At 44.5% G+C, this 57671-nt stretch carries 45 protein-coding genes and 1 pseudogene (1 of these 46 running past the window's edge); 22 read left to right on the top strand and 24 right to left on the bottom strand.

Annotated features, from left to right (window positions below; genetic code table 11):
• The 3 genes from Q0590_RS24470 to Q0590_RS24460 all read right to left on the bottom strand — a co-directional run.
• Positions 1-38 carry the 5' portion of a hypothetical protein gene (locus Q0590_RS24470; protein WP_302040255.1) on the bottom strand. 1324 nt of this gene lie to the left of the window's left edge, so 38 of the gene's 1362 nt are visible here — the first part of the coding sequence; its start codon is at positions 36-38; its stop codon lies off the left edge, out of view.
• Between the two features lie 152 nt (positions 39-190).
• A complete protein-coding gene (locus Q0590_RS24465; RefSeq protein ID WP_302040254.1) occupies positions 191-403 on the bottom strand; it encodes a hypothetical protein in 213 nt (70 codons plus the stop codon).
• 17 nt (positions 404-420) lie between these two features.
• The gene (locus Q0590_RS24460) at positions 421-1635 is read right to left on the bottom strand and encodes a porin (RefSeq protein WP_302040253.1); all 1215 of its coding nucleotides are present in this window, start codon (positions 1633-1635) and stop codon (positions 421-423) included.
• A gap of 254 nt (positions 1636-1889) precedes the next feature.
• Between Q0590_RS24460 and Q0590_RS24455 the strand changes: the two genes are divergently transcribed.
• The 4 genes from Q0590_RS24455 (at position 1890) to Q0590_RS24440 (ending at position 8108) form a co-directional block, all read left to right on the top strand.
• A complete protein-coding gene (locus Q0590_RS24455; RefSeq protein WP_302040252.1) occupies positions 1890-2210 on the top strand; it encodes a PadR family transcriptional regulator in 321 nt (106 codons plus the stop codon).
• Positions 2211-2257: 47 nt separating this feature from the next.
• Positions 2258-4870: an ABC transporter permease gene (locus Q0590_RS24450; protein ID WP_302040251.1), complete on the top strand. Its 2613-nt coding sequence runs from the start codon at positions 2258-2260 to the stop codon at positions 4868-4870.
• A 264-nt stretch (positions 4871-5134) separates the two neighbouring features.
• Positions 5135-6733 (top strand): ABC-F family ATP-binding cassette domain-containing protein, encoded by a 1599-nt coding sequence (locus Q0590_RS24445; protein WP_302040250.1) that lies wholly within the window; start codon positions 5135-5137, stop codon positions 6731-6733.
• Positions 6734-6878: 145 nt separating this feature from the next.
• Entirely contained in the window at positions 6879-8108 is a 1230-nt protein-coding gene (locus Q0590_RS24440; RefSeq protein ID WP_302040249.1) for a Pycsar system effector family protein, read from the top strand.
• A gap of 86 nt (positions 8109-8194) precedes the next feature.
• Here Q0590_RS24440 and Q0590_RS24435 read toward each other — a convergent pair whose 3' ends face one another.
• From Q0590_RS24435 to Q0590_RS24425, 3 genes are all read right to left on the bottom strand, one after another.
• On the bottom strand, positions 8195-8779 hold the full coding sequence (locus Q0590_RS24435) for a dioxygenase family protein (protein ID WP_302040248.1): 585 nt from the start codon (positions 8777-8779) through the stop codon (positions 8195-8197).
• Positions 8780-8911: 132 nt separating this feature from the next.
• Positions 8912-10249 (bottom strand): FAD-binding protein, encoded by a 1338-nt coding sequence (locus Q0590_RS24430; protein ID WP_302040247.1) that lies wholly within the window; start codon positions 10247-10249, stop codon positions 8912-8914.
• 105 nt (positions 10250-10354) lie between these two features.
• Entirely contained in the window at positions 10355-11290 is a 936-nt protein-coding gene (locus tag Q0590_RS24425; RefSeq protein WP_302040246.1) for an alpha/beta hydrolase, read from the bottom strand.
• Positions 11291-11656: 366 nt separating this feature from the next.
• On the opposite strand from Q0590_RS24425, the gene Q0590_RS24420 reads away from it, so the two are divergent.
• The gene (locus tag Q0590_RS24420) at positions 11657-11839 is read left to right on the top strand and encodes a hypothetical protein (RefSeq protein WP_302040245.1); all 183 of its coding nucleotides are present in this window, start codon (positions 11657-11659) and stop codon (positions 11837-11839) included.
• A 217-nt stretch (positions 11840-12056) separates the two neighbouring features.
• Here the strand turns inward: Q0590_RS24420 and Q0590_RS24415 are convergent, their stop codons facing one another.
• The 3 genes from Q0590_RS24415 to Q0590_RS24405 all read right to left on the bottom strand — a co-directional run bounded on the left by Q0590_RS24415 (position 12057) and on the right by Q0590_RS24405 (position 15650).
• Positions 12057-12689 carry a flavin reductase family protein gene (locus Q0590_RS24415; RefSeq protein ID WP_302040244.1) on the bottom strand — a complete coding sequence of 211 codons (633 nt, stop codon included), beginning with the start codon at positions 12687-12689 and terminating at the stop codon, positions 12057-12059.
• Positions 12690-13071: 382 nt separating this feature from the next.
• The gene (locus Q0590_RS24410; RefSeq protein WP_302040243.1) at positions 13072-14559 is read right to left on the bottom strand and encodes an MBOAT family O-acyltransferase; all 1488 of its coding nucleotides are present in this window, start codon (positions 14557-14559) and stop codon (positions 13072-13074) included.
• Positions 14560-14561: 2 nt separating this feature from the next.
• Positions 14562-15650 carry a hypothetical protein gene (locus tag Q0590_RS24405; protein WP_302040242.1) on the bottom strand — a complete coding sequence of 363 codons (1089 nt, stop codon included), beginning with the start codon at positions 15648-15650 and terminating at the stop codon, positions 14562-14564.
• 548 nt (positions 15651-16198) lie between these two features.
• Here Q0590_RS24405 and Q0590_RS24400 point away from each other — a divergent pair.
• From Q0590_RS24400 to Q0590_RS24390, 3 genes are all read left to right on the top strand, one after another.
• Positions 16199-19225 carry a tetratricopeptide repeat protein gene (locus tag Q0590_RS24400; RefSeq protein ID WP_302040241.1) on the top strand — a complete coding sequence of 1009 codons (3027 nt, stop codon included), beginning with the start codon at positions 16199-16201 and terminating at the stop codon, positions 19223-19225.
• Between the two features lie 246 nt (positions 19226-19471).
• Positions 19472-21484, top strand: a complete 2013-nt coding sequence (locus Q0590_RS24395) for a thiol-activated cytolysin family protein (protein WP_302040240.1) — start codon at positions 19472-19474, stop codon at positions 21482-21484.
• 226 nt (positions 21485-21710) lie between these two features.
• Positions 21711-23825, top strand: coding sequence for a CehA/McbA family metallohydrolase (locus tag Q0590_RS24390; protein WP_302040239.1), 2115 nt, complete (start codon positions 21711-21713; stop codon positions 23823-23825).
• 75 nt (positions 23826-23900) lie between these two features.
• Here Q0590_RS24390 and Q0590_RS24385 read toward each other — a convergent pair whose 3' ends face one another.
• The 3 genes from Q0590_RS24385 to Q0590_RS24375 form a co-directional block, all read right to left on the bottom strand.
• On the bottom strand, positions 23901-24503 hold the full coding sequence (locus Q0590_RS24385; RefSeq protein WP_302040238.1) for a PH domain-containing protein: 603 nt from the start codon (positions 24501-24503) through the stop codon (positions 23901-23903).
• A gap of 383 nt (positions 24504-24886) precedes the next feature.
• Positions 24887-27592 (bottom strand): immunoglobulin-like domain-containing protein, encoded by a 2706-nt coding sequence (locus tag Q0590_RS24380; RefSeq protein ID WP_302040237.1) that lies wholly within the window; start codon positions 27590-27592, stop codon positions 24887-24889.
• 105 nt (positions 27593-27697) lie between these two features.
• Entirely contained in the window at positions 27698-28081 is a 384-nt protein-coding gene (locus Q0590_RS24375) for a hypothetical protein (protein ID WP_302040236.1), read from the bottom strand.
• Between the two features lie 835 nt (positions 28082-28916).
• Between Q0590_RS24375 and Q0590_RS24370 the strand changes: the two genes are divergently transcribed.
• The 10 genes from Q0590_RS24370 to Q0590_RS24325 all read left to right on the top strand — a co-directional run bounded on the left by Q0590_RS24370 (position 28917) and on the right by Q0590_RS24325 (position 41002).
• Complete coding sequence (locus Q0590_RS24370) at positions 28917-29426, top strand: hypothetical protein (RefSeq protein ID WP_302040235.1); 510 nt, start codon at positions 28917-28919, stop codon at positions 29424-29426.
• Between the two features lie 67 nt (positions 29427-29493).
• On the top strand, positions 29494-30546 hold the full coding sequence (gene rsmH / locus Q0590_RS24365; RefSeq protein WP_302040234.1) for a 16S rRNA (cytosine(1402)-N(4))-methyltransferase RsmH: 1053 nt from the start codon (positions 29494-29496) through the stop codon (positions 30544-30546).
• 100 nt (positions 30547-30646) lie between these two features.
• Positions 30647-30982: a nucleotide pyrophosphohydrolase gene (locus tag Q0590_RS24360; RefSeq protein WP_302040233.1), complete on the top strand. Its 336-nt coding sequence runs from the start codon at positions 30647-30649 to the stop codon at positions 30980-30982.
• A gap of 455 nt (positions 30983-31437) precedes the next feature.
• Positions 31438-32841, top strand: coding sequence for an alpha/beta hydrolase family protein (locus Q0590_RS24355; RefSeq protein ID WP_302040232.1), 1404 nt, complete (start codon positions 31438-31440; stop codon positions 32839-32841).
• A gap of 627 nt (positions 32842-33468) precedes the next feature.
• Positions 33469-36381: a S8 family serine peptidase gene (locus Q0590_RS24350; RefSeq protein WP_302040231.1), complete on the top strand. Its 2913-nt coding sequence runs from the start codon at positions 33469-33471 to the stop codon at positions 36379-36381.
• A gap of 261 nt (positions 36382-36642) precedes the next feature.
• The gene (locus tag Q0590_RS24345) at positions 36643-37320 is read left to right on the top strand and encodes a response regulator transcription factor (protein WP_302040230.1); all 678 of its coding nucleotides are present in this window, start codon (positions 36643-36645) and stop codon (positions 37318-37320) included.
• Positions 37317-38579 carry a sensor histidine kinase gene (locus Q0590_RS24340; protein ID WP_302040229.1) on the top strand — a complete coding sequence of 421 codons (1263 nt, stop codon included), beginning with the start codon at positions 37317-37319 and terminating at the stop codon, positions 38577-38579. The genes Q0590_RS24345 and Q0590_RS24340 overlap by 4 nt, the downstream gene beginning before the upstream one ends.
• 63 nt (positions 38580-38642) lie before the next feature.
• On the top strand, positions 38643-39431 hold the full coding sequence (locus Q0590_RS24335) for a DUF2490 domain-containing protein (RefSeq protein WP_302040228.1): 789 nt from the start codon (positions 38643-38645) through the stop codon (positions 39429-39431).
• An 80-nt stretch (positions 39432-39511) separates the two neighbouring features.
• On the top strand, positions 39512-39955 hold the full coding sequence (locus Q0590_RS24330; RefSeq protein WP_302040227.1) for a PepSY-like domain-containing protein: 444 nt from the start codon (positions 39512-39514) through the stop codon (positions 39953-39955).
• A 114-nt stretch (positions 39956-40069) separates the two neighbouring features.
• Entirely contained in the window at positions 40070-41002 is a 933-nt protein-coding gene (locus tag Q0590_RS24325) for an SdiA-regulated domain-containing protein (protein WP_302040226.1), read from the top strand.
• A 94-nt stretch (positions 41003-41096) separates the two neighbouring features.
• On the opposite strand, the gene Q0590_RS24320 is transcribed toward Q0590_RS24325, so the two are convergent.
• From Q0590_RS24320 to Q0590_RS24290, 7 genes are all read right to left on the bottom strand, one after another.
• A complete protein-coding gene (locus tag Q0590_RS24320; RefSeq protein ID WP_302040225.1) occupies positions 41097-41663 on the bottom strand; it encodes a hypothetical protein in 567 nt (188 codons plus the stop codon).
• A gap of 206 nt (positions 41664-41869) precedes the next feature.
• The gene (locus Q0590_RS24315; RefSeq protein ID WP_302040224.1) at positions 41870-42379 is read right to left on the bottom strand and encodes a hypothetical protein; all 510 of its coding nucleotides are present in this window, start codon (positions 42377-42379) and stop codon (positions 41870-41872) included.
• A 73-nt stretch (positions 42380-42452) separates the two neighbouring features.
• On the bottom strand, positions 42453-43412 hold the full coding sequence (locus Q0590_RS24310; RefSeq protein ID WP_302040223.1) for a slipin family protein: 960 nt from the start codon (positions 43410-43412) through the stop codon (positions 42453-42455).
• Between the two features lie 10 nt (positions 43413-43422).
• A complete protein-coding gene (locus Q0590_RS24305; protein ID WP_302040222.1) occupies positions 43423-43788 on the bottom strand; it encodes a GntR family transcriptional regulator in 366 nt (121 codons plus the stop codon).
• Positions 43789-44175: 387 nt separating this feature from the next.
• Complete coding sequence (locus tag Q0590_RS24300) at positions 44176-45045, bottom strand: hypothetical protein (protein ID WP_302040221.1); 870 nt, start codon at positions 45043-45045, stop codon at positions 44176-44178.
• A 389-nt stretch (positions 45046-45434) separates the two neighbouring features.
• A complete protein-coding gene (locus Q0590_RS24295; RefSeq protein ID WP_302040220.1) occupies positions 45435-45791 on the bottom strand; it encodes a helix-turn-helix domain-containing protein in 357 nt (118 codons plus the stop codon).
• Positions 45792-45860: 69 nt separating this feature from the next.
• Positions 45861-46154 (bottom strand): type II toxin-antitoxin system HigB family toxin, encoded by a 294-nt coding sequence (locus Q0590_RS24290; protein ID WP_302040219.1) that lies wholly within the window; start codon positions 46152-46154, stop codon positions 45861-45863.
• A 675-nt stretch (positions 46155-46829) separates the two neighbouring features.
• On the opposite strand from Q0590_RS24290, the gene Q0590_RS24285 reads away from it, so the two are divergent.
• The 4 genes from Q0590_RS24285 to Q0590_RS24270 all read left to right on the top strand — a co-directional run bounded on the left by Q0590_RS24285 (position 46830) and on the right by Q0590_RS24270 (position 51792).
• Entirely contained in the window at positions 46830-47945 is a 1116-nt protein-coding gene (locus tag Q0590_RS24285; protein WP_302040218.1) for a hypothetical protein, read from the top strand.
• Positions 47946-47980: 35 nt separating this feature from the next.
• Positions 47981-49048, top strand: coding sequence for an Ig-like domain-containing domain (locus Q0590_RS24280; protein ID WP_302040217.1), 1068 nt, complete (start codon positions 47981-47983; stop codon positions 49046-49048).
• 160 nt (positions 49049-49208) lie between these two features.
• On the top strand, positions 49209-50735 hold the full coding sequence (locus tag Q0590_RS24275; RefSeq protein ID WP_302040216.1) for a polysaccharide deacetylase family protein: 1527 nt from the start codon (positions 49209-49211) through the stop codon (positions 50733-50735).
• A gap of 130 nt (positions 50736-50865) precedes the next feature.
• A complete protein-coding gene (locus tag Q0590_RS24270; RefSeq protein WP_302040215.1) occupies positions 50866-51792 on the top strand; it encodes a Nif3-like dinuclear metal center hexameric protein in 927 nt (308 codons plus the stop codon).
• An 87-nt stretch (positions 51793-51879) separates the two neighbouring features.
• On the opposite strand, the gene Q0590_RS24265 is transcribed toward Q0590_RS24270, so the two are convergent.
• The 5 genes and pseudogenes from Q0590_RS24265 to Q0590_RS24250 all read right to left on the bottom strand — a co-directional run bounded on the left by Q0590_RS24265 (position 51880) and on the right by Q0590_RS24250 (position 57279).
• On the bottom strand, positions 51880-53124 hold the full coding sequence (locus tag Q0590_RS24265) for a glycosyltransferase family 61 protein (protein ID WP_302040214.1): 1245 nt from the start codon (positions 53122-53124) through the stop codon (positions 51880-51882).
• 146 nt (positions 53125-53270) lie between these two features.
• The gene (locus Q0590_RS24260; RefSeq protein ID WP_302040213.1) at positions 53271-54578 is read right to left on the bottom strand and encodes a glutamate-1-semialdehyde 2,1-aminomutase; all 1308 of its coding nucleotides are present in this window, start codon (positions 54576-54578) and stop codon (positions 53271-53273) included.
• Between the two features lie 56 nt (positions 54579-54634).
• Entirely contained in the window at positions 54635-55951 is a 1317-nt protein-coding gene (locus Q0590_RS24255; protein WP_302040212.1) for a DUF4910 domain-containing protein, read from the bottom strand.
• Between the two features lie 30 nt (positions 55952-55981).
• A pseudogene (locus Q0590_RS37590) lies at positions 55982-56035 on the bottom strand ((2Fe-2S)-binding protein); the annotation flags it as partial.
• A gap of 8 nt (positions 56036-56043) precedes the next feature.
• Positions 56044-57279: a class I SAM-dependent methyltransferase gene (locus Q0590_RS24250; protein WP_302040211.1), complete on the bottom strand. Its 1236-nt coding sequence runs from the start codon at positions 57277-57279 to the stop codon at positions 56044-56046.
• Between the last annotated feature and the right edge of the window lie 392 nt (positions 57280-57671).

Below are 57671 nucleotides of genomic sequence, written 5' to 3'. Positions count from 1 at the left end.
AGTAGTAATAAATAGGTTTTCTTTAGTGATAAGATCATGTGAATTGTGAGTATAATACCAGGTAGTGAGCCCTTTTCTGACAAACAGACAAAGCTGACAGTTGTAATTTTTGCTCTTTATGCAAAGAAGCTATATGCAGTAAACCTCCTGCTGTTAATTTATTTTTGGTAATGAGGCAATGTAGGTTAAGCTATACATGGGTATCTGGGATATGGCAAACCGGAAGCGGTTGCATAGATTGTTTATCAGCTGTACATGGGGTTTTGTCTGAAAGATTGCCGGCAAATGCTTCTGCAAACATTACCTGATGGGTAGAAAAATGCACCCCGGCAGCTGCTTTTACTAATGAAATGCTAAGCCTGGGTATGGTTGCTAGGAAACAAAAGTGTTTAGTTATTTCCAATAACTGGCTGGGTTTTCTTAAAAGGAAAGGGCCATACTGGCTATTACCAGTGCATTGGTTTTAGCGGGCGTACTTCGGCTGGTTTGGTATACCTGTTTGTCAGAGAAAAAACTTCTTCCTTCCATCCGCAACAGGATGTTTGCTGCCGGGGCATAATTCACTCCTAGTGAAGCACTGTATGTACGGAATCCCTTTTCTCCTGTAATGGGGCTTATCTGTACTTCATCCGGGTCGGTAAAGTATTCCAACCGGCCCGATAGGGAAAAGGCAGGCGTAAACTTGTAGCGTCCCATGAGGTTAGCCGTAAACCAGTAAGCTGTTTCTCCGGCCATTCCTCCGGCAGCGTTTAAACGTTTCTGGGCACCCATATACAAACAAGCCGTAGCTGTCACTTTTCCATCCGGATTATATACGGCATATACATCTGAAAAATAGCGGGTACGGTTTTCCGGATTTGCCGTTGAGCGTTCATCCCCCACATAGGTATTCCAGTTTATGAGCCATCTATCAGCAGGTTTATATTCCAGCTGCGTTCCCAGGGATTTGCCTTTGTTGGTTTCCCGGATATTCTGCCAACCATTGAGCAGATACAGATAAAGGCTTACCTTGTTGTTGATGGGCATACTTACTTTTACTCCCGACAGGTAGTAGGGCACATATTCCGGAGCAAACGAGCGGGTATAAAGCAGGTGATCTTTTGAAACCGCACTTTCATTCGTATACGGCGAACCCAGCACACCAGCATCCAGCCAGATATTTTTACCGGCAAACAGCTTTACACCCACATGGCCTTCATACACATTTCTGAATATAGCAGGCTCAGCACTGTAATTGGCAGCCATGTAGGTACCCAAAGCCGGACGCAGCGTAGCCCGTACCCTGTCAGACGTATATTTTATGTCTATAAAGGCCAGGTTCAGGGTGAATTCGTTGTGCCGGGCAGAAGAAACAAAATACGCCCGGTCTTGCGTAGCCGGCTGGCTGAAATCGTAGCCATAATACACGTCTATGTATCCGCCAACGGTTATCCGTTCCTTTGGTGAATGTTGATTATGTGTAGTGGCCGTAGAATCTTCTGCCACCTGTGCTTTTGTTAGCAGGGGTAACCACATACATGTACTCAACAAAAAGAACCAGAACTTTCTAGTCATGTAACCGGGAAGATAAAGTAGCCATGTAACAATGGATTTTCCATACACCGCCTGGTATGTCCATTGCATTTCTTGTGTCAAGAGCTATATCTCTGTTACACGTGTGATAGCCACAAGAGTTATGGGTAGATAGCTGTTTTCCTATCTGTCCAGGTAAATGATGGAATACCCGCGGCTGTTACCTACCTATTGTTCTCTAGCGGACACTGTGCTGTCCGGTATAGGACAATACTCAGCTCAGGGATACAACATATTGGTAAATAAATACCTGATATACAGTAATATAAAAGGATTGGCAATATATTTGTTCTACAAAAGTTGAACTAATAAACAGTATGAAGCGAACCTATTTAGGCGAATTCGAGGAAGTTGTTTTGCTGATCGTGGCTGTATTAAACGGTCAGGCATATGGGCTGATGATTACCGAAGAATTAGAGAAACAAACAGGGCGGTCGGTGAGTCTAAGCGCCGTACATGCCGCCTTGCAAAGGCTGGAAGAAAAAGGATTTGTACATTCCAGAATGGGGGGAGCCACCCAGGAACGGGGAGGCCGCAGAAAGCGGTTTTTTACAGTTACTGTAGCTGGCAGCCGGGCCTTGCAGGAAATACAAGAAGTACGGATGCACCTGTGGGGTATGATGCCCAAGTCCGGATAAGATAGCCTGTTCAATTTTTGTTAGTCACCACACCAAAGATTTAATCAATGAATGCATCCATACGACCTCCTAAATGGGCCGATCAGTTGTTAGCCTGGTTTTGTGCTCCGCATCTGCTGGAAGAAATTCAGGGAGATCTACACGAACGTTACCATAAACAGAGGCAGGAGCGGGGCAAAGCAGCGGCCGATGCGGCGTATGTTGGCTGTGTGCTGAGTTTCATCCGCCCCTTTACACTCAAACGCAAATCTCCACCTTATATACAAGCTAGCTTTACCGATATGCTGCAAAATTATTTCATTATCGCCCTCCGCCACATGAAGCGGAACAAAGTGTTCAGCACCATTAACATTGCCGGCCTCAGTGTCGGACTTGCCTGTTGTATGCTCATTTTTCTCTACACCAAAGATGAAGTAAGCTTCGACCGTTTTCATGAGAAGAAAGACCGCATCTTCCGCGTCAGTGCTACACTTCCTGATCCGGAAGGAAACGTATTTAAAACAGGCAGCACCAATATGATTGTAGGTCCGAGTTTACAGCAGGAAATACCCGAAATGGAAGCCTATGTACGTATGTCCAGCGACCGCCATGTGATTAGAGTAGTAACCAAAACATTTAACCAGCAAACCTTATGGGTGGATCAGAATTTTTTTTCTGTGTTTTCTTTTCCCTTGCTTTCGGGCAATCCGGACAAGGTGCTTTCAGATATCCGGGCAGTGGTGATCACGGAACAAATGGCTCTTACCTATTTTGGTACCAGCAAAGTAGTGGGCAAAACCATTGAACTGGAAATGGGCGAAACTTTTGAACCTTTCACGGTCACCGGCGTGGCAAAAAATACGCCTCAGAATTCGTCTATCCAGTTCGACCTGCTGTTTCCGTATCAGTATATAGCCGAAAGATTCCCGGATAAAGAATGGCTGGGCTTTTATATCAATACCTTTGTGGTTTTACATCCGCAGGCACAGTACCAAACCGTAGAGCCTAAACTCGACCAGGTATTTATGAGTAAAGCAACCGAAGAGTTGAAACGGGCACAACAAAATGGCTTTAAAGGTGTTCCTCATTTTGGCCTGCAGCCCCTGTTGCAAATTCATCTGGATACAGAGTATGGCGACATTCGCAATGGCCTGCAATACGGCAGCAATCCTATGTACTCCTATATTTTGTCGGGCATTGCCATTTTCATTCTGCTCATTGCCTGCATCAATTTTATTAACCTCACTACCGCCCATTCACTCAAGCGGAGCAAAGAAATAGGTATCCGGAAAGTAGTAGGCGGCAACCGGGGGCAATTGATCCGGCAGTTTTTAAATGAGTCGTTTGTGTGTTGTTTTATTGCTTTTGTGCTGGCACTGCTAATGGTTGTGCTTGTTTTGCCTTTCTTTAACGAACTAGCCAACAAACGCTTGAGCTTTTCTTATTTACTGGATGGAACGTTAGCAGGGGCTTACCTAGGGCTGTTTTTACTCACCGGCCTAATTGCGGGGTTTTATCCGGCATTTGTTCTTTCCGGGTTTAATCCCATTCAGAGTTTATCTAAGCGGTATACTTTCAGCGGAAAAAACTACCTGACAAAGGGCCTTGTAATTGCACAATTTTCTCTGGCGGCTTTCCTCATGATTGTTACCATTGTAGTGTATTCCCAGTTTGACTACCTCACCACTAAAGATCTGGGATATACCGATGAGCATCTGGTGCATGTCTCCTTGGGCAGAGGCGATCACAGCAACCTGGTAAATGTGTTTAAAAATGAATTAGCCAATGAGGCATCTGTTGAACGGGTAGCTAGCAAAGATTTCGGGCAGAATTTTACCATTGCTGAAGTAGAAGGGAAAGAACTATTTTTTGCTTTCAGCCGCATTGACGAAAACTACCTGCCCACCCTTCAGATACCCCTGGCCAAAGGCCGTAATTTTTCCAAAAACTATCCGGCAGATGCAGAAAACTCTATTGTCGTCAACGAAACCTTTGTAAAGGAAGCCGGCTGGAAAGATCCTATCGGAAAAACAGTGTACAACGTGAATGGCAATGCTAAAAACCTGACGGTTATTGGGGTGGTAAAAGACTATCACTTTTTGTCCCTGAAAGAAAAGATACAACCTTTGTTATTCAGGCTAGGTACCGGCGATTTGTGGATTAAGCTGAAACCAGCGCAAACACTAAAGGGATTGCAAGCCATTGAGCAAACCTACCACAAGCTAGTGCCCTACCGTCCGTTTGAATTTGCCTTTATGGATGAGGTGAACAGAAAGAATTATGAAGCCGAAGCCAAGTGGAAACAGATTATTACCGTGGCGGCCATGCTCAGTATTTTTGTGTCCTGCATCGGCTTATTTGGACTTACCATCCTTTCTACCGAACGGCGTACCAGGGAAATCGGCATCCGGAAAGTATTTGGTGCTTCTGCCAGCCAGATTGCCACCTTGTTGTCGGCTCATTTTATCAAGCTGGTGCTCTTCTCATTTGTTATGGCTGTGCCAGCCGCCTGGTACAGCAGCCGTACCTGGCTTGAAAATTTTGCCTACCAGATTGATGTTTCCTGGTGGATGTTTGCTCTGGCAGGCGTGCTTATTTTAGTAATTGCCCTGGCAACAGTTAGTGTACAGGCTATAAAAGCTTCCATTATTAATCCGGCCAGTTCTTTACGCAGCGAATAAAACTGATAGGGGCAACATTTCTGGAAATGCTATGTTACGCCGGAAAAGGAAACAAGATTGATTACCCGGTAAAGGTTGCCAGGCAACTAAATTGTTCTATAAAAGCGGCATTGCTCCTTAAATCAGGCCTTAGCTGCTACAGGAACTTGACTTTGTCTGGCAACCTTTTTACCTTTGCCCTATTGTTGTACCTGATTTTACTCCAATGAAAATTACACAATCATCCCGCTTGTTTTTCTTTTCTCACATAAACCAGATGATTGTATGTATATTGGAGCTAATCAACTTTCCTATCAATTTCCCGGCGGCCAAACGCTGTTCAGTCAGCTAACCTTTACTGTTCCCTATGGCAAAACAGGCCTGGTAGGGCATAATGGGTCAGGTAAATCTACGCTGCTTCATTTAATGGCACGTAAGCTAGTGCCTACCTCCGGAAACATTGTTACCGAAGCTAAAATCGCTTTGATGCCGCAATTGTTTTCTCCCTATTATGAACAAACCCTGGCACAAGTATTAGGGGTGGATGCCCTGTTGCAGGCCTTGCACCGCATAGAAGAAGGGCTGGGCACAGAAGCGGATTTTCTGCTGATGGATTCCCACTGGGATATACAAGACAACATCCATCAGGTTCTCCGGCAGGCTGGGTTGGCTTATTTGTCTTTAGATAGAATTTTTGCTTCCCTGAGTGGTGGTGAAATGTCCAGAGTACTTTTTGCCGCTCAATGGTTACAGGAACCAGACTTTATTCTGCTCGATGAACCCACCAATCATTTAGACAGGCATTCCAGGGAAAAATTTTATGCGCTGATGAAGTCTTTCAAGAAAGGATTGCTTGTAGTCTCCCATGACCGGCAGCTGCTGCGCCTGATGGACCAAACCATGGAATTGTCATCACAGGGGGTAAAGCTGTATGGCGGCAATTATGACTTTTATAAAGAGCAGAGAGCCCTGGAAGAGCAGGCAGCTATGCAACAGTATCAGGCGGCTGCTACTGAATGGAAAAAAAGCATCCGCATACAACAGAAAGTTATAGAAGCGCAAGAGAAACGAAGCAGCCGTTCCGAGAAATCCAACCGGGCTAAGGGTGTAGACAAAATGACGTTGAATACGCTGAAAGATCTGGGAGAAAAAACACTGGCCAGAGCCAAAAACGTGCATGGCGAAAAAGTGCAGCAGCAGGCCAATAAAGTGGCGCAGGCAAAAGCCCAGGTACCGCCCAACTATAGCATATCCATAGATCTGGCAAGCAGCAGATTGCCTGCCAGTAAAAAAATAGTGGTAGCCCAAGACTTACAATACCGCTATGACCAAACAAACTTTCTATGGGCTGAACCCCTTAGCTTTACCCTGTGTAGCCAAGACCGCCTGGCGGTTTCAGGTAACAATGGCTCCGGCAAATCTACCCTGGTTAGTCTGCTAACTGGCGCATTTGTTCCTACTAGTGGAACCGTGTATGTAGGCGCAGACAAAGTCGGCCTGATAGATCAGCAGTTACACTTCCTTAATGATGAGTTAACCCTACTGGAAAACCTCGGGCGTTTTGCACCTTCCACCATGCCAGCGCATGAACTCCGTATCCGCTTGGGCAGGTTTTTGTTTTACCATGATAGTGTGTTCAAAAAAGTAGCCTATCTGAGTGGCGGGGAGCGCATGCGGTTAGCACTAGCCTGCTTGCTGGCAGCAGATAATGCACCCCAATTACTTATATTGGATGAGCCAACCAATAACCTGGATCTTGTCAGTATGGATCAATTGATAGGCGCATTACGTACTTACCAAGGAGCTATGGTTGTTATATCCCATGACGAGGATTTTTTAGAGCAAATGCATCTCACGCAGCGGTTGCATCTTACAAGAGGCTAAAAGTAAACAATCATCAGGCAGGGTGATGCAGCTCATTCTTTCAGCCATATTTCCCGTGTAACTTACCCATGATTGCTGACAGTAACCGGTTAGGGTATCATAGAAACCCATACTGCTTGCAAGTAACGGATGCTTAACCTTGTAAATGCCTGAATCCATGAATGCTATAGTAAACATATTGCCGCAGGTAGAAACCCAGGTAATTCACTTATTTACCCTGCATCAAATGCCAGAACTGCCCTATCATAACCTGGCACATACCCAGCAGGTAGTGCAGGCGGTGCAACAAATGGCTAAACATTATATGCTTGAAGAGGAGAAAGCATTAGCCGTAACCATAGCTGCCTGGTTTCATGATGTAGGCCACCTGGTTGCCCCCACAGAAGGGCATGAGGAAAAAAGCATTGAAATGGCTACTTCTTTTTTACAGGCACAAAATGTAGCTCAAGAAATTATTGAACAGGTACAAGGTTGTATCCGGGCTACACACTTGCCCCAGCAGCCGCACAATCTAGTAGAACAAATACTCTGCGATGCTGACTTGTTTCACCTGGGTACGCCAGATTTTGATAAGAATAGTCAATTGCTTCGGCAAGAGAAAGAACTGCTCACCGGAGAAAAAATAAAAGGCAGCCAATGGCGTACATGCACGATCGAGTTTCTGCTGGCGCATCAGTATTTTACCAGCTATGCCACTCAGCTGCTGGAAAAACAGAAAAAACAGCATTTGCAGCATTTACAGCAAAAACAAGCCACGAAAGAACGGCACAAACAAAAAGGGCAGCAACAAAGGGTAAATGCCAGGGACGTAGAGAAAGCGGAAAAGAAGAAGAAAAAACACAAAAATGATCTTGGCCGGGATATTACCACCATGTTCCGCATTACCTCCTCAAACCATATTAACCTGGGCGAAATGGCCGACCGGAAAGCCCGGATTATGATCTCGGTGAATTCTATTCTGGTGTCGGTTATTGTTTCTTTACTCATCCGCAGGTTGCACGAAAATACCTACCTGATTATTCCAACGGTTTTATTTCTGGTGACCGGGGTAATCACCATCATTTTTTCGGTGCTGGCTGCCAGGCCATCTGCAGGAAGTGGCCGGTTCGAACCAGAAGAAGTTGCCCGGAAAAAAGGGAACCTGCTTTTTTTTGGTAATTTCTATAAAATGGAGTTAGCTGAGTACAAAGCAGGCATGAATACCCTGATGAGTGACCGGGAGTATCTTTACGGAAGCATGACTGAAGATATTTTCCGCATGGGCGTACTGTTAGGCCATAAATACAGATTATTGCGGATAGCCTACAATGTGTTTATGGTGGGCTTTGCCCTGGCGGTAGCCACCTATATTTCTGTTATTGTTCTTTTTCGCTGATGTGAATTTTCAGCAATAAGGTACTCAGGCAAAGCAGTGTTCTGAACTTGTTTGGAATGATGTTACAATGGCTTTTCTCCATCTGCTTAAGTCTTCACCACAAATGTAAATCCGGCTTGCAGGTGTGCAGGCTTGCGGGTAAGGGATACCAGCAGTTTATGATTAAAAATACGGTCCCGTTCATTGCCAGCCTCTTCCGGAAAATACAACTGAGTAGTTAGTATAGCCTTACCTGGGGCCTGTACCTTCACGTGCAGGTGGCGGGTACGCCCGGTATACATACCTGGCACAATGGTTTCCAGTTTGAAAAATCCTTGTTCATCGGTATACTGATGGCCCCGTAGAGTATATCCTTCATTATCATATACCCCTTTGTCGTCGCAATGCCACCAGTCCAGCAAGGCCTTTTTTACGGGTTGGCATTTTGTATTCAATACCTGTCCGCTTAGGACCAGGGTTGTTCCAGGGATCTTATCTTCCCGCAGGTTGCTTCGCTGTGGTGAGTTGGGAGTAAAGTAGGGCCCTTCCGTTTGGGCAGGGGTAGGTTCATCTCCATCATCGCAGGCCGGCGTGGGTTCAAGCAGGGGTACCTCCGTAAACATACCCATGAGCCAGCCGGAAAAAGGCAGGGCAGCTAAAAAAGAGAAAAACTGACGCCTGGTGGTTTCCATACGAGATCTGGGTTGGTCGCTGATGCGGTAGACAATATACCTAATTCTACGAAAAAAGACCAGTGGAACTGGAAATTATAAGAGGGCTACATGCCTTAGGTAACAAGTGCCTTCCCGCTGATATACCTTTCTCTATTTACCGAAAAGATTGGTGGCTAAGAAGCCGTTTTCAAATTTACCGGTCGGATCATAGGTAGCAATAAGTTGCTTGAAATCAGGAAGTTTTGGGTAAACAGATGCCAGGGCCTTTGGCTGCATGGTGAATAGCTTACCCCAGTGTGGTTTTGCTTTATAGGGAGCTAGTTCTTTTTCTATAACCGGCAATAGTTTACTCACGGCGGGCCAGTCTTGTTTCCAGGTAAAGTGAATTGCCACACTAGGTTGCTGGTAACAAGGACTCATCCAGAAGTTGTCGGCAGCAATGCTGCGGATTTCAGAAATAAACAGATGTGGGCTAATTTGCTTGCCGAGCCGCGCCACAGCCAGGATGGCTTCTACGGCTTGCTGGCGGGGTACAAAATATTCTGCTTGTAATTCTTTGCCGCTGCTGGGGGTAAAGCCCATTTTGAAGTGGGGCAGGCGTTCATGCCAGGGGCCGGGTACACCCATTTGTTCGGTGCAATGCTCTGCTGAAAGTTCAGCAATGGGGTGTAAATTTCTGGTGGCCGCTTTTGCCCCAAAAAACGTTTGTGTAGCTTTAAAAGGTTGGTCCTGCCGGCTTTTTATCCATACTTCGTTCATAGAATTGTTTCGCCAGTCGGTAAACAAGCTTACACTGTATCCGGCACCCATAATTGCCTCAAAGTTGGCCGTTAGCTCTTGCATGGGCAGGCTTTCGAATACATATTGCTGCACCTCAAAAGTGGGCTGGATGGCAAGTGTTACAGAGGTGACAATTCCCAGAGCCCCTAAGCCAACAACCACCCCGTTGAATTTTTCGGTATCCTTTTCTTTGGAAAACTTGTGAACAGTACCATCGGCTGAAACCATTTCCAGCCCAACGATGGCAGTAGCCAGATTGCCATTGGTAAGCCCTGAGCCATGGGTAGCTGTGGTGCAGGAACCTGCTACGGAAATATGAGGCAAAGAGGCCAGGTTGTGCAGGGCATATCCTTTTTCATGAAGATACGGGCTAAGCTCACCGTATTTAATTCCGCTTTCTACGGTCACTGTGCGGGCATTGGTATCCAGGAAAAGTACTTTATTCAATTCTCTGGTAGAAAGCAGGTGATGCTGGCTATCGGCTATCCGGTTAAAGCAATGGCGGGTGCCCAGACCTTTTAGTTTCGGGTATTTTTTTATTGTTTCCTGCACCTCCGCTACCGATTTAGGATAATAGACCTTATCAGTGCTGTATTCAATATTGCCAGCCCAGTTTTTAAGTTTTTCGTCGGGCATCCATTTAGATAAAGGCAGCAGTTCAGCGCCGGTTATGGCAGAAGATACTTGCAGGAATGTTCTTCTTTTCATGGGATTTGCTAGTCAATGGGTGGAATAATGGATAAATTAACTGTAGCTGGTATAGCGGTATCTGCATCTACTTTTGAGGAAAGCATACTGGTTGCTTTCCGGTACTTACTTTAAATAGGTATCTAAAAACTGGAATACTTTGGTGCGTATATTTTCCTGGTCAAACATTTCGCCATAATGGGGAGCACCCTCTACAATAATTAATTCATTTTTAACTTTTGCCTGATCCAGATACGATTGCAAGAGCACAGACTGGGTATAGGGCACCGATTCATCTTTCTCCCCATGAATGATCAGAAAAGGAGGATCATTTTTATCTACATAGCTGATAGGGCTCGCCGTTTTGGCCAGGTCGGGCCGTTTTATTGGCGATGCGCCGAGCAGCAAAGAAATGGGATTGTCAGCTTTCAGCATTTCCGGGCTGCTGGAAAAAGCTAGCAAATCGGAGGGGCCATAAAAATCAAGCACCGCTTTAATGGTAAACGAAGGCTTTTTCTGATTTGCATAAAACCCGGGTACTGTCTGATTTGTTGCCAGCGCCAGCAAGGTAGCCAGATGTCCTCCGGCAGAAAAACCTGCTAAGGCTATTTTCTCTCTATCCAGGTTGTATTTTGCAGCATTCTGGTAAAGAAATTCTATAGCCTGGTTACAGTCTTGTAGTTGTGCAGGAAAGGGAGCCGTGGTGCTAAAGCGGTAATCGATGGAAGCCAGGGCATAGCCTTTATCCAGAAAACCTTTCACTGTCTGCTTCATGTAGCCCATATCGGCAAATTTGTCGTTGGTCATCCACCCGCCGCCATGTACCCAGATAACCAGGGGTAGCTTGCCCTTGGCTTGTGGCGGAAGGTATATATCCAGCAGGTGTTTTTTTAGCGTATCATTGGCATAGGCTATATCTGCGTGAAAAACCGTAGACGCAGGAAAAATGGATTTTATCCGCTCGGGTATTTGAGCCCGGCAAGGGAGGGTTACTCCCACACTGCATACAATCCAAAAAAATAAGATAGGGAAGTAAGTTCGTTTAACAGCAGAAGTAAGCATAGGTGTATCGTTTGCAGAAAAAAAGGAAATATACACAGTCTATCGCATAGTTGCTTTAAAATGCTATAGTTCTTCTTCCGTGGCAGGCAATTTTTGGTAAAAGAGTGCAGCGATAGGTTAAAAACATACAAGCGGGAAGTGATCTGTTTCAACATACTATTTCTTTCGTTGTCAGCAAGTAAGCTTTCCGGAAGATTAGTTTCAAGGCTGAGTAAATAATCTAAGTCTTGTTTATAGTCCTGCGTACATGCCTTATTGCAACACAACTACCCAGTAGAAAAGTGTAAGGCCAACTGTGACATTTCTCGTCTACACGTTTAGAAGATATAAAATGGTTGTATATTGCAAGAAAAAGAAGAAATATTCATGATAAAACTTAAAATAGTCGGAGCAGACGACCCGGTAAGGCTAACTGCCTTGAAAAGCAGGTTTAACAGGCTAGCCACCCAACTCAACCGAATGGTAAGGATGAAGCCGGAAGAAGATCCGAAGAAATTGCAGGATGGACTAAAGGCCCTCGAAGACCAGATTAACAGCTTTGCGAAGTAACTACTGGCCTTGCCGGAAATAGGGTGCATCCTGCCAGCTTCCAACCTACCTTTGCCGGATGTCTGATGAATAGGAGCAAACTTATATACAGGTTTGCTTAACTATAAACCCTATGTAGCTAGACCAACTCAGCAAAATGCCGTAGTCAGGTTGGCTTGCTGTTATCCACGAGGAATACTAAGTTAAGGCAGGTAGAAGGTACTTGTTGCCAGAAAAGCTAGCGGATCAAGGAGGGCCATTTGTCTGGTTTGGCATACGACAACCGTCCTACCAATTTTGGCTCATAATATGCATCCAGGCCTGCACAAGTTAATACAGATGCTTTTTCCAGAGCTGCAAAGCCATCTTCTTCAACAATCGTATCGGCTATTTCAATATATTGAATGCTGCCTACTATAAGCAGGGTATTGTTTAGTTGAATAGGTATTTTCTCTTCCAGCTTCAGGGCTATTTTCACTATAGCTTCTTTTACAAAAGGAGCCAAGATGGCATCTTTCCATTCGCAGCTAAATCCCACTGCCTCAAATTCTGATACCCCGGCAGCATACCTGGCTGAAGTCTGGTGTGCTTTTTCGAAATCCTGGCTGCGTACATAATTGAATGTATAGCTGCTTGTCTCCACAATATTTTCCAAAGTATCCCGCTTTACTGTGTCGGGCCGGCAAATAAACCCATAATATGCAGGATTAGCTCCAATATGGACAATAGAGTTAAATATAGCCAGGTTGCTTATTCCTTGTATGGAAGCTGTGCCTACCAGCACGGCTTGCTTATGCCCGGCCAGAGAATTAATTAGGGTGGTCCGGTACCGTTGGTCTAAAGTTAGCAGGTCTGCTGAAGTTAATTTCATGGGCTATAATAGGAATTAGAGATAGGTATAGGGTTATTAATTGCTGTGCGTCCTCTTTTTAAGGGGTTATTGATGCTTTGTGTTAAATAGCAGCCAGGCAAATGGCTTTATACTAGGGCAAACCAATTCTAGCCTGCATTGTTTTATTTTCGGCTATCCCTTTTTTACTTGTCAGCACTCATACGTTGGTGTATCAGGTTTCCGGGTATTTTTATAAGGTTGTTAGGAAAGGGTAATTTCCTGCAAAAGCAAAGGTACATAGCTTGTGGTACCTGAGTATACCAACAAAGCTATGTACCTCACGCTGTTCTTTATTGGCAGCTATCCAGAAAAGGCCATACCAGAACCTGGAAAAAGCTACCTGGCAATAAGCAGACAAAGATTAAAACTGGAAATAAATAAAGGAACCGCTGCTTTTTTGTGTCAATAGTAATAGAATAAGCATACCAGCCCATACTAAGCTTATAGCCCACCAGGGCAACTTTCCGGCAAGTTTGGAAAGAGCGCTATCCCGCATGAACCAATGGCTGCCAAGTAAGGCTACGGTAACAACCGCTACTTTTAGTATAGCAACGGTAGTAAGTACAGGGATCTGAACAGGAATTACGCCGAACATCGCCAGCAGAATACGCATAGCTGTACCAAAATCTGCCGCCCGGAAAAATACCCAGGTAATACTCACCACCATAAAGGTTATCAGCGCCAACCCAAACCGGGCAATGTTCCGGCTGATAGGAATGTCGGGAATGACGGAAGCTTTCTGTATCACCTGATTTGCTAGGGCAGGCTTAGTAAGCTGGGGATTATTTTTAAACAAACGTTCCTGTATGATTTTTTCTATGCATAAGTATAACCCATGTAAGGCGCCCCATACCACAAAAGTCCAGTTTGCCCCATGCCAGAGGCCGCCCAGCAGCATAGTAATCATCAGGTTTACGTATGTATGGACCGGACCTTTGCGGTTGCCGCCCAGCGGAATATACAGGTAGTCGCGAAGCCAGGTGGAAAGGCTGATATGCCAGCGCCGCCAGAAATCCGAGAACCCAATGGCTGCATACGGATAGCGGAAATTATCTGACATAGTAAAACCAAGCGTTAGCGCAACACCAATGGCGGCGGTAGAATATCCGGCAAAATCACAGAATATCTGGGCTGAGAAAGCAAAAACGCCCGCCCAGGCATCCAGTGGATGCAATGGAAAAGGCACTCCAAAAACGGTATCAGCCGTATCGGCTAACAACCCATCTGCTACGCCTACTTTTAAAAACAAACCTAAGGTTAGTAAGAATAATCCCCAGGTAAATTTTTGTCTGTCTGCCTGATGAGGCGTTTTAAATTGTGGCATCAACTCCTGCGGGCGCACAATAGGACCGGCAACCAGTTGTGGAAAGAAGGTAACAAACAAACTAAAGTCCAGCAACGATTTCTCCGGACGTATGTGGCGGCGGTATACATCCAGGGTATAGGAAAGGGTCTGGAAAGTATAGAAGGAAATGCCGACAGGTAGAATAATATCCATTTTTGCCGGATGATAATTTATGCCCAGTACGGACATCAGTCCGGTGAAATTATCCAGCAGAAAACTTCCATATTTAAAGAAACCCAGCATACCCAGGTTTACGGCCAGGCTTACCCAAAGCAGCGCCTTCCGCTTACCGGGATTTTCCTGCTTGCCCAATAATAGCGCCATAGAATAGTCTACCAGGGTAGAAAGCCATAGCAGGATAACAAAAGGAGGATTCCAGGCAGCATAAAAGAGGTAGCTAGCCAGCAACAAGTTAATTTTCTTTGTTTTCCAGGAGAAAGGCAGGTAGTGCAGCAGCAGTACCATGCCAAAAAACAGAATGAAGGTATATGAATTAAAGACCATGATTATCGGGATGTTGAAGTAGGGATAGAAGAAGTAGCAGAAACAGGAATTGCGTGGGCTGATTGAACCTGCCATCCGGTTTGTTGCTGCATAAGAGGAATAAATTCACGGGTAAATGCTTTCGCCTGTGCCGGAGCCAGATGCGACCATTCAATGCAAGGAATGCCAGCTAGCTGTGGATAATCGGCAAAATGGATACCTTTGGCACCTGTATGGGCCAGCAACCGGTTCCAGAATTTTTCTCTGGGAAAAACTTTCTGCTCAAATGCCCACAAGTCGCCATCGGAGGGCATGCGGACAAACAATACATTTCCCCCTCTGGCTTGTATCTTGTGCACGGCTGCTTTTACCTGATCGAGAATAGCCACAAAATCTTGTTCACTCATAGCCATCTTGGGAGCTTTGGTAAATAAATTCCACCAGATCTGCTTTTGCTCTTCCTGCATCTGCGGACTAGCCACAAAGTCTTCGGTAATGAAGGTTTGCCGGTTAAAATCGTTCACGGTAAACTTTATTGGGAAAGGGGGAATCACAAATACACCGGGCCGGTTGGTAATAGCTGCACGGTCGAGCAGGAAGCGCAGGGCAAAGCGTTCTTCATCCAGGAAAAGGAAGGCCGACTCTGCCAGTTGGTTAATATGAAAACTGGCTTTCTGGGCCAGAGACCAGTTGGGATAATAGGCAAGGCTGCTGCGGGCTTGTTTATCAAACGGCCCACCGGCAGGAGAAAAAAACAAAGGTTCGGTAACACCTACTAACACTGTTCCCCGGAAACTGGCATCATTAGCCAGATCATCCAATACCAGACGGGGAGAAGTACCCACCTGGGCAAGCTGTACAGGCGCTTTTCCAGTGATTTGTTCCCAGGTAGACAGATCCATTCCGAACTTAATTCTGGAAGAACCAATAAGTACCGGGGCTGAAGGAGAAGAGTCGTAAATCTGTTTCCGGTGATAGGCCCACAGGGGCTCATCGTCGTTGTAGGAAAGCTCAAACTTCTGGCTCCGCCAGTAGCTTTCCCAGCCGATTACAAAAGCCAGTGTGAGCAACAGGGCTACGCCGCCAGCTTTACTTAAAGCAAATGATTTCATAAATTGATTAGGTGGTTTGTAAAAAATAAATGCTACTTGTAAATACTTTAAAGAGAGGATCTTAACTGTGATTTATCGGCTAGGTATCGTTAATGGCGAAGTGATACCAAAGTAAACTATTCCTCAAAAAAAAATTTATGTAGTAACATATAAATTAAGTTTCGATTCTGTTTCCAGGTTGTCGGGTTGCTTTGCTAAAGCTGTGTCTTATAAGCAGTACCGGTGATAGAGGTGTAGTGAAAAGTATATGGAAGGAATCAGGAATAGGTTCATTTAAATGGATGGTGGAAAAGAAACCATCAGAAAATGAGGCAAGCCTTTAACAGGTAAGTTTGGTCAACAATACATCCACATAAGGTTGACTGGAAAAGCCGTATTGCATTTTTTTCATCACTTGTATTCTACTTCACCACTAGCCACCACGTGCGGAAAAAAGTTTGTTACCTAGACGACGAAACCACATCTGTACATGAAGAAATTTATAGTAAATTCACCAGATGCAACATCGTCTACCCGCTTATATCACCTATTTGTTAGCTTTGGTTTGTATGGTGGTATCCCTTTTTGTTTCAGACGCCTATAGCCAGAAGCCGGCTGGCACTATAGATAGTCTTCAGACGCTGCTTAAGCAATTGCCACAGGACACCAGCCGGGTAAAAACCTTAGTTGAACTTGCCTGGCAATTTCACGGCAACCAGGATACCAGCCGGGCACGTGCAACAGTTGAGCAGGCACTAACCCTTGCTCAAGCTCTTGGCTATGAAAAGGGATTAGCCTTGGGAGAAATGTTTAGGGGATATTATCACAACAAAGCTAACCGGTACAACCAGGCAGTTATACACTATCAGGCTGCAAAAAAGCATTTTCAGCGTAATGGAAACCAGAAAGGGCTTGCCAATGCCACCAGTAAAACAGGAATTAGTCTGTTGAATAATTCTTCGTATGCACTGGCGTTAGAACAATTTAATCAGAGTATATCGCTGTACCGGGTTTTACAGGATAGTATTCAGCTGGCCAATAACTTGCTCAATGCTGGGATAGCCTATCAAGGTATGGGCGATTATACAAAAGCCCTGAGTAGCTTTTTTGAATGTCTGAAATTAGACGAAAGCCTGGGCAACCAGCAAGGGGTCGCCTCAGATTATGATCAGATAGCCATTATCTATAAAAAGCAAAAACAATATACACAGGCGGAGGCTTTTGAGCAAAAAGCTATCCGGCTTTACAGGCAAATTGATGATGACTATGGGCTGGCTTCTTCGTTAAATAACCTGGGTATTCTCTATAAGAACATGGGGAAGTATACGGAGGCTGTAACCGTACTAGCTGAGGCCGAGAAGTTATTTATGAAGATTAGCAATAACAGAGGCCAGGTAGCAGTATTAAGCAATCTGGGTGAAATCTACCTGATGCAAAAAAAATATACCGTGGCTATGCAGCACTTTACCCGTTCCGTTGAGCTTGGTCAACAAATTCAATGGAAGGAGTCGCTATTAAGTAACTGGGAAGGGCTAACCAAGGTATACACAGCTATGAGCCGCCCAGAAGAAGCCCTGCAAATAGCATTCAAAGGCTTATCCTTAGCTGAGTCACTCAGCGCCAGAGAGTATATATTTAAGTTTCATCAACTGATTGCCCAAGCTTATAAAGCCAACAAAGAATATGAAAAAGCCCTGAGTTATCTTGAAAAGTCTGTTGCAGACAACGATAGCCTCTATACTGCCGAACAATCCAGGCAACTCCTGGAATTGCAGACCAGATATGAGACAGAAAAAAAAGAGCAGCAAATAGCCTTGCTCAGCAAAGACTCAGCCTTGCAAAAAAGCGAACTCAGCCGAAAAACCATGCTACAATATATTCTGCTGGCAGCTTTAATAGCCTTCCTCGTGTTTGCTTTTCTGATTTTCAGGATTTACCGGGCAAAAGCCAAAAGTAAACGTCTCTTATTAAGTGAGCAACTTAAGACACAACAGTTTGAAGCACAAAAACTGGCAGAATTACATGCGATCAAGTCCAGGTTCTTTTCCAATATTGCCCATGAATTCCGTACTCCCCTGACACTAATCTTAGGTCCCGTAGAAAGCCTGATGGACAGATACAGTTCTTCAAGCAGAGAAGCCGATTTGCTAAAGATGGTGAAAAACAATGCATCCAGGTTGCTGCTACTAATTAACCAGTTACTAGACCTGAGCAGAATCGAGTCGGGTATCATTGGTCTGACGATGAAACAAGAGGATGTTGTTCGGTTTTTAAAGGGGCTTACCTACTCTTTTTTATCTTTAGCCGAACAAAAGAATATTGCCCTGGTATTCTCTTCCGGAGTAGATTCCTTGCCTATGGATTTTGATGAGGATAAGCTGGAAAAAATCATGAGTAACTTACTGGCTAATGCGTTTAAATTTACGCCAGAGGGTGGGAGAGTAGAGGTTAGTGTAGCTCAGGTTTCAGGCAGCAAAGGTTCTTTCTTGCAGATAGCCGTAGCAGACAATGGAATCGGCATACCGTCAGATCAGGTCCCGTTTGTATTCGAACGTTTTTTTCAGGCATCCAATGGAAAAGTAAGGGATATTGAAGGGAGCGGTATCGGTCTTTCACTTACAAAGGAACTGGTAGAAATACATCAGGGAAGTATTGAGGTAAGTAGCCAGCCCGGCCAGGGCACTACCTTTCTTGTTCAGTTGCCTGTTACGACCAATGCCCCATTGGCTGCGCAACCTATGCCGGCAACTCAGGTATGGCTACATCCACACACACAGGAGCAGCCTTTCATGGCTGAAGCACAAAGTGCAACAGATGCCTTGATGGAAACTGGCATAGAGCCTCCGTCAGAAATTATTCTGGTGATTGAAGATAATGAAGAAGTCAGACGGTTTATTGCCCATGCCCTCTGGGGGTGTTACCAGGTAGTAGAGGCGGTGAACGGAATAGAAGGCGTACAGAAAGCAAACGAAATTATTCCTGATCTGATTATTTCTGATGTAATGATGCCGGAAATGGATGGGTATGAAACCTGCCGGCTGTTAAAATCGGAAGAAAAAACCAGTCATATCCCGGTTATTCTCCTGACAGCAAAAGCAGGGCTGGAAAGTAAGCTAGAAGGCCTGGATACCGGAGCAGATGACTACCTGTCTAAACCATTTAACACGCAGGAACTAAAAGCCCGCATTAAAAACCTGATTGCCTTACGCAAAAAGTTGCAAAGTAGATATTTAAATCAGGCTGTTTCCAGTGAGCCAGCAGCTGCGCTTCCTCCCATCGAAAATATTTTTATTACTAAATTGAAAGAAGTAGTATATGCCAATCTTTCTGATGAATCATTCAGTATAGAGCAGCTTAGCAGCGAGCTAGCCATGAGCCGGACGCAAGTACACCGGAAACTTAAAGCCCTAACTAACCAGTCGGCAAGCCAGTTCATCCGCATTATCCGGCTGCAAAAAGCTAAAGAATTATTGTTAGATGGGCAACATAATGTTTCAGAAGCTGCCTACCTGACTGGCTTTAACTCTTCCACCTATTTTTCTACCTGCTTTACCGAATACTATGGCTATCCGCCTAGTGAGCTAAAAGTAAAATAGCCTTCCTGCTAGCTTTTTTAGCAAGTCCCTAAGTTTTTATAAAATCTGTCCCATTGTTATCTGGAAGAGGCCAAAAATCTATTAAATCTTCTCTTTTTATGGCTATAACTGCCCGCTGCAACATAAGTTAATGCTTTTGCAACATAGCTTAACGTGCTTGTAGGCTAAAATGATTGACTTTGCAATGTACTTTTTCACCAAAGTCCAACCGCAAAATCTCTAAAAGTCAATCAAAGTAATAAGAAGATGAAAACAGTATTCAACATCATTTGGGCAGTAAGTCTGGTAGTATTTTTTATAGCTTGTAAAAAAGATGATCAGCAGGTAGCACCTTTAGTAAAAGAAACATTTGCAGAAATTATTAAAACTGGTGGCGCTCCAGAGCAGGTCTCAGAAAAAAAACAAGTAACCGACTCCCTGCAAACCACCGAAACCCGCAGCGATGGTACTACCTGGCGGTGTATCAGTAAGAAATACAGCGTAGAAGAAGCAACGGACGATTTCCCTTTGTTCAACCCGAATGCCTCGGTTATTTACCCTGGCAATATGCTGCAAGGCAATACCTTAAAAAATGCCTCCCCTTCCGTTATTCCACTTAAGCGGGCAGGAGGAACCATCTCTATTAATGTGTTTGATGGCTCTGAACTATCCGCTTTCACCGTGGATGAAGTAAAAAAATCCACGATTACCGATGCAGCCAATAAAATTATAGGTGCCAGCACAGGGATGGTACCGGCCAATTTTAGTTTCTCTGCCCAGCAGGTACAATCTCAGAAACAACTGGCCCTAAGCCTGGGGTTAAATGTAGAGACGCAGTTTGTTGGGGTAGCAACCAGTCTAAGTTTCCGTCAGGGGTCAGAATACAGCCGCTTCATTGTTAAGCTACAGCAATCGTTTTATACCTTAAGTTTTGATATTCCAACATCAGCCAATGATTTTTTTGCACCCGACGTTACGCCAGAAGAGTTGAGCCAGTTTGTAGGACCTGGCAATCCGGCTACTTTTATATCTGATGTTACCTATGGCAGAGTGTATTATATGCTGATAGAATCTTCCTCTAGTTCACAGGAAATAGAAACAGCCATTAATGCATCCTTCAATGGAGCCGTGAATAGTGTGGATCTGGAAGTAAGCGGTTCGTACCTGGAAAACCTAAGTGATCTACAGATAAAAGTTATGGCGCTAGGGGGTGCTTCGCAAAGTACTATATCTACCATAGGGAAAGCCGATATTGGCGAACTAGTAGAACTATTGGGCGAAAGCACTGATATTGCCTCAGGCGTACCGGTATCCTATGTGGTTCGCAGTGCCTTAACCAGAGAGGTGGTAAGCGTAAAACTGGCTACTGAATATGAAGTAAAAACTTGCCTGCCTTTATCTACCCCACTGGGCAAACCCATTTTGTTCTACGATGCTTCCGACCTGGATACACGAAATACCCAGTTTAATGAAGGAAAATTCTGTACTGATTGCCTGGCTACTGATGGGAAAACCCGGTATTTTCAGCCTACTGATGCCATTTCCCTGGACTCTGATGACTGGACAGAAAGAGGTACCGTTGTAAAAAAATGGCAAGACCTGTCGGATAATAAGTTTCATGCCAGTGCAGTGGCAGGCGATCCCATGTCCAGACCTATGTTTATTCCAGGTGCCTTCAATAATGGTCGGCCAGCTGTGGAGTTTTACAGAGGCAATACCGGACGAATAAACGAAGACATCTACCACCGCTTAACCTATTCAGGAGGTGTTTTTGCGAATACTGATTACACTGTTTTTGCCGTGGTAGCCTATCCAGAGCGGGTAAAGCTGGAAAGAAAAGAGGCCAATGGCTGGCAGACAATCGTAAATGAGCCTAACCGGTACGGCTATTTTATGATGGGTACCAATGATGAAAATTTGAAACAGCTGATGATTGGTTTTCAGAATAATCAAATCTTCAGGTTTAGTCACAAAACTGAGCAGGTATATACCGAAAATGGCACCTTTGCGCCCTCTGCTGCCTTTAGTGTAATGGCACTGCGCTTCAGCCAAACAGAAGGAATGTCTATATACCAGAATGGCGTGCTGATTGCAAAAGATCCAACCAAAACCCGGCCGCTGGTAAGTAATGAAGGAGCCATGCTTTGTGCCGGAAGCCCAACGGTTAACCCTAGTTATACCAGAGTAAGAATTGGAGAGATAGTGGCCTATGGAATGGCGGCAACGGATGCCCAGATTGCCGAGCAAACCAGAGTATTGAATGCTAAATATGGTTTGTAAGAATTGATTTAGTGAAATGATCTAGGTAAATGGTGGAAGATACGAAAGCAGCTATAATTAATATATGAGTTATAGCTGCTTTACCTTATTTTTCTGACCCCATTCAATAGTAATAAGCAAAGTAAAAAATCATTTTGCTTCTCTACATTTCTGTTGTTGCTGATAGTGTTTGGTGGTTGACTTTTGTATATTTCCTTTGAAATTAAAGATACTTCGTAAGAAAAGTATGCATACGTTCAGTCGATTATCAATTTTTACCTGGTTTGTCGGAATGCTTTTGGCTTTGCCTCTTCAATCCCTTAGCCAAAACAACGTAATTACCGGAAAGATGATTTCCTTACGCAGAGGAGCTATTCCTGAATGGAGCACGTTTCCTAAGAAGGTAGATAAAGAGCTATTGCTTTCTTTTGATGCCCAGCCAAACACTACGCCGTACACACTAAGCCTGAAGCAAGAAGATGTAAAACAAAAGTGGCGGGTATTGCTCAATGGCAAAGAACTGGCAAAATTACACCAAGACGAAAATCCCATGATCAGTTACTGGCCTGTTCCTACCAAAAGGCTTCAACAGGGAAAAAACAGCCTCCAAATTATACAGGCTGATACCCTGGTAGATGATATTCGGGTAGGAGAGATCAAATTGCATGCGATGTCGACAGAAGATTTGCTCTCTCAGGCTACTATCGATATCACCGTTACAGATCAACAAACAGGCAATTTACTGCCTTCCCGGATTACCATCACTACCACAGACGGTACCTTACAGACCGTTGGAACTGCTTCCAATTATCACCTAGCCATACGGCCGGGAATGATTTATACAGCCCATGGAAAGGCCTCTTTCGGATTACCAGCAGGAAAATATACCCTTTACGCAACACGAGGCTTTGAATATGGCGTAGATTCTATACAAGTTACCGTAAAAAAAGGCGAGGTGCTGGAAAAAAGACTTGTCATCAGTAGAGAAGTGCCTACTCCCGGATGGATAAGTGCTGATTCACATATACATACCTATACCTATTCCCGCCACGGAGATGCCAGCCTGGCAGAGCGGGCCATTACCCTGGCCGGAGAAGGCATTGAACTGCCTGTGCTCACGGATCATAACGTGCATGTAACTATCGATTCCACGGCCATAGCCCTGAATGTGCGCAAGTATTTTACGCCTGTTACCGGCAATGAAGTTACCACTGAAGTGGGCCATTTTAATATTTTCCCGACATCTCCTACGCAACCTCCTGTGAATCATCAGGTAGAAAACTGGCAAATGTTAGCCAAAAACTTATCTATCCATCAGCCAGGCAAAAAGCCAATTCCGCAGGTAATTATCCTGAATCATGCCCGCGATGTACATCACCAGTTCCGTCCTTTCGGCGAAGACCGGCATATAGCAGCGGCCGGTATGAATAAAGATGGATGGCAACTGCCTGCCAATGCCATGGAAATTATCAACTCTGGCTCCCAGCAGACAGACCAGACACAGCTGTTTCACGATTGGCTGGGGATGCTCAACCGGGGGTGTTTTCTCACGCCTATGGGAGCCAGCGATTCCCATGATGTAGGACGGTATCTGGTTGGCCAGGCCAGAACTTATATTAAATGTGAAGACAACGATCCGGGCAATATCCATGTGACTGAGGTTGTAACTAACCTGTTGGAGGGAAAGGTGATGGTTAGTTTCGGGCTAATGGCTGAAGTAAAAGCCAAACAAGTAAATACCTTTGCGCAGCAGGCGGGTGTAGGAAAAGAAGTAGAGGTGGAGGTAACTGTTTTAGGACCATCCTGGGTTCGTGCCAACAAAGTAACGTTATATGCCAACGGGTATAAGATTAAAGAGGAAATAATTGAAGACCAGGGCAAGAAAGGCATAAAATGGACAAAAACCTGGAAAATACCAGTATCCGGGCAGGACATTCAGCTGGTTGCTCTGGCGCAGGGGCCCGGGAATTATAGGCCATTCTGGCCTATTGCCAAACCCTATCAGCCTGTATCTTCTGAATGGAAACCCGGTGTAATGGGCTGCTCTGGTGCTGTATGGATAGACGGAGATGGCGATGGAAAAAGAACCAGTGCCTATCATTATGCACAGAAACTAGTGGCTGATGCCAATGGAGACATGAAAAAGTTAGTGAATCAACTTTCCAGCTATGATGCAGCAGTAGCCTTGCAAGCGGCTTCAGTGTTGCAGGCTCAAGGTATCGCATTAACCGATTCTACGCTTACGCAGGCTTTAGCAAAAGCACCGGAGACCGTACAGGCTGTGTTCAGGCAATTTGGGCAAGCCTGGCAATTATCTGAGCAGAAAAGAAAAAGGACTTACTCAGATATACCCAAAAAATAAAAATGATGTATATACAACCACTTTATGTAAACCGTAAGGTTGCTGTAGCTGAAGGTGTAGCAATTGCTGAAAGAATTACTTGATTGTGGGAATAATTTTTTTGTGCCGGATAATTTCCAGATCCAATTGATTCAGCAAGGCCTCAAATTGTGCAGGGGGAACCATCAGGGAGGTAACAATAACTCTGCTGCCGTTCCGTAATTCCAGAATAAAATATTCAAAATTGCTCCAGGGCATCATTCGAAAGGCATTTTGGGTTCTATACCATTCCACCCGGTGTACATTCGGAAGCCGGATTATGCTCTTGCCGGTAGGTAAAGAAAGCTCCATGGTATGTACCTGAGAATCATAGATCAAGGCATCGTAGGGGGTTTTCCGGCTGTATTCCCGGTAGAGGTATAAGCTAACTAAAGCACTGATGACACACAAACTACCCAGGACAATTAACCCTGTTTTGACATACAGTGGCAACTGCTCGTAAAACTGATAATAGCTGCTAATAGTTACTAATGGCACCAGCAAGAGTAAGGTGGCCGAAAACAGGTGATTGAGCTGTTTGGAAAAAGTTACCTTATATTCTTTTCTGCGGATTTTTCTTCTGCTGAACAGATTTATCAAAGGACTTAAACTCTGATAAGCAATGACCAACACAAGTAATAAGGCAAGGACTTTATTCATGGGAATTAACCAGCTCAATTTCTATCTTCTACCTTAAATACCCAGGCTTGTTCAGTAGACAGAAGCTATGGCTAAAGGTATACATTTTTCATTAAAACAAATACGTCCTGTCCGCTTACCGATCTTATTCCATTGGTTTACTTCTGGATTTATACACTACTAGCTCTTCTCAAATTCCTGTAGATAGATGTTCATTTGAAAGAGATGTATTAAATTGGCTATATAGTATTAGTATCCAGTAGGCGCTCGAAATAACCTGTCCTCACATAGTTTAACAAATAGCAGAAAGTAGAATATAGTAAAAGAATAGAGCAGAGAAATGAATAAAGAGAGCCAGAATTAATTTCCTGGCTCTAGTGATATAGGGTCTATGTTTTCCGTTTCTAGGGAACAATGACCATCTTCTTTTGACTTCTGAAATGGCCAGCTTCTAATAAATAAAGATAGGTGCCGCTTTTTAAGCCAAAGGCATCAAAGTTTAGTTCATGGCGGCCTGCCTGGCGCACTTCATTAATCAGTTGCGTTACTGGTTGACCAAGCACATTGTATACCTTCAGAGAAACTGGTGTTGTTTCCGGAAGGGTAAACCGGATCAGGGTTTGTGAACGGAATGGATTTGGAAAATTCTGTTCCAGAGCAAAATCAGTGGAAAATTCCTCTTCGGCTTGTATGGCATTTTTCGCCTTTGCAATGGCTGAGGCAGCAATAGGTTCGCAGCCACTGGAAGTTACCGAATATTGCGTGGCATCTTTTACAGCCAGTGGACCTGAGGCTTTGTCGTGAGGCACATGTACCTGGTAGGTGGTGGTACCCACATTGCCACTGGCATCGGCTACTTTGAGAACAATGGTATATACACGGCCATTGCCTCCGCCCTTGCGTTCTGCCCGAAGGTTTACTGACCGGCAATTGTTGCTAATTACGATGTCCTGTGTAGTTGCGCCATCTCCGCCGCCTTTCGCATCCTCCTGTTCATCACTGGTGGCCGCTGTAATTACTACATCATTTTGAGACAATTCTGTATCGCACTGGTCTTCTACCAAAATGGTGAGATTGGAGAGGGATAAAGTAAAATATTTGTGATTGGGAGACCACAGCGTGGTAGGTGCAGACAAAACCGTAACTACTGGTGGAGTAGTATCTACTACTTTCACGGTACGCACTACTTCTACGGCAGCATTGCCGCTATCGTCTGTTGCATTATAAGTAACCAGGTAGGTGCCTGGTGTATGCGTATCAACTGTACCCGAAATACTAACGGGCACGCTGGCATCACAAATATCTGTTGCCGTAGCCCCTAATTCGGTATAGGTATCAATGCCACATTCAAGCACAATCTCACTTGCTCCGTTCAGGGTAATAACAGGTGGTGTAGTATCTTCTATGGTAATGGTAACTTCGTCGCTATCAGTGAGCAAATTTCCATCATTTACTTCTAAGCGGATTACATGGACACCTGGTGAGAGCGAAACATTGGCAGTTGCAGTTGCCGTTGGCCCGGCAATAATAGTGGCTCCTTCATACCATGAATAGGTTAGCGGGTCTCCGTTGGGGTCGCTGGAGCCAGAACCATCCAGGGTAACCGCCGTTCCGCTATGTCCGGCACATTCAATGGTCTGATCCGGGCCTGCATTGGCAACCGGAGGTAATCCAATAGGAATTTGATCAGTAAATATATCCAGATCAGATAAATCCAGGCTATTATCTGCCCATACAGGAAAAGCTACGCCATTTAAGCTGGCAACGCCGATGTATTCCAGAAAATTATTGCTTGTCCGGCTAGCATTATCCGTTGACTGATCGGATGGATTATCTGAAACCAGGGTGTTAGTAAAACTGGCTCCGCCATTGTTGCTCACGCCCAGAAAAAGTTCTACCTGCTGATTGTCTGTATCATTCCGGGCATCGTACCAAACCACCACCACCTGGCCGGTTATCTGATCTACATCCAGCCAAGGTAAAAACTGACTATTGCTTCCTCCATCCGTATTCACCGTTACCGGCGCCGACCAGTTAACTCCCTGGTTATCCGAACTTCGCACAATAATATCGGTATCATTAGCACCTCCTCCGCCTACTACTGTATACGCTACATAGATCCGTCCATTGTTTGGCCCACCAGAACGGTCAACAGCAATAGAGGGAACAGCCAAAACCCCTCTGTCTGGTTGGGCTGGAATCATGTAACGGGTTGGATTTCTGGTTACCGCAGTGGTTCCTACCAGCCGGCTGGCGCTGAAGGTGCCTCCGTCATCTAAGGACACGGCCATCCGTATATCGCTGCTGGTGGGCCGGTTTGTCTGGTCATCCCATACTACATACACTTCTCCATTCGGGCCAACGGCCGGCATGCCAAACGTATTCAGGTCGCCAGTAGTAGTTACCAGTACATCGGTTGGGAAAGTAGCCCCCTGGTCGTAGGAAGATGCCAGCCGGGTAACAACATTGCTTCCGGCATTGATCCGGTAGGCCAGATATACATTAAACTGGTTAGGCGTATTGCTATCTGGCCCGGTGCCAATGATCCATTTATCCAGAGACGGTTCGGTATCGACAATGGTAAACTGATCATAGCTTGCGCCCCCATTGGTACTACGGGCCACCACCAGATCACGGTTTGAACCATTGTCTATTCCATACGCTACATACACATTGCCGTCTCCGGCAAATGCAACCGTAGGATCAAACCGGAAGGTTGCCGGATTTCCATCTTGCGCCTGGCCCAAAGCAACGCGGGTCCAGGTTTGTCCGCCATCCGTAGTGAAAAAGGTATTCATTACTGAGAAGTCGGCCGCATGGGCACAGATAACCTGGTTGTTGCGGTTGGTGGGATTAACAGAAATACTTACTTCAGATTCGTTGCCATTTAAATTACTAACATTAACATTTGGAATTTCTCCTGGCAATGCTTCTGCAGAAAGCCTGCGTGCCGAACCTGGAACATTTTGCCGTTGCTGCGAATACTGCACCGCCGGGCGGGAAGCCTGTTGCCGGCTAGGTACATCATCTGGCAGTTGGCCATAGGTTTGTAGGGGAAGTAAGACCACCCATAGCAGCCTTACAAGTAAATGGGGTAATGAATAGTGCATAATAAACCTCCTTATGAATGATGGTGAGTGATCCGGATTCATGGGTTGCAGGTGTACATCTACGTTAAAAGTGCTTGACTATTCAAAGGCTCATATCCGACAAGTTTATTGCACGGCGAATATTTCAGAAAAAACTTGTTGTGTATCGGCAGGCATAAAATGGTCTCCAACCGTGAATACTAGTTTGGCCCGGTAGTTACCGGTAGGCATGTTGCCTAACGCGTGTGGGCCAGGAGCTAATTCAACGGTAGTTCTTGAATCTGCCTTTATTGTAACTTCTAAACTAGGTGAGTTAGATGTGCAATTACTAACCGGCTGCCAGTCGGTTTCTGTTTGCTTCTCCAGAACTATGGTACTGCAATAGGTTCGTTGGTTGAGCGTGGCAATGGGTTTGTTTAAACTATTCGTAACAGTAAATACTAGTTTCTCACTGGCCATATAGCTTCTTTGATGGCTTTGTATGCGTACAAGTGCAACTGATCCGGACATAGCGTCAGACGGCCGGGTATATACCTGGCAACTGCTGTATAAAAATGAACTTACCAAAAAAAGCAGGGTATACATGCACCTCAAAAATTAAAAAGGTAGAGGGTTAGCTACCATGGCATCTACATCTGGCAGACGCATACATAACAACTCAAACAAGGCTCTATTGGAGCAACGGACTAAAGAAAAGGAATATGCAGCATTTCCAGGTTGAACAAGTTAAACCCATAGAAAAGGGCTAAATTTTCCAAGGCTGCTAATTACGTACAATCTGAATTTATTAAAAATAGCAGGTAGGTTCTTTGAAGATTCTAAGAAGTACCTATGTAGTAGCTGTCCTAAAATGGAATTGAATAGGGACACAAGTAAGATAAAAAAGTGATAAAAAACAAATAAATTATTATATACTACTAAAAAGGTGTCACGTGCTTGATTAGTTCAGAAGTTGAAATTACAGCCGAGGTTAGTACATCACCCGCTGCCTCAATGGCAAAACCTTTCTTTGGATAGGCCGGCGTAAACAAGCAGGTAGGGGAGGAGGAATAGCCAACCTGATGTTCGATCAGATTTTACCCGTTCAGCAAAATGTGCAATAAGCAGTCACAGCCGAAAGTGAAAATATATTTACTAGTAATGTAGGTACAGTGAATGTTTTCATAATCAGGGCTCTACGGAATATAATCTGGAAAACAGAAGGATACCTATGTAAACTGCTGGCAAGCAATTGCTTTGGCTTGCTGGGCTATCCCTATTTTTTTACAATAAAATCAGCTTTTCCTTATAACATGCACCCATAAGCCGTCGTTCAAGAGACATAGTTACCTGTTGTGTCTTTAACATGGAAAATACAGACGGAAACGGAAAAGGACTCTCGTACTTGCCATTGATTATGCTGGCCCTGGCGGTCTATGTAATTATCAAGCTAGTTTATCCGGATAACCGGGTTACTAAAGTTTATTTGATCAATCCTCCGGCTGAGGGAGTTCCTGCGAAGAATAGCTCCCTGGCGGTAGCGGCTACAAGCAAATCTCCGGAGCCTGTTCAATGGACAGCTATGCGTTCTTCGGCTAGCCCGAAAGTGATAAAAACCTTGCCAGCCAATAACCCTCCTTCGAGTGAAAAGGCTCAGCTGTCATTTTCACCTCCCCCTATTTCTACAGAGACACAGGTTGAGCAACTACTGGCACAAGGGGAAACGGTACCGGAAATTGCCAAACAAACTGGCCTGAAAGTAAAAGAAGTGAGAAAAATAAAACGCCGGAAAAAAGTAGATGAAAAGTTGCCCGATAGCCAGCAGCAAGCATCTTCCCTAACCAGGCTAAAACAAAAACTCTTTTTCTGGCAATAAATGCCATTTCAAAAAATAAGTCCCACCAAGGCCGTAACCCATCAGCGAAATAGCTAGTTTTATATCTATGAATGAGCAAGGGCCAAAACAACCCCGCCGGGTTCGCTACAAAGGCACCCATCCAAAGGCCTATGGGGAAAAATACAAAGAGCTTAAACCAGAGCAATACGCAGAAGAAGTAGAAAAAATTAAGCAACAAGGGCGTACCCCGGCAGGAATGCACCGTTCCATTTGTGTAGAGGAGATCATGGACGTATTGCAAATTGTTCCTGGCCAACAGGGCCTGGATGCTACACTGGGATATGGAGGCCATAGCCAGGAAATGCTGAAACGATTGCTGCCAGGTGGACACCTGTATGCCATAGACGTTGACCCTATTGAATTGCCCCGCACGCGTGAGCGCTTGGCAGCTTTGGGTTATGGGCCAGAGGTGCTTACCCTACAGAAAATGAATTTTTCGGAGATAGATCAGCTGGCTGCCCAGGCAGGTACTTTTGATTGTGTAGTTGCCGATTTGGGAGTTTCTTCTATGCAAATAGATAATCCGGAACGGGGGTTTACCTTTAAAGCCGAAGGCCCACTGGATTTGAGGCTGAATCCCAAAAGCGGCAAATCAGCGGCCGATCTGCTGAAAACTCTTTCTCAAGCCAGGCTACAGGAGATACTTCTGGAAAATTCGGATGAACCCTACCATGAACCCATTGCCAAAACCATCCGGACTGCCATAGACAAAGGCCACAAACTAGCAACTACTACCGCCCTGGCAGATACCATTAAAGAAGCCCTTGCCTTTCTTCCGGGTAACCAACAGAAAGAAGAAGTAAAAAAAGCCTGTCAGCGATGTTTTCAGGCACTGCGGATAGAAGTAAATAATGAATTTGGCGTGTTAGAAAAGTTTCTGGAAAAACTTCCGTTAGTACTTAGCCCTGGTGGGCGGGTAGCCATTCTAACGTTCCATTCCGGAGAAGACCGCCGGGTAAAAAAATCTTTTCAACATTACCTGCATCTGGGAATGTACAAAGAGATTGCTCCAAGCCCCATCCGCCCGTCGGCAGAAGAATGTAACCAGAATCCGCGGGCCCGGTCGGCGAAACTACGCTGGGCAATAAAAGCGGATTGATTCACCAATACAACTACTTTCGTAAAAGTAAGTATATACAAAGAATGAGGGGTTGTTGCCCTTGGAAAAAGAAATCTTCACAGACTGTATTTGATAGAGTATGGATTATACCGAACTTGAACAAAAAGTAATTGCCTTCCGGAATGAACGCAACTGGGAACAGTTTCATCAGATAAAAGATTTGCTGCTGGGCCTGAACATAGAAGTTGCAGAGTTACAAGCCTTGTATCTGTGGAAGTCAGCTGATGAGCAAAAGGAAATCCCAGTTGAAAAGATCAGCGATGAGTTAGCCGACATAGCCATATTCCTGATCTATATTAGCCGGCATCACCGTATTGATCTGCTGGAAGCTATTTCAAAAAAAATAGACAAAAATGCGGCTAAATATCCGGTAGAGAAAAGCAAAAATTCTAACAAAAAATATACAGAGCTATAATTCACACATTCCTGCAAAAGGAATAGGCTTTCTTCGCACAACCCGTTTTCAGGCAGCCATCCGCCAGGCGGAAAACAGGTTGTATAAATAAGATTCCGGCTACAATCCTACCCTGTAAATCCTCTTTTCCCGCTTGAGAATAGTGGATTTTTATAGCTATTTTATGTAAAAAAAGAAATACTCTAAGTGTTGATAAAGGAATAAAGAAGTGCTACCTTGATAGCTGTAAAGCGCATAAACAGCCTGCAAAAACCTGCTTCCTGAACACTATAATTTTTATTAGTTCACAGTACCACTGAAATAGGATGCAGGGAATATACCAGCTTTCGGGCGGTGCTGTAGTTCTGGCACATGTGCTGCTTTTTCCTATGCACGTATGGTTATTGCCACAGTCGAGTAAGTACGTTTCTTTCTACCATAGCCTCTTCTCCACTTAAACCACCCCTTCCATTCCTATGAAAACACAGGCAGATTCTTTTCCATCAGCAGATTGCTTACATACCTACTATCGCCCGGCCAGGCTTATTTTACAACAACTCACCAACGGAACAAAACCTGTAGGCCCCCGTCATAGGACTTTGTTTTTGCGAGTAATTAGCTGGTTATGCGTCCTTTTTATCTTTACACAGTGCCAGACAGTACCTGATCTGGAAACGGCTTCCTCCACAAGCAATAGCACGGCCAATGCCCGCATGGCCGCCAGTGTACAAACGGTAACCACTATGGATGGAGCTGTTATGCAGGTTAATTGCCAGCAAGAGGTATTGCCATCCGGAGAGATCATTCAGATTTGTATGCCGGCCCTCTGGAACGGTGAGTTGATCTTATATGCACATGGCTATGTAACGGAGTTTGAACCCTTACGGCTCCCGGTAGAAGCAGCGGCCTATGTGCCCCTCTATACCAGCCTTGGCTTTGCTTTTGCCACCACCAGTTTCCAGCAAAATGGATTAGCTATTCAAAGTGGTATCCAGGATATGCTCAATCTGCGGTCTTTGTTTATCAAACGGCATGGCCAGCCTAAAGAAGTGTACCTGACAGGAGCTTCTCAGGGAGGTATTATTACTACCTTAGCTTTAGAAAAGTATCCGCAATTATTTAGTGGAGGACTTTCTCTGTGTGGTCCTTGTGGCTATTTTCAGGGACAAATTAATTATTATGGGAACTTCCGGGTGTTGTTTGATTATTTTTTTCCAGGTGTACTTCCCGGAAATGCTATTAACTTTCCCGATGAACTGATTATCAACTGGCAGCAAGTGTACGTGCCTAAGGTGATAGCAGCCATCAGCCAGAACCCTGCCGCTGCCCTGAAGTTGCTCCGCACAGCCCAGGCCCCCTATGACCCGGCTCTTCCAAGCACTATTGGGCAGACCGTGATTGGAGTATTGGCCTATGATGTATTGAATTTCCGGAATGCGGTTCGGGTGCTGGGCGGACAACCCTTTGATAACCGGAAACAAGTGTATTTTGGTACTGGGAATATTCGGGAAGATGTTCAGCTAAATTTACGGGTGCAGCGGTTTTCGGCAGATAGAACGGCCTTACTTACCATTAAAAACTACTATGAAACCAGTGGTAACCTTATTAAACCTTTGGTAACTGGCCATACCACCAAAGATCCCATCCAATTATACTGGCACTTGCCTTTATATCAGGCGAAGACTATACTCAGAGGTAAAAGTGCCTATTTTACCCCCATCACTGTCCAACGGTATGGGCATTGCACTTTTACGGAGGCAGAACTCGTAGCGGGTTTCAGCCTGCTCGTGCAAAAAGTTAAAGGTCAGCAACTAGCAGCAGCCAAAATGAGTGATGCCGAAGGAAAAATTGTCCGGTCTGTTACAATTGAACAAAGATAATTTACGCAACCAAAGTAATTGGCCCCGGTATGATCGCTGTAAACGCCTTCGTACCGGGGTACTCTTTTATAATTGACCATCTAGTGCTGCTACCATTTTATTTTGATTCTCTAACTATATACCCATCCATTCTTAGTTATCTGACAAACAGATAGAAAATAAACTTTATTCGTATCGCTTTTAGTTCAGCAAAACGCTTTCATACGTGTAAATACATAACAAAAAAATAATTGTCGGAGAGTAAACGTGCATACATAAAATATGTATCTTGGCTTCAGTGGCAATTACCTCCTGCTACTCCCTTGCTATGTTTCTTGCTCAAGCACTAAGCAGGTACATGAACAGTGGCCATTTCCTTTGATAAAGCCTGAATATACACCAATAGTAAGGACTTATACAAAGGCACAACTGATGACAGCTACATAACAAAACTGGTAACTATGCTTGGTTATTCGGCCGTGCCTTGTCTTTTTGCCGGGCAATATGGCCAATAACCCTGACCTTAGTGTTGCCTGGTATTCCTCTTTTACAGCTAGTAGCTCGTAACAGCTGACATGCTTCTCAGGTCAACCCCATATGAAATACCTGTTTTTGAATCGATTTCTAAACCCATGAACCATTTAACCTATGAGAAAATCTACTCTTTTTCGCTGGCTCAACCTGGGCTGGCTTGCCTCCATCCTCTTGGTAATTCCTTTTGCTGCAACTGCCCAACTTCAACCTGGGACAAAGCTGATACTGCCGGAATCCATGAAAAAAACGAGCAAAGTTACCGCCGATTTAAGCAAAGTAGCTCAGGAATTTACAGAATACCAATCCAGGCCCAATGCCCGCACCGAGCCATTTGTTCCCTCTAATTCCTACATTCAACTGCGGCAGGGCAGGTATGTGGTCATAGATGCCATTGCCCAGCAGGACGTGCAGGCTTTGCAGAAAGATTTACAGGCATTGGGTGCTATCGGAATCACTACGTTTGGCCGGTGGGTGTCTGCCCAGTTACCGCTGGAACAAATAAGCAACCTGTTTGCCGTGCCCAGCATGCGTTTTGTGCGGCCAGCCTATAAACCACGCTCCAAAGTAGGCTTTGTCGAAAGCCAGGGTGACAAAGCCCAGCGTTCGGACCTTGCCCGCCAACAGTTTAAGGTGGATGGCAAAGGGGTGAAAGTAGGGGTGCTCTCGGATAGTTATAATAACCTCACTGGCGAACGGCTCAGCATACGCACCGGTGACCTGCCAGGCCCTGAGAACCCCAATGGGTATACTGAGCCAGTAGAAGTACTATCTGAGCTTTCCGGGGGAGGAACCGACGAAGGGCGGGCAATTATGGAAATTATCCACGATGTAGCGCCTGGTGCGCAACTTTCCTTCCACACCGCATCCAACGGAATAGCAGACTACGCCCAGGGCATTCTTCGCTTGCAGAAAGCAGGCTGCCAGGTAATTATGGATGATATAGGGTATTTAGGCGAACCGTACTATCAGGATGGCATAGTTAGCCAGGCCATTGACCAGGTGGTACAAAAGGGCTCTGTGTATTTTTCGGCGGCTGGCAATTATAACCGGTCTTCGTATGAAAAAGCTTTTCAGCCTAGTGGTATAAATTTAGTAGAAGGCGAAGCGCATGATTTTGGTGACGGAAATCCTTTTCTGCCTATTACTATCCCAAGCGGAGCCGAAGTCATATTTATTTTGCAGTGGGCAGATCCTTTTTTCTCCATCAGTGGTGGGAAAGGGGCACAAACAGACCTTGATCTGTACCTGGTAAACCTATCGCAACGCCGAATTGTGGCTGCTTCCCAGTTCGATAACCTTGGAAACGACCCTCTTGAAGGCATCATTTTTACAAACACCGGCCCTACCGCAACGTTTGCTCTTTCTATTGAAAAAATAGCCGGACCCAATCCGGAATTGGTGAAGATGATTAGCTATGATATTGTATTTCCGGCAGGCAGGGAAGATTTCACCTACAGCAGCACCATTTCCGACCATGCGAATGCCAGGGGGGCCATTGCAGTAGGAGCTGCCCGCTATACCCAAACACCAGCTTTCGGAGTAGCTGCACCGGTAATTGAACCTTTTTCCTCTGCTGGCGGCACACCCATACTCTATGATTCTCTGGGCAACCGCATTAAACCCATTATCCGCCAGAAGCCGGAAATTACTGCGCCGGATGGGGCAAATACCACGTTTTTTATTCCAGGCCTAGATCTGGAGGAGGATGGCTTTGCCAATTTCTTTGGAACCTCTGCTTCAGCTCCACATGCTGCCGGAGTGGCCGCACTCTTGCTGGAGGCCGCCGGGCTCAGGTATTCCCCTGCCCAGGTACGGGATATTTTGCAACAAACGGCCCTGGACATGAATGATCCATTTACGCCAGGCTTCGATTCGGGCTTTGATTTTGGTACAGGTTACGGGCTTGTACAGGCAGACAAAGCCCTTGAAAAAGCCATTCAGACAACCTCGGTACAACGCTTGGTACTGGTGAATGCCGATAATGGGCAAGAGATCCGGACATTACTGGATGGTGATTTATTGAATCTGGCTGCTCTGCCTACCAGAAACCTGAACATTGTAGCCATTACTGCCCCTGAAAAAGTAGGTAGCGTACTATTTTCTTTTAATGGCCGAAGTGTCACAGAAAACCAGCTGCCCTATGCCCTTGGCGGTGACTTTGTTACTACTCCTTACCGCTACAAGCCCCTAACCCCTGAACTCACCCCCGGCACCTATTCTCTTACGGCTACACCCTATACCGGGGCAAACCAATCTGGTACGGAAGGATTGTCATTATCGGTACAGTTCAGGGTAGTAGAAGGAACCGTAGAGAGCTTTACCCTGGTGGATGCAGTTACCCATCAGGATTTAGGTGAACTTACTGACTTACTGCTGATTGACCTGGCCTGGCTACCCAGTGAGCAGGTAAATATTCGGGCAAATACCAATCCTGAACGGGTAGGTAGTGTGGTGTTTGAATATAGTGTATGGTCATATATACCTCCCTATGAAACCAGTACTATCCGTGTGGTAGAAAATAGGCCTCCATATGCGTTAGGCGGAGATTTTGTTTCAGACCCGGTGCGGTACCGTCCCCTGGCCGATTCACTCTTGGGACCAGGCGACTATGTACTCAAAGCGACTACGTATGCCGGCAGTGGCGGCGGCGGACAAGCAGGAGGCACTAAATTAATCCGCTTTTCAATAATTAATTCTGCTGCGCAAGCACAGCCTGTAGCACTGGCCGGAAATACGCAAGATGTAACCAGAGGTAATGGGCAAGCAGTTGGTGTACAAGTACCAGGGTTATCTACTACGCCTGCCATGGGAGTATACCCAAATCCTAGCAGGGGCACCTTTACTCTCAGGCATCCGGTGCGGGCAACGGTTACGGTACTGGATGTAAAAGGGCAGGTGGTGTATACCGGAGAAACAGATGGCTTGGGTAATACACAAGTAGATATCTCTGGCCGGCCGGCAGGTTTATATGTAATCCGGGTGAACGATGGGGTTTCGGCCCGTACCATTCGAGTTATGAAACAGTAATGTATCATTCCTGACGCTTGCCTGTTGAGCATCTTTATTAGTTAACTAACGGGCAAATTGATTCTATAATGCCTGGCTATCCCCTGAAACAGGGAGCAATAGCCAGGCGTTTTGTTGTAACTGCGGTAGCCAATGAAGGTTTGCAGAAATAGCTAATGGTAGCTTTGTGTGATAGATAAGGTAAATTTTCTGTGCAAAAGCACTCATTTTCCAGAATGTTTCCAGAATTGATTTCGTATTTTGCAAACTAACCCTGGGTATATGAAAATTCTGCTTGTTGAAGACGAACCGGAGATGGCTCAGAGCATCAGCCACTCCTTAACACAGGAAAAGTATGTAGTAGAAAATGCCTATACGCTACAGGCCGCCTTAGAAAAAATACATATTTATGAGTATGATTGTATTCTGCTGGATATTTCCCTGCCCGGTGGAAGCGGACTTACCCTGCTGAAAGAATTACAGAAAATAAACAAAACAGAAGGTGTCATTATTATCTCTGCCAAAAATTCACTGGACGACAAAATTGAAGGATTGAACCTGGGGGCCGATGATTATCTACCCAAGCCTTTTCATCTGGCAGAGTTACATGCCCGGCTGAAATCGGTTCTGCGAAGAAAAAAATTTGAAGGAACTAACCTTCTTACCCTGGCTAATACCACTATTGACCTGCAAAACCGGATGGTATTTATTGATGAAAAAGAGATAGTTCTTAACCGCAAAGAGTATGATATTTTGCTCTACTTTGTGTCAAATAAGAACCGGCTTGTGAGTAAAACCTCTCTGGCCGAACATATCTGGGGAGACCGGATTGATGAAGCCGATAGCTTTGAATTTATTTATTCTCAGATAAAAAACCTCAGAAAAAAACTGCAGGATAACGGAGCCCGGATTTCACTGGTGGCTGTGTATGGGTTAGGCTATAAACTTGTTACCGAGTGAAGCTTTCCAGTTACACCACTACCTATTTTTCCCTTGCCCTGCTAGGCATTATCAGCATATGGTCTGTGCTTTTTTATCTGGCTATTATTGATGAGGTATACGACAGCATAGATGATGGCCTGGAGAATTCCAAAATTCTTATCCTCCGGCGGGCTTCCCAGGATGCAGCTGTTTTACAGAAAACAGAGTTTGGAGAAAGCAACTACCGGATTCAGCCGGTTTCCAAACAGGCAGCCCTAGCAGCAACAGACCAGTACCAGGATACTTTGCTGTTTATGGTGAACGAAAACGATTATGAGCCTGTGCGTATGCTAAAGACCTTTTTCCACCAGCAAGACCACTATTACCAGCTCACCATTATTACCTCTTTTGTGGAAAGTGACGACTTAATTGAAGATCTTTTCTATTACCTGTTTTGGTTGTATGCGGTAATGGTGGTGTGTGTCGTTTTTATTAACCAATCGCTGCTGCAACGCATCTGGCGGCCTTTCTACAAGCTATTAGATACCCTGAAAGAGTACCGGCTAGACAAGCCTGTTCCGCTAGCCTTTCAGGCATCCAAAATTGATGAGTTCAACGATTTACAAGAATCTGTTAGCAAGTTGCTGCAAAACAATCTGCAGGTTTACCAAAGCCAGAAACAATTTATTGAAAATGCTTCGCACGAATTGCAGACCCCAGTAGCTATCAGCCTGAATAAGCTGGAACTGCTGGCAGAAAAATCGGAACTCACCGAAGAGCAGGCCATGCTGATGGAGTCTGTTATTGGAAACCTGGAAAAACTTACCAGGCTGAATAAGTCTTTGTTGTTGCTGTCTAAAATTGAAAACAAACAATTTACCCAGGAACAAGATATACAGGTAAATGCTGTCGTAACTAAACTTCTGGCTGAGTTTGCCGAGCAGGCGCAGTTTAAAGAGGTAACGCTCCACCTGGAAACCAAAGGCGAACTTCATCAGCGCATGAATAAAGACTTGTTAGAGATGATGCTGAGTAATTTGCTGAAAAATGCCATTATTCATAATGTAAAAAACGGTTTTGTTACCGTAGTTATTCACCCAAATCAGATAGCTATCCATAATTCCGGCCCTGCCCAAGCCCTGGACCCTGACAAAGTATTTAAACGGTTTTATAAAGCCTCTGCCAGCAGTCAGTCTACCGGCCTGGGCCTCTCTATTGTAAAAGCCATTGCAGATCTGTATGGGCTAAAGCTGAGCTACCAATACGAGCAGCATCACCGAATTAGTATCGATTTCTAAGGGTTTCCAGTTTGTTTTCAGATTGTGAGTCTATGTTTGACAGGTACGTAATAAACATAGACCATGAAACATAAAATTCAGTATCTGGTGGCTTCTGTCCTGGGAATTGTTCTAACAACAGGAGCCCAGGCTCAGGTAACTTCACCGGGGCAAGGTGGAAAAGCCGTTGTCTGGACGGCCCTGGAAGTTCAACAACAACTAAACAAACGTTGGACAAGCTATACAACCATCGGTATTGGAAGGCATAGCCACCTAACCGATTATGCAGTAATAGAACAACAAGGCACATTTACACTCCGGCAGGGTATGGCCTACAAACTCTCCCGCCATTTTACTTTCTCCTTGACGGCAATGTATGGAAACCGTGCCTACTATGAAGAGAGCCTACCACCATATCAGCAGGAAATCCGGTTGTATCCTAAGCTGAGCCATTCCTTCAAAAGGGGCAACTTTTCCTTCTCACAGGCACTCCGGCTTGATATCCGCCGTTTTTATCAGCCAGACTGGTCTTCCTGGAAAGATCCCCTGGAACTCCGGCCACGTTACCAGGGTAAAGCTACCCTACCTTTATCCGGCAACAAGACGAATTCGTTGATAGTGCTAACCGAAGTGATGGGCTCCGCTAAAGGCGCAGGTAAACAAGCAGGCTTTACACTATGGCCAGATATGAAGCCTTTTCATTTTACAGAAAACCGCACTTCCCTATATTTCCGCCACCATCTTTCCAGGCTGAACTGGGACCTGGATCTGGGCCTGATGCATCAGTACTGGCGCTTGCATGAACATACGTTTATCAGTACGATGCATGTTGCCGTGGATCTGATTATAAAAAATCCTTTTTCTGTACACTAAAGAGGTTTATTCCCAAATGTTTCCAGTATTCACCTTTACTTTTGTTTAAAAATTAATTCATTCACTAACTATCTAATGCTATGAAATCAATTGTTGCCCTAACCGTTATGTTTAATACGATTTTTGGAAGCTATGGACAGGATATTCCCGAAAGTCAGGTGCCTTCTGTTGTCAAAAATACCTTTCTTACTTCCTTTACGGCTACTACCGATGTGGAATGGGAAAAAGAGAAAGACCTGTATGTCGTAGAATTTGAAATAAACACCGTCGATCATAAAGCGTATATTGATGCCAATGGCAAATTACTTAAAGTGAAAGCAGATATGCCGGTTGATCAATTACCACAGGCTGTAAAAGCAGCTATTGAGAAAGACTATCCGGGATATACCACCGATGAAGCAGAAAGTATCAAACAATCTGGCGTTACTACTTACCGGGTGGAAGTGGAAAAAGGGTTAGTTGAATACAAGGTTATTTATTCGGCTGAAGGAAAACTATTGGAAAAGAACGCTGGAATAAACTAATTAACAGCCCAGTGGTTTAGTAAAACATTCACCTTTCCGGGATTGTGTCAGGTTGCTGAGCCCGGATTGGCGTTTTATCAGGCATACTCATTTACAGAATAAACAAAGTTGCGCATGTATACATGGATAAAAGGCATTGCTATGGTGTTAGTAGCGGTTGCATCCCTTTCTTTTCTCTGGCAAAATACCGGACAAACTTTTTTCAATAGAGCTGAAAGTAAGTCGCCTTATGACTATAGTGAGGATGGAAAAACGAAAAAAAAGAATTCACACGTAGTTACTGCTACGGATGTACGCATAGAAAGTAGCTGGCAACTGCCGGAAGTGTTGCGGGAAGTGTCAGGCATAGCTTACTTATCTGCCAATAAGATAGCCTGTGTTCAGGACGAATTAGGCAATATTTATATTTATAATCTGGCTAGCCATTCCATAGAGCAGGTAATTCCCTTTGCAGATGCCGGAGATTATGAAGGCATAACCTTGGTGGAAAATACTGCCTATGTGGTACGTAGCGATGGCAGGCTTTTTAAAGTAGACAACTTGCTTAGTGCTCAGCCAAAAGTTACGCAGTTTGAAAGCTTTCTTACGGCAGAGCAAGACGTAGAAGGACTATGCTATGATGCAGCAAATCACCGGCTGCTGCTTTCTATTAAAGGCGTGGACCCGCATAGCCAGGCGTATAAGGGAGTTTACGCCTTTGACCTGGCTTCTAATGAACTGCAAACTCAGCCAGTATACAAACTATTGTTGCATGACCCTGTGCTGGCAGCTGCTTACTCACCAAAAAGTAAAAAGTCAGCTTTGCAGCCATCCGATATAGATATTCATCCCTTGACTGGTGATATTTATATTACCGAAGCAGTACATCACCAGCTATTACTTTTGAATGCGGACGGAGAGTTGAAAATGGTTTATTCTTTAGCAAAACCGGATTTTGCAAAGCCGGAAGGAATTACTTTTAGCCCAACAGGGGAGATTTTTATTTCTAATGAAGGTAAAAAAGGAGCCGGCAACATCCGCAAGATTAACTTGCCACAGCAGCAGTAACTAGTTACTGTCAGGTATTACTCCCTAAGCCTGTTGCGGTTAATTTTGGGTATAAGCAGTGGGCTAAGGGGGTGCTAGTTTATAAGCTGTTGGTTTAATCCTTTTTCCGGATAAGAAACCGGTAGCTGGGTGTAGGCCTGGAAAGTTCATCAATAAGTGAGACATAGAAAATACTTCCAATCTCTATGGGAATATAAGCCTCAAATAAATTACTCCGGCCTGCAGATTGCAAAGCCGTTTCTGGGTCAAACTCCTCCCGGTAGAGTTCTTTCCCTTGTTCATTCTCTACAAGAAGCGTAAAGTTAGAAGCATTTGCCGCCTCGGTTGTTGGCCTGCTAATATACACCTGCACTCGGCCACCAGACCCCTGTCCCTGTAATTTACTTAGGCGGATGGCTAGTTGTTCTGCTGTCCATTTTTCAGTCTCCGCAGTTGTTTTCGCTTCTTCTATAAGCAAAGGCAAAGGCATATAGCTAATATTGGTAATCTGTTTAGCCGCATTATCGCCTGTCTCCCGCAAAATAGTAAATCCATGGCTTTCTTGCTTTGTTCCCACCGGCCATCTGGCTTTCATTATCTCTTTGGTCTGGGCCAGGCTGCTTGCGATGCCCGAAAAAAACATTACCCCAATACATAAGGGAATAGTCAAACGTTTGTTCATATATAGCAATAAGAGAAGGTACAGACTGGCCTTTATTGTAGGAAATACCGCCCTGTACGTTGATTTTCTCCGGATAAGGCAGCGTATATTTCGTTCGCAAAGCCAGCCATGCAGGTATCGAATATAGAACAACATACATAAAATTCTGCAAACAACCTACTACAGCATTTCCTCTAACAAGGGTGCATATGCGAAATACAACTAGTTCAGAAACCGGGGCTAATTATCTCTTTTTTTGCTTTCTGCTCAAGTAATTTCAATTGGTTGCTCAGTTCTTGTTTTATGTTTGCATGATTATAAACAACAAGTAAGCTGTACAGGAACAGCCCAAACAGCGTTGCCATAAAGCCCATTTCAAGCGAATGCATATAAAAAGGAGATACTAGCATTGAGCCCAGGAGAATCAGCATAAGAAGGCTCCAGAAAGGATATTCAAACCGGCACGTGATTCTGATTCCTGAACTTTTTTCTTCTACCGTACCTTTCGCCAGAATTTCTGTACGCACCAGCTGGCTAATGGGACGGTACAAAAAGACCGAAAAAGAATTTTTTACTTTTCTCCCACCAAACACATTGTCAAACTTTCCAAAATGAGGCGTTGTGTAGCCAAATTCTGGGTCGATAGACTGCCCAACCGTTATCTTGTCTAACTCCTTCCAAAAGAAATCAGGGGTAACGCCTTCTAAGTAAAAGCTGCGGGTGCTTAATGGAATCATAATCAGTAAATTAAGAAATAGATAAAGGAAGTGATACTAACTACCATGAAATGCTGTTCAGAATCTGTCAGGCTTAGGTGGCCTGATCGGGGATATGGGTTTCTTGCGTATCCTTGGTGAGTACCCGTTCATTGGCAACATCCCTGTTAGGCAGTTGTCTGGGTTCATTTGCTTTGGCTAATGAAATTAAGCCCCCCATGGCACCCAGGTTCATGGAATCAAGGGCAGAACTGGGAACAATCACCATAGATCCTTTCTCTTTTAAGCCTTCAAAGAGCATATTCATCCCCCTAAGGTGAAGGGCCACCGGGTTATCCTGATACTGCAAACTTGCTTTGGCGAATTTTTCTGCAATTTCTGTTTCAGCCGTTCCCAGAATCACCCTTGCCCGCCGTTCGCGTTCAGCCTGGGCTTCTTTACTCATGGCATCGGCTAAGAGTTGAGGAATAATAATATCTTTAATGCCCACAGTCTGGCAGGTAATTCCCCAGGGATTGGTGTTCTCGTCCAGCATTTTTTGCAATACCTCGGCTACTTTGTCTCTTTCCTGAAGTAAGTCTGCCAGTTCATGCTTGCCGATTACATCCCGGAGGCCGGTTTGGGCAATGTAGTAGATGGCCGTTTCATATTCCTGCACTTCCAGAGCAGCTTTTTCTACATCCCACACAGTCCAGTAAACCACTGCATCTACATTTACCGGCACGGTATCTTTGGTAAGTGTTTGCTCAGCTTTAAAGTCGGTTACCCGTACCCGCTGATCAATGTAGGTATCTATTTTATCAATAATAGGGATAATAAAAAAGATGCCTGGTCCTTTCAACCCTACAAATTTACCTACCCGTAAAACCACTGCTTTTTCCCATTGGTCGGCGATATGGATAGAGCTGGCAAGCAGGATAGATAGAATAAGTAAAGCAACTAATAACGGAACACTGATATAGCTAAGCCAGTACAGCCCGACCGAGATTCCAACTAGTATACTAAACACTGTTAAAGAAATGGGGTTTACCCCTAATTTTGTATGTTTGTTCATGATCATCTTGTTAGGATTTTTTTAGTTGATTAATAAGTTCCTCTCTGGAAAATCCATAGCTGAAGGCAATAGCTGTAAACTCATCGCATATCTCCTTTAGTTTGCCATGCTTTTCTTTGTCGGAAAGCTGAATTTTAATTTCACTGATGAAGGTGCCAGTACCTTGCTGCGTTTCCAGCACCCGTTGAATTTCTAACTCTTTGTAGGCTTTAGCCACGGTGTTTAGGTTTACCTTTAATTCCACCGCCAGCGAACGGACCGTAGGTAATTGCTCACCGGTTTTAAGTTTGCCTGCCGCAATGCCAAATTTGATCTGATCAATGATTTGCCGGTAAAAAGGTGTACCCGTTCTGGGGTCTAATTGAAAATCGATCATTGTATGAATGTACTATTGTCATATACATATAGTACAAACATACAACTTAAATTTACTTCTCAAAATTTTCGCTGAAATATTTTTACAGGACGATTTTATACCTGCTACAGTCTTACGTTTTCTACTATCTGCTTATCTGCTAGCTGCTTTATAACTAGTTAATGGAACTATACTCTACTGGATGTAGAAGCAGGGTAAATCCATAAGCTGAAACATACCTGTAACAATACTGACCTGATGGGAGGCGAAAGGAATCTAGTTCATGCTGGAAGAGGCGTACCAGCGATGCCTGCCGGCTGGTACGTTTGCAACCGCCTCAAGATAGTGGATACAAAAACTTGTATACTAAAACCGCAATTGAAGAACGATGAAAGTATAAAATATCGGTTAGGATAAGAAGTTCCGGGTAAATGCTTCTACTGATTTCTGTAACATAATTTGCCGCTCTTGTTTATCAAAAGGAACAAAAGCTGGAGGGCTGGAAGGCGTATTATTGGCATCCACAATATATATCCGGTTATCTGCCCGGTGGCGGAGTATATCCAATTCACCGTATTCAATTCCCATTCGCTGGCAGAAAGTAATAATTTTTTGCTGCTCATCGGCTGAAAATATGTTTGCCGGGTCAGTTAGTTTAACATGCAAGGTTTGGTCAAAACGGTCGTTGCTATGCTTGTAGCGGAGCAGCATAAAGGGAATTTCCCGCTTGAAGATGGGTACCCGGTAATCTAGCGCTTCCTGGCTAGCGTCAATGGTATCAATAAGGAGCTGATAAATATAGCCTTCCTGCACTTTTAAAATAGGACAATCTATAATCTGGCCATCGTGTTTGCCATTAATAATGGTTTTCTTTACACACTTGCCCTGGTAGGTAAGCGGATCAATCAGGGAGGAATAGCCAAACACTTCCCTGAAAACTTTATCCACATAATCCTTTCCAATATCAACACTCCGCAGGTTAATAATGGGATAGGTCCTGCTCAGTGCTTCCAGAAAGGGGTCATGGGCTCGCCGGGTGGTATCTTTCCAATAGAATACCATGTCGAAGGGCTGATCGGGATTATTGGTAATGTTATAATTGGTGCGGGAAATAATCTTCCAGATTTCTGCTCTGCGGAAAGGGTAATCCGGGTAAAATAGAATAGTTTTATGTTTTAGCCGGTTCTTTACAAACAGGTATGAACGGCGTGAAAAAAATAGCATTTCGCGGGCGAACGCCACATATACAGGCGTTTGCGTATACTGATTTATCAACATCTACTTTTATAGGTTTATTTTTATAGATTAAGCATTGATTCCTTGTACATATGCTAGACTCATACAGCTCGGGCAACCCAGGGAAGGATACACAGCTTTATCCAGGTTTTACGACAGGTATGAATCCGTTAGACTTTAAGAAAAATTAGTATGATTACTTACACAATAGCTGGATGGCTTACACGTAGCTATTTATACTGTCTGGCCAGGGTTAGTGAACAAACTAAGCCTGAGTAATTGTAATAGTTTAGCTGGCTGGGTAGGTAGCAATAAGCAACTTCTGTAGATACGAAAGCCCTTACCGTTGTAAAAAAATGATAAAAAGTAGTGCAGATGCATTCAAATTTGCAAACAGGCACCTGTTAAGCGGATGCTTTACTGGCTGTCAATTAGAGCAGGGCAGCGGCCGGTATATTCAGGCCTTTTGAGAGCTTCCGGATCATTTGTGCAGTAAGTTCGCGTTGCCCTCTCATCACTTCCGAAGTACGGTTTTTGCCCCCCATATAGTGAGCAATGTCTTTTTGCATAAGCCCTTTCTGGTGCATAACAAACTTTATTACTTCTACCGGCGGAACATTAGGGAGTGGGTGGGTTTTCTTCTGGTAGCTCTCGGTAAGCAGTAATAACACTTCAAGTTCATAGCCTTCTTCGGTTCCGGGCTTGGCATCAAATATTTCATCGATTCGTTGCAGGAGGGCTTCATAATCAGCGTCCTCCTTGATTACTCGTACGGTTATGGTGGTCATAGGGATTAAAGTTAATTGTCTAAAACTTGTTAGAAATATACTAATTCTGCGGCTGTTTTTTCAAAAAAATTAAGGATTATTCAGCAGCAATTGCGACAATTTTCCATAAGAATCAAAGTGCAGTACCCGTATAGCTTGCAGGGCATAATTTACCCGGATTAGTAAGTGATACTGGTTGGCAATGTCGATTAGCACACGGTCGTTGGTGAGTATTTCAGCAGCAGGAAAAATAGCTTTAACATCTTGTGGGTTCTGCCACTTAGCGGCACCAGCAATGGTATAAAACGCATCGAGTAGCTCGATGATTTCGCTGGGTAATGAAACATTTCTGGTAATCCAAGCTCGATAAGGGAGAACAATCATTGTACGTTTTAAAAAAAATTTAACATGTTAATTTACAGGCTCATAATAATCAAAATGTAAAAGTTTGACATTCAATAAACTAAACTAATTATATAAAGTTTGAAACTACTACGGCTCAAATTTAGCGAATATTGGCTGTTTTCCTACAAAAGCTCCCTATTTTGCATAGTTAACTCTGCAAACCGGGGAGTACGGTCCCTGTTCCGGTAACTGGTTTTGCTCCTCTGATTTTCTTACTTCAGGCGTCCGCTTCAACATTTCTTCAGAATTAGCATGTATCTTTCCTGGGTATAGGAATAAACGTAGCTTGTTGGGTGAATAATAGGTGGAAAGATGAATCATAAACAAGCAATAGTGGATGTAAAAGTAAGCTTTATCCGCATTTTCGCTTTGCTATCCGAAAGTTATTCCTGCGCATACGCTTGATTGTCAGCCGGGATGGACACTAAAAATAATCCGCTATCAAACAATAGATCCCGGTAATGGTTCATAGGTTGACCTGCCTGCAATAAAATATACCTGGAAAAAATATCCTCAGGGGTATACTAAAATAGGAAGGGGCTGCTGAACTGTTTACTGCTTTTATGCAATCGCTGCTGAAAATTTAAAATAGCTTTATATCCAATACGGTACCGATTAATTTGTTAACTTATTCTTCCAAACCACACACGTCCTATGAAAAAGTTCTATTGTATAGTGGCATCAGCTTTGCCTGCCCTATTGCTGCTCACCGGGGCTACCCGTTCTACTATGCATCCATATGGGTTTGAAACTGGTACACCGGTAATTCAATCAATCAGTGCCCTGGCCTTTGGATCAGACGGTATCTTGTTCGTTGGCGATTCTAAGAGTGCAGCTGTCTTTGCAATTGATACAAAAGATAAAACGGTTGTAGAGAAAGGGCAAAGCCTTGAAATTAAAAACCTGGATCAAAAAATTGCGTCACAACTAGGTACGGAAGTAAAAAACATCACCATTCTGGATATGGTAGTCAATCCTGTATCGAAGAAGTTGTATTGTGCCGTGCAGCACAGCGACGGTACACCGGTACTGCTCATCCTGGATAAAGACAAGTTTCAGTCGGTGCAGCTAAAAAATGTGCCCTTCAGCCAGGTTTCTGTGGCCAATGCCCCGGCAGCAGATGCCAAGGATGGACGGGGCCGGCCATTACGGGAATTAGTCATATCAGACCTTGCCTTTGCCGATGGCAGTGTAATGGTTAGCGGCTTATCTAACCAGGAGTTCAGTTCCACCTTCAGAAAAATTCCGTTTCCCTTTACCGATAAACAGGAGCAGGCTTCTCTGGAAATATACCACGCCGCGCATGGAAAATACGAAACCAATGCCCCTATCCGGACATTTACCACAGCTGAGCTGAATGGCAAAAAATACCTGGTGGCCAGCTATACCTGCACGCCTCTGGTCTTGTTCCCACTGGATGAGCTAAAACCAGGCAAGCATGTAAAAGGCAGAACGGTGGCAGAATTCGGGGCAGGCAATTCACCGATAGATATGATTTCGATGAAAAAAGGAGGAGATTCTTTTCTGGTGATGGCTAACACAAACCGTCCGGTAATGCGGGTGAAATACAAGAATATTGAAGCCTATGCCGGTTCGCTTACCGAGCCAGTACAGGAAAGCTATGCTACTGCCGGTGTAGACTTTGTAACTTTACCAGCCGTGAATGTAGTACAGATGGATAAACTGGACGATAGCCAGGTAGTAGTGCTGCAACGCAAAGCCAATGGTGATCTGGATTTATGGACCGCTTCGGCAGAAAGATGGTTTTAAGTTTACCGCTTAGTAAGATCAGGCTCCTATGCACAATGGGCCTGATCTTTTCTTTTTTATTTAGTAGCTGTACAAACGGAAATAAGCAGCCAGCAGAACTTACCATCCGCTGGGAACAAAACCGGGCCACCGGTTTGCGTATCCCTCGCCAGTTGTTGAATAGCTTACCCAACGATTCGCTGGCCACTAGCGTACATATCACCCTCAAAGGCGATACCTCTCATACAGCGGTTCTAGGAGAATGGCTGAGGGCTGAAGAAGAAATAGTATTTGAGCCATTAATTCCTTTTACCCGGGGGCTAACTTACCAGGTTCAATTAAATGGCCAGCCGGTTGGCCAACTACAAATACCCCTGGCAGATACTGCCGATGCGCCGGAAGTACTTTCCGTTTATCCATCCAAAGATACCTTGCCTCACAACCTGCTGAAGATGTACATCCGGTTTTCGAAACCCATGCAAACCGGAAAAGCCCTGAAACAGTTAGTGCTGATAAAAGATACCCGCGATACACTGGAAAACGTATTTTTAGACTTGCAGCCAGAGTTATGGAACCAGGACCACACCTTGCTTACTTTGTGGCTCGATCCAGGCAGAATTAAGCGGGAACTTCAGCCAAATCAGCAGTTGGGAGAGCCTTTACAACTAGCCAGCCACTACCGCCTGTATATCCGGCCCGACTGGCCAGACACGGAGGGCCTTGTTTTAAAGCAAGCGTACCAGAAAATATTTGTTGTTACTCATAGAGACAGCCTTTCTCCGGACCCTAACTTGTGGCAAATACAACTACCCAAAGCCGGGACAAAACATGCTCTGGAAGTAAACTTCCAGGAACCGCTTGATTATAGTTTGCTGATGAATGCCATTTACATACTAGATCAAGAGGGGAAGCAGTTACCAGGGCAAATAGGCTTGAGTAACCAGGAAAGTACCCTTCTTTTTGAACCTGCTGCACCCTGGCAACCCGGAACATACCAGCTGGCATTTGAATCCAGGTTGGAAGATCTGGCTGGCAACAATCTGGCTCGCCTCTTCGACCGGGATATTACCGTAAGCAAACCCACAAATTTGCCAAAAACCTCAAAAGAATTCACTATTTATTAGGAGTGGTTTTCAGTAATGCAGTTTGGCCTTGCCCGCAGGGTATTTTAGTTTGTTAAGCCTATTTCGTTGCAACCAATTATTTACAAAATGTCACTGTGATAAACCAGCGAAAGATGGTTGATTTGCCTATTTTTTATATATTCGGCCATATTCTGACACCATGAGAAAACCACTTCTGGCTATTGCATTCCTGCTGTTAAGTTCCTTGGTAAAAACCATGGGGCAACCTGCTCAACTTCCAGTACCTTCTTCCGGGAGCACTTCTGTTAAAGCTTCGCCCACCATGGATATTTATTTGTGGTTTGATACGGAAGATTACCTGTTACCTGCCAGCGATGATGCCGCCCTGCGACTGGCTGACATGTTAACTAAGGAAGGCGTGCGGGCTACCTTTAAAGTGGTGGGTGAAAAAGCCCGTACCTTGGAGAGGCGCGGCAGGCAGGATGTGATTGATGCATTGAAAAAACATGAAATAGGCTACCATTCCAACTGGCACAGTGTCCATCCTACACCTGCCCAATACTTATCAGCCTTAGGATGGGAGGAGGGCGTAACAGAGTTTGTCCGCAGAGAAGAACCGGGGGCGAAAGATGTAGCCCGGATATTTAATCAGCAACCTAGTTGTTACGGGCAACCCGGCAGTTCCTGGGGACCCCAATCGTTTGCTGCCATGCGGCGGATGAATATTCCGGTCTACATGGATTTCGGCAATCATATAAATTTGTTTGACCAGCCGCTCTGGTATGGAGGCGTACTTACCATCTTTCATTTAGGACATACACTTCGCATGGAGCTTGGCGGAAAAAACGAGCTGGAAAAAGCCAAAAAAGATTTCATGGCCGCTAAAGCACAAATACTGGCACAAGGCGGAGGAGCAGTGCATATCTATTATCATCCGTGCGAATGGGTCCACCAGGAATTCTGGGATGGCGTAAATTTCAACAAGGGCGAAAATCCACCCAGGGAAGACTGGAAGTTGCCTCCTCAAAAAAGTGCCAAGGAAACAGAACTAGCCTTTGAAACCTTTCATGCATACCTGAAGTGGATGAAAAAGCAAGAGCAGATACGTTTTGTAACTGCCCGCGATGCCCTTACCATCTATGCAGACCAAGCCTTAAAGCATACTTTTACCATACCTGAGGTAGAGGCACTTGCCAAAGCAGTAACAGATAGTATACATTTCCAGGTCGGAGAAGGATGGGCCGTGTCTCCGGCAGAAATATTCAGTTTGCTCAACAACCGGATCGCGGCACCCCTGAATCCGGATAAGACCAATCAAGCGTTTATCCTGCCAGATACACTGTATGGACCTACCGAACCTGGACCTATACTGGAATCACCCTATACCACTTCTGTGAATCAATTGCAACGCACGGCTGTAGATGTAGCCAGTTACTTACAGCAACATAAGCGGATCCCTGCTACCATCTGGCTGGGCAGTAAAGGCGTTTCTCCGGAAGTTTATCTGTCTACTATTGCCAGGTTGATCCCTTTATTAGGCAATAGCAAGCCTCCGCAAACTATTGAATGTAAGCCGGCAAAACTAACCACTACCCAATATATAGCCCAGGACAGCGAGCAGTTGTGGGGATGGCTTTTTCCAACGGGGTGGCATTCCCCTGCCTTGATGGAATTAGCCAAGCTACAAGCCTGGACTATAAAACCTGCTATCCGGTCGGGCAAGTAGTGCAGAGGCTGAGCATAAATAGATTTTACAGTATCTGCTGACTTTTTTCAGAAGAATACCTTTACTTGCCTAAAGCATACTTTTATTAAGTGAATGAACCTGCTAGACTTTTAAACCCTGTCATACTATTATGAAAGACGCATCTTTCCAATCTGCCTATTTACTTAGTAGAAGAAAATTTATTACCAGTACCCTCCTTTCTGGAAGTGGCATGGCACTGCTAGGGCTGCAACCGGCTTATACGAAAGAAGCAGCCAACGTTTTTCAAAAACAATGGACCGTACAACAAGTAATGGATCATATATTGAAGGAAGGAGAGTTGTCCCCTTTGAAAGAAACCGTAGATACACTCAAATCCGGGCAAGCCAGCCAGGTAGTAAGCGGCATTGTCACAACTATGTTTGCTACCATTGCTGTAATTGAGGAAGCGGCTAAACGGAAAGCCAATTTTATTATGGCCCATGAACCTACGTTTTACAACCATACAGACAATCCGGAATGGGTAGCCGGAAATACGGTCGTTAAAGACAAGCAACAACTACTGGAAAAACATAATATAGTCGTATGGCGGTTTCACGATTATTGTCATTCTCTAAAACCAGATGCAATCAGTTATGGGGTGGCAAAAAAAGCAAACTGGCTCTCCTATTACAAGCCCGGAGAGCGGATACTCACCATCCCAAAACTTTCTTTGCAGCAGTTAGTAACTCATCTGAAATCGTCTTTAGGGATAAAACAACTGAGAGTGATCGGCGACCTGAACCAGTCTTGTGAACGGATTGCCTTGCTTCCTGGGGCATGGGGCGGGCAACGGCAGGTTGGGGTAGCAGAGAGTGAAAAACCAGATGTGGTAGTAGTGGGAGAGACCCCGGAGTGGGAAACAACCGAGTACATCCGGGATGCCAGGCTGTTAGGCAGAAAAATGTCATTAATTATCCTGGGCCATTCCGTAAGTGAAGAACCGGGCATGGAATGGCTGGTAGACTGGCTAAAACCTAAATTTTCTGGCTTGCCTGTCTCCCATATTGCCTCCGGCGATCCGTTTATGTGGCTCTAACGCGTAATCTTTCTGCAAAAGGTGTGCTCTCTGCTTATCCAAGAAGCCCTTTTCAAGAAGCCCTTTTGAACAGGATAGCTTCAAGTTTTAGCGTACCTCCTGTTTTACTTCTGCGCAGAGCTGTTGTACCACCTTTTCTACGGCAGGTAGGTCTACCGTCATATCGGCGTTTGTGGCTTTAGTTAATTTCCTGGTTTGCACAGCCGATGGAAGAATTAAATACCGGTAATCGACGCCTACGAAGGTGGCTAAGTTGTAATCGAAAGTGTCTACCAAAAATTCGGGAAATACCTCCAGTGCCTTGGTGCCTGGCTGGCAGTAAACGAGGTTGGCAAAAGCTGCGCCTACTACTGAGACAAGGATTTTAGCATACTGAAACAGGTTGATTTTTTCAACAAAAGAGAGCTTGCTTAATTCAATAACCTGAAAGTTGTATTGCGCCAATAATTCAATCAATGGTTGTTCATTAAGGACTTTACGGGTAGTGCCGTCCCTGCGGCTAATATAGATAAGGGGTGCATATGAAGCGGTTGGAGAGATGGTAGCTAAGTAACTTGCCCGATGAAAGTCTACCAGCCATTGTGGCATCAGGTAACTGCGTTTTCCCCGGGGAGCCGTAGAGGCAATTAACAGGTCGGCGGTAATATGCAGGTTATCCGATCCGCGGATAATTTGCTCTTTCCGGATGCCCAGCAGTTTGAGCGAGTCTTTCTGGAAATCGTGCTGATAATTGGGCACAACAAACCAATTGACTTTGTCGAACCATCCGGTTTTTTTCAGTAGATGAATCCTAGGCAATACATCTACCAGCCAGTGTCCATAGTTATGAATAGGACCACCGCCAGCCAGCATCGTAAATACAACGCCTGTATAGTTTACTGGTGGAGTGAAATAGGCTTGTTTAAAAATAGCATTTTCGGTTGCGCTAGCTACCCGGTCGGGTAAGTATTGCAGGGATACATCTCCTAGCAGTACACCATCGGCTGAGATAACAGCAACCATATCTACATTATTGGAATATAACCGTCCGTGGGGCAAAGCTACTACTACATAGTTGGTTGTAACCGTAAGTGTAGAAGGTAAACTGTGGTGCCGTTTGTCGTACATGCAGTAGGAGGGTACAGCATCCAGAAAGTCTTCCGGCACTTTTAGTGACGTGGTATAAGCTGGGTACACTTCTACGAATTCTAGGCCGCTTACCTGCTGATTGTTCTGATAATAAGCTTTACTGGATTCCAGGGCTCTGACAGGTTTATAGAACGTATGGTGTGGAACAAGCCTACGTAGCCATTTTAAGCCCTTATTTTTGACTTTACCAAACAGTTTTTTCATAGTCAACAAGCTGTAACGATTTTGTGAAGTAGGGTTGAGAAAATGCATTTCCGGACATCTTCAGCATGAATGTCCAGTTAATGATCTTGTGTAGTAGGTTAGCTGATTCATCCAGTACATCTAAGGGATGGTTTCTACAAGTGCTATCAATTTTTAGTACGGTACACAGGTTTTACCGGGCGGCTGTGAAGATACTTGTCTATGCCTTCATCCAGAGCTTTGCGGTACACGGCCAGGGCCTCATGGATGGCTTCAATAGTTCGGTCTATGTGCGTATCTTGATGCGAATAACTGACAATCAGAGAGGGCATCAATAAACCTCTTGTTAATGTTTCTTGCAAAAATAGCGTACGGAATAGTTGTGAAGGCTTCTTTTCCCAGTCTTTGGTTCCATACACCAGACAGCAAGGTTTACCCATCAGGGTAAAATATTCTTCTAACCCATGTTCCTGAATGGATTTACCAATGCCTTTGGCCAGGCGTAGCCCCTGTTGGTATAAAAACTCAATTACCGGCTGTTGCTTATATACTTGCATGGTTGCCATAGCTGCCGCTAACGAATGAGTTTCAGCCCCATAGGTTGTAGAAAGCAGAAATACTCTTTCTTTTGTATGTTGAAGCCCACCAAGTTCCATAATTTCTTTTTTTCCAGCCAGGGCTGATATAGAAAATCCGTTGCCTAATGCTTTGCCGAAAGTAGAAAGGTCTGGCACTACGCCATAATAGGTCTGTGCGCCGCCCAGATGCCACCGGAAACCGGTAATAATTTCATCGAGTATAAAAAGGGCACCCTGCTGGTGGCATAGCTTTTTTAAGCCTTGTAAAAACCCTTCCGCTGGAGGAGTTTCTTTTTCAGCTTCCAAAATAAGGCAGGCAATTTCACCAGGGTAGGTTTCGAAAAGGGTTCGGGCACTTTCCAGGCTATTGTAGGAGAATTTAAGGGTTAGCTCTTTTACAGCTTGTGGAATACCTGCATTAATAGCCGTAGAACCAATGAACCAGTCGTCTACCGAGAAAAAAGGGTGTTCGGCACAAATGGCTACTCTATCCCGTCCGGTGTAAGCCCGGGCAAGTTTGATAGCTCCGCTGGTTGCATCAGAGCCATTTTTGGCAAACTTCACCATGTCCGCTCCTTTAAGGATATCTAAAAACTGTTCGGCACAAGCCAGTTCAACAGCAGCCGGCCGGTTAAAGTTTATGCCTGATTGCATTTGCCGGCAGGCAGCTTCAATAACAGGCTCATAGGCATGCCCCAGGGTAACTGATCGCAATCCCATGCCATACTCCATGTATTCATTTCCATCTACATCCCATACCAGGCATCCTTTACCTTTCGCAATAATAGGAAGGATATGTTCGGGAAACTGATCGTCTCCTTTGGCATAGGTATGGCTACCCCCAGGAATGGCAGCATGAAACCGGCGTTGTAAAGCGAGTGATTGTTGAAGGTTCATAGTGTATGAGCATCCGGCTGACGTAGCAGACCAGTAAGTTTAGGGATGAAGTTAATCTAGGGTAGTTGCTGTAATAACTGATGTTGTACTAATACATCTGCTACCTTTTTCAAGGTTTCTACCTCAATAGCCGATTTGCTGGCAATATCCAGGAGAGAGTGTTCGCCATCCGACATATTGAGCAGCCAGAGCATAGCCATTTCCCGTGATTTAGAATCTGCCTCGCCGCTGATTGCCTTATATAAGCCTCTTTTCCCCAATTGCGGCTCACATTTTGGCGCAAGATTAAGGTATGTCCGGTTATGTTCCAAGGTCTGAATAATGGTCCAGAAAAGCGAAAATGCTTCTTGCAAATAAGGTGCTTGAACAAAATCCAGGTTGTCGGCAGAGGTATGGTATTCAGGAAATTGTCCATGAGGGGTACGCATCAGGCAACCCACCGGCAGGTTAAACCCTGGCGAGCAATACTGGCGTTCATCGTATCCGTAGGGAAAGAAATCAATAATCGTATGTTCTTTTCCAGTGTTGGTCAGCAAAAATTCCACTACCTGGTCAATTTCTGTGTTACCACGGCGTGACCGTTTATAAGTGAAATTTCCTTGGTTGCCTAACAAGGTAGTTACTAACCCATGTTTGATGTTGAAGGCACTTTGCTCATGAAGGGCAAGCCAGGTAATGGAACCAATAGTACCTGGAATAAATAAAAACCGGTAAGAATACCGGAGAGATAAACTGCTCAGTTCCTTTGCCAGCAGCGTAGCAATGCTAATGCCAGAAAGATTGTCGTTGCACAAGGAAGGGTGGCAGATGTGGCAGGAAATTAATACTTCATCCGGTGTTTCTCCTGTGATCAGATACTCGCCATAGGTGAGGTGTCCGTTTTCTAACGAAGAATCGATGCATACTTCATATTCTTCCTCCTCCGTCATAGCCAGGTATTGGTTGTGACTGAGGCAGAAGCCCCAGTTTTCTGTATAATAGGAGGTGCGGTAAGGAATCAGGCTGGGTTGTGAGGGCAGGGTAAACAGATGCAGCTTCAACTCGGCGAAGGACATTTTTTTATGAACCGGTGTGCTGTAGTTGAGTACATGCAAGGTAGAATTTTTGAAGTCAACAATTTTTTCACCTTTCGCATTTTTAATGTAAGCATCGCGGATATTCCATTCTTTGGGTACTGTCCAGTCGAATACCTGGGTACCGCTGGCCACTTCATGCACGGTGAGCGGAATGTGTTGTTGCAGGATCTGCAAACTTTGCCTTACTCCATTTCCGGTAATGCTGCGGCAAATGGGAAACAGCTCAACAATTAAATCATATAACCTGTTTCCTGTAACGTGGCTATCGGTAGCCGGATGAGTAACTGGGGAAATCATAGGGTGTGGTTCGAGTGAAAAGTACTGGTACTACTCTGTAAAGCAGCCTGGCATCGGTAAATGATAAAACAGGCAACAGCTTCTTTACGGGATTAAGGCGTATAAACTTGTGTATGGGGAATAAATGTTACAAATTTTCCATTCCAATTCCTGATATAAGAGAGTTGGTCCATGATTTCATTTTTTAAGTTCCAGGGAAAAATAATAATGTAGTCAGGTTTGAAAGCAATAATCTGGTCTTCGGCAAATACGGGTATATGACTGCCGGGCAGAAATTTGCCTTGCTTATACGGCGAAGCATCTACCACAAATTCTATTAACTGATTGCCTTTGATGCCACAGCAATTTAATAAGGTATTTCCTTTTGCTGCTGCACCGTAGCCAATAAGTTTGTTTCCCAGCTTTTTCTGCTCTACCAGGAAGTTTAAAAAATTAAATTTGATGTGGCTTACTCTTTTTTCAACGTTTTTATAGGCCCGTAAATCCACTAAACCTGCCAGTGTTTCTTTCTCGGCCAGTTGCTGCACCTGAGGCATTATGGGTTTACTGCTGTCGTTGCGGTGCTTGGCATAAATCCGTAAAGAACCTCCATGGGTTGGCAACTGTTCCACATCAAACAATACCAGCTCATGTGCTTCAATTATTTTTTTTACCGTCAGAAAAGAGAGGTACGAGTAATGTTCATGGTAAATGGTATCGAACTGGCATTCTTCGATCAGTTTCAACAGGTGAGGAAATTCCATGGTAATAATTCCTTTATCACCTAAGGCAATTTTTAATCCCTCTACAAAGTCATTAATATCCGGAACATGGGCCAGTACATTGTTGGCTATCAGCAAACTGGCACACCGGCCTTCTTTCCGGAGTTCTTTAGCTAAATGAGAAGTAAAGTAATCTGTAATGCTGGGAATTCCTTTTAATGCAGCGGCAGCAGCCGTATTTGCACTGGGTTCAATCCCCAATACCGGTATGTTTTTCTCCTGAAAATATTGCAGCAGGTATCCGTCATTAGAGGCAATCTCCAGTACAAAGGAATTTTCGTCATAGCCAAACCTGGTTACCATTTGTTCGGTGTACTTTCTTGCATGGGTAAGCCAGCTTTTAGAATAAGAGGAGAAATACACATACTCACTGTTAAAAATTTCATCCCGTTTTTTTACTTCATCCAGCTGCACCAGAAAACACTGGTCACAAACAAATAACTTTAGTGGGAAGTACGTTTCCGGCTCCTGCAACTGAGCAACTGTTAAGAAAGAATTAGAAGGTGGGCTGTGTTCAAGATCAATAAAAGTATGCGTTAATAGGGTCTGGCAGAATCGGCAGTTCACGGTGAATCAAAGTTAGAGGCAGCATTTAAGCAGGTAAGCCTTCATTAGTATCTAGTCAAAAGTGCTTTGTAGCAATTAAAAGCACATTAAAGCTAGATTAAAAGTAGATTAAAAAGGATTTTTTGCTGCTTGCTGAGTTGCATTGTCTTCGCATAACCTTGGCTGGCTATGCAGGTTGCTATAGTTTTCTAGCTTTTGGCTGATCTCTGTACAATTATATATGCCTATAACAAGCAGTATGCTTGCTTATAGAGAAAACGGAACCTATAAGGTATTTTGTAAAAAATATTTTAGAGAAACAGTATCTACTTTCTATAGCGAGTGCCGGAACTGTTAATCTTCTTTCATAATATAGCCCATGCCAACCACGGTGTGAATCAGTTTGGTAGGAA

This window comes from Rhodocytophaga aerolata (genome assembly GCF_030503435.1).
Taxonomy (GTDB): Bacteria; Bacteroidota; Bacteroidia; order Cytophagales; family 172606-1; genus Rhodocytophaga; species Rhodocytophaga aerolata.
Note: the sequence above shows the minus strand (reverse complement) of the source record. Positions and strands in the feature narration are given on the sequence as shown.

Bases quoted from the DNA above. Each gene is read 5' to 3' on its own strand.
- Q0590_RS24260 (WP_302040213.1), bottom strand. From the start codon at position 54,578: ATGAACCTTCAACAATCACTCGCTTTACAACGCCGGTTTCATGCTGCC.
- Q0590_RS24330 (WP_302040227.1), top strand. From the start codon at position 39,512: ATGAAATCAATTGTTGCCCTAACCGTTATGTTTAATACGATTTTTGGA.
- Q0590_RS24315 (WP_302040224.1), bottom strand. From the start codon at position 42,379: ATGATTCCATTAAGCACCCGCAGCTTTTACTTAGAAGGCGTTACCCCT.
- Q0590_RS24285 (WP_302040218.1), top strand. From the start codon at position 46,830: ATGAAAAAGTTCTATTGTATAGTGGCATCAGCTTTGCCTGCCCTATTG.
- Q0590_RS24295 (WP_302040220.1), bottom strand. From the start codon at position 45,791: ATGACCACCATAACCGTACGAGTAATCAAGGAGGACGCTGATTATGAA.
- Q0590_RS24375 (WP_302040236.1), bottom strand. From the start codon at position 28,081: ATGTCCGGATCAGTTGCACTTGTACGCATACAAAGCCATCAAAGAAGC.
- Q0590_RS24255 (WP_302040212.1), bottom strand. From the start codon at position 55,951: ATGATTTCCCCAGTTACTCATCCGGCTACCGATAGCCACGTTACAGGA.
- Q0590_RS24360 (WP_302040233.1), top strand. From the start codon at position 30,647: ATGGATTATACCGAACTTGAACAAAAAGTAATTGCCTTCCGGAATGAA.
- Q0590_RS24390 (WP_302040239.1), top strand. From the start codon at position 21,711: ATGCATACGTTCAGTCGATTATCAATTTTTACCTGGTTTGTCGGAATG.
- Q0590_RS24400 (WP_302040241.1), top strand. From the start codon at position 16,199: ATGGTGGTATCCCTTTTTGTTTCAGACGCCTATAGCCAGAAGCCGGCT.
- Q0590_RS24335 (WP_302040228.1), top strand. From the start codon at position 38,643: ATGAAACATAAAATTCAGTATCTGGTGGCTTCTGTCCTGGGAATTGTT.
- Q0590_RS24440 (WP_302040249.1), top strand. From the start codon at position 6,879: ATGCCTGAATCCATGAATGCTATAGTAAACATATTGCCGCAGGTAGAA.
- Q0590_RS24405 (WP_302040242.1), bottom strand. From the start codon at position 15,650: ATGAAATCATTTGCTTTAAGTAAAGCTGGCGGCGTAGCCCTGTTGCTC.
- Q0590_RS24385 (WP_302040238.1), bottom strand. From the start codon at position 24,503: ATGAATAAAGTCCTTGCCTTATTACTTGTGTTGGTCATTGCTTATCAG.
- Q0590_RS24325 (WP_302040226.1), top strand. From the start codon at position 40,070: ATGTATACATGGATAAAAGGCATTGCTATGGTGTTAGTAGCGGTTGCA.
- Q0590_RS24430 (WP_302040247.1), bottom strand. From the start codon at position 10,249: ATGAAAAGAAGAACATTCCTGCAAGTATCTTCTGCCATAACCGGCGCT.
- Q0590_RS24445 (WP_302040250.1), top strand. From the start codon at position 5,135: ATGTATATTGGAGCTAATCAACTTTCCTATCAATTTCCCGGCGGCCAA.
- Q0590_RS24300 (WP_302040221.1), bottom strand. From the start codon at position 45,045: ATGTTGATAAATCAGTATACGCAAACGCCTGTATATGTGGCGTTCGCC.
- Q0590_RS24425 (WP_302040246.1), bottom strand. From the start codon at position 11,290: ATGCTTACTTCTGCTGTTAAACGAACTTACTTCCCTATCTTATTTTTT.
- Q0590_RS24370 (WP_302040235.1), top strand. From the start codon at position 28,917: ATGGAAAATACAGACGGAAACGGAAAAGGACTCTCGTACTTGCCATTG.
- Q0590_RS24410 (WP_302040243.1), bottom strand. From the start codon at position 14,559: ATGGTCTTTAATTCATATACCTTCATTCTGTTTTTTGGCATGGTACTG.
- rsmH (WP_302040234.1), top strand. From the start codon at position 29,494: ATGAATGAGCAAGGGCCAAAACAACCCCGCCGGGTTCGCTACAAAGGC.
- Q0590_RS24355 (WP_302040232.1), top strand. From the start codon at position 31,438: ATGAAAACACAGGCAGATTCTTTTCCATCAGCAGATTGCTTACATACC.
- Q0590_RS24435 (WP_302040248.1), bottom strand. From the start codon at position 8,779: ATGGAAACCACCAGGCGTCAGTTTTTCTCTTTTTTAGCTGCCCTGCCT.
- Q0590_RS24265 (WP_302040214.1), bottom strand. From the start codon at position 53,124: ATGAAAAAACTGTTTGGTAAAGTCAAAAATAAGGGCTTAAAATGGCTA.
- Q0590_RS24275 (WP_302040216.1), top strand. From the start codon at position 49,209: ATGAGAAAACCACTTCTGGCTATTGCATTCCTGCTGTTAAGTTCCTTG.
- Q0590_RS24305 (WP_302040222.1), bottom strand. From the start codon at position 43,788: ATGATCGATTTTCAATTAGACCCCAGAACGGGTACACCTTTTTACCGG.
- Q0590_RS24280 (WP_302040217.1), top strand. From the start codon at position 47,981: ATGGGCCTGATCTTTTCTTTTTTATTTAGTAGCTGTACAAACGGAAAT.
- Q0590_RS24455 (WP_302040252.1), top strand. From the start codon at position 1,890: ATGAAGCGAACCTATTTAGGCGAATTCGAGGAAGTTGTTTTGCTGATC.
- Q0590_RS24310 (WP_302040223.1), bottom strand. From the start codon at position 43,412: ATGAACAAACATACAAAATTAGGGGTAAACCCCATTTCTTTAACAGTG.
- Q0590_RS24380 (WP_302040237.1), bottom strand. From the start codon at position 27,592: ATGCACTATTCATTACCCCATTTACTTGTAAGGCTGCTATGGGTGGTC.
- Q0590_RS24395 (WP_302040240.1), top strand. From the start codon at position 19,472: ATGAAAACAGTATTCAACATCATTTGGGCAGTAAGTCTGGTAGTATTT.
- Q0590_RS24290 (WP_302040219.1), bottom strand. From the start codon at position 46,154: ATGATTGTTCTCCCTTATCGAGCTTGGATTACCAGAAATGTTTCATTA.
- Q0590_RS24450 (WP_302040251.1), top strand. From the start codon at position 2,258: ATGAATGCATCCATACGACCTCCTAAATGGGCCGATCAGTTGTTAGCC.
- Q0590_RS24350 (WP_302040231.1), top strand. From the start codon at position 33,469: ATGAGAAAATCTACTCTTTTTCGCTGGCTCAACCTGGGCTGGCTTGCC.
- Q0590_RS24345 (WP_302040230.1), top strand. From the start codon at position 36,643: ATGAAAATTCTGCTTGTTGAAGACGAACCGGAGATGGCTCAGAGCATC.
- Q0590_RS24320 (WP_302040225.1), bottom strand. From the start codon at position 41,663: ATGAACAAACGTTTGACTATTCCCTTATGTATTGGGGTAATGTTTTTT.
- Q0590_RS24270 (WP_302040215.1), top strand. From the start codon at position 50,866: ATGAAAGACGCATCTTTCCAATCTGCCTATTTACTTAGTAGAAGAAAA.
- Q0590_RS24415 (WP_302040244.1), bottom strand. From the start codon at position 12,689: ATGAAATTAACTTCAGCAGACCTGCTAACTTTAGACCAACGGTACCGG.
- Q0590_RS24420 (WP_302040245.1), top strand. From the start codon at position 11,657: ATGATAAAACTTAAAATAGTCGGAGCAGACGACCCGGTAAGGCTAACT.